50 protein-coding genes and 1 pseudogene are annotated in these 56,232 nt (G+C 69.2%); 26 read left to right on the forward strand and 25 right to left on the reverse strand.

Annotated features, from left to right (window positions below):
• The 9 genes and pseudogenes from DMX10_RS21575 to DMX10_RS21615 form a co-directional block, all read left to right on the forward strand.
• A pseudogene (locus DMX10_RS21575) lies at window positions 1-214 on the forward strand (hypothetical protein); the annotation flags it as partial.
• Entirely contained in the window at window positions 211-1,794 is a 1,584-nt protein-coding gene (tssA, locus tag DMX10_RS21580; protein WP_111262992.1) for a type VI secretion system protein TssA, read from the forward strand. The pseudogene DMX10_RS21575 and the gene tssA, both read left to right, overlap by 4 nt.
• A gap of 33 nt (window positions 1,795-1,827) precedes the next feature.
• Window positions 1,828-3,591: a type VI secretion system baseplate subunit TssF gene (gene tssF, locus DMX10_RS21585; RefSeq protein ID WP_371921717.1), complete on the forward strand. Its 1,764-nt coding sequence runs from the start codon at window positions 1,828-1,830 to the stop codon at window positions 3,589-3,591.
• Window positions 3,555-4,649: a type VI secretion system baseplate subunit TssG gene (gene tssG / locus DMX10_RS21590; RefSeq protein WP_111262994.1), complete on the forward strand. Its 1,095-nt coding sequence runs from the start codon at window positions 3,555-3,557 to the stop codon at window positions 4,647-4,649. Before tssF ends, tssG begins: the two co-directional genes overlap by 37 nt.
• Entirely contained in the window at window positions 4,630-5,166 is a 537-nt protein-coding gene (gene tssJ / locus DMX10_RS21595; protein WP_111262995.1) for a type VI secretion system lipoprotein TssJ, read from the forward strand. The genes tssG and tssJ overlap by 20 nt, the downstream gene beginning before the upstream one ends.
• Window positions 5,167-5,169: 3 nt before the next feature.
• Window positions 5,170-5,601 (forward strand): type VI secretion system baseplate subunit TssE, encoded by a 432-nt coding sequence (gene tssE, locus DMX10_RS21600; RefSeq protein WP_111262996.1) that lies wholly within the window; start codon window positions 5,170-5,172, stop codon window positions 5,599-5,601.
• Between the two features lie 27 nt (window positions 5,602-5,628).
• Window positions 5,629-6,762, forward strand: coding sequence for a type VI secretion system ImpA family N-terminal domain-containing protein (locus DMX10_RS21605; protein WP_111262997.1), 1,134 nt, complete (start codon window positions 5,629-5,631; stop codon window positions 6,760-6,762).
• A gap of 78 nt (window positions 6,763-6,840) precedes the next feature.
• The gene (locus DMX10_RS21610) at window positions 6,841-7,422 is read left to right on the forward strand and encodes an RNA polymerase sigma factor (protein WP_111262998.1); all 582 of its coding nucleotides are present in this window, start codon (window positions 6,841-6,843) and stop codon (window positions 7,420-7,422) included.
• Complete coding sequence (locus DMX10_RS21615) at window positions 7,419-8,417, forward strand: FecR family protein (RefSeq protein WP_111262999.1); 999 nt, start codon at window positions 7,419-7,421, stop codon at window positions 8,415-8,417. The genes DMX10_RS21610 and DMX10_RS21615 overlap by 4 nt, the downstream gene beginning before the upstream one ends.
• Window positions 8,418-8,684: 267 nt before the next feature.
• Here the strand turns inward: DMX10_RS21615 and DMX10_RS21620 are convergent, their stop codons facing one another.
• Window positions 8,685-9,875, reverse strand: a complete 1,191-nt coding sequence (locus DMX10_RS21620; RefSeq protein WP_111263000.1) for a PLP-dependent aspartate aminotransferase family protein — start codon at window positions 9,873-9,875, stop codon at window positions 8,685-8,687.
• A gap of 141 nt (window positions 9,876-10,016) precedes the next feature.
• Window positions 10,017-10,799, reverse strand: a complete 783-nt coding sequence (locus tag DMX10_RS21625) for a MetQ/NlpA family ABC transporter substrate-binding protein (protein WP_111263001.1) — start codon at window positions 10,797-10,799, stop codon at window positions 10,017-10,019.
• A gap of 273 nt (window positions 10,800-11,072) precedes the next feature.
• Between DMX10_RS21625 and DMX10_RS21630 the strand changes: the two genes are divergently transcribed.
• The 4 genes from DMX10_RS21630 to tcyN all read left to right on the forward strand — a co-directional run bounded on the left by DMX10_RS21630 (window position 11,073) and on the right by tcyN (window position 14,403).
• On the forward strand, window positions 11,073-12,080 hold the full coding sequence (locus DMX10_RS21630) for a D-cysteine desulfhydrase (protein WP_111263002.1): 1,008 nt from the start codon (window positions 11,073-11,075) through the stop codon (window positions 12,078-12,080).
• A 111-nt stretch (window positions 12,081-12,191) separates the two neighbouring features.
• Complete coding sequence (gene tcyJ / locus DMX10_RS21635; RefSeq protein WP_111263003.1) at window positions 12,192-12,992, forward strand: cystine ABC transporter substrate-binding protein; 801 nt, start codon at window positions 12,192-12,194, stop codon at window positions 12,990-12,992.
• Entirely contained in the window at window positions 12,989-13,657 is a 669-nt protein-coding gene (tcyL, locus tag DMX10_RS21640; protein ID WP_111263004.1) for a cystine ABC transporter permease, read from the forward strand. The genes tcyJ and tcyL overlap by 4 nt, the downstream gene beginning before the upstream one ends.
• A complete protein-coding gene (gene tcyN / locus DMX10_RS21645; protein ID WP_044413919.1) occupies window positions 13,657-14,403 on the forward strand; it encodes an L-cystine ABC transporter ATP-binding protein TcyN in 747 nt (248 codons plus the stop codon). The genes tcyL and tcyN overlap by 1 nt, the downstream gene beginning before the upstream one ends.
• 236 nt (window positions 14,404-14,639) lie before the next feature.
• Here tcyN and DMX10_RS21650 read toward each other — a convergent pair whose 3' ends face one another.
• The 4 genes from DMX10_RS21650 to DMX10_RS21665 form a co-directional block, all read right to left on the reverse strand.
• Complete coding sequence (locus DMX10_RS21650; RefSeq protein WP_111263005.1) at window positions 14,640-15,569, reverse strand: sulfonate ABC transporter substrate-binding protein; 930 nt, start codon at window positions 15,567-15,569, stop codon at window positions 14,640-14,642.
• Between the two features lie 2 nt (window positions 15,570-15,571).
• Window positions 15,572-16,615, reverse strand: coding sequence for an L-glyceraldehyde 3-phosphate reductase (mgrA, locus tag DMX10_RS21655; RefSeq protein ID WP_111263006.1), 1,044 nt, complete (start codon window positions 16,613-16,615; stop codon window positions 15,572-15,574).
• A 56-nt stretch (window positions 16,616-16,671) separates the two neighbouring features.
• Complete coding sequence (locus DMX10_RS21660) at window positions 16,672-18,003, reverse strand: LLM class flavin-dependent oxidoreductase (RefSeq protein WP_111263007.1); 1,332 nt, start codon at window positions 18,001-18,003, stop codon at window positions 16,672-16,674.
• Between the two features lie 79 nt (window positions 18,004-18,082).
• On the reverse strand, window positions 18,083-20,338 hold the full coding sequence (locus tag DMX10_RS21665) for a TonB-dependent receptor (protein WP_371921718.1): 2,256 nt from the start codon (window positions 20,336-20,338) through the stop codon (window positions 18,083-18,085).
• A 217-nt stretch (window positions 20,339-20,555) separates the two neighbouring features.
• Here DMX10_RS21665 and DMX10_RS21670 point away from each other — a divergent pair, with 217 nt between their 5' ends.
• From DMX10_RS21670 to DMX10_RS21680, 3 genes are all read left to right on the forward strand, one after another.
• Entirely contained in the window at window positions 20,556-21,590 is a 1,035-nt protein-coding gene (locus tag DMX10_RS21670) for a LacI family DNA-binding transcriptional regulator (RefSeq protein ID WP_111263009.1), read from the forward strand.
• Window positions 21,591-21,627: 37 nt separating this feature from the next.
• Window positions 21,628-22,818, forward strand: coding sequence for an MFS transporter (locus DMX10_RS21675; protein ID WP_111263010.1), 1,191 nt, complete (start codon window positions 21,628-21,630; stop codon window positions 22,816-22,818).
• A gap of 194 nt (window positions 22,819-23,012) precedes the next feature.
• Complete coding sequence (locus DMX10_RS21680) at window positions 23,013-23,378, forward strand: nuclear transport factor 2 family protein (RefSeq protein WP_021221763.1); 366 nt, start codon at window positions 23,013-23,015, stop codon at window positions 23,376-23,378.
• A gap of 56 nt (window positions 23,379-23,434) precedes the next feature.
• Here DMX10_RS21680 and DMX10_RS21685 read toward each other — a convergent pair whose 3' ends face one another.
• Window positions 23,435-24,349, reverse strand: coding sequence for a sigma 54-interacting transcriptional regulator (locus DMX10_RS21685; RefSeq protein ID WP_111263011.1), 915 nt, complete (start codon window positions 24,347-24,349; stop codon window positions 23,435-23,437).
• A gap of 74 nt (window positions 24,350-24,423) precedes the next feature.
• Window positions 24,424-25,005 carry an alpha/beta hydrolase gene (locus tag DMX10_RS21690; RefSeq protein ID WP_111263012.1) on the reverse strand — a complete coding sequence of 194 codons (582 nt, stop codon included), beginning with the start codon at window positions 25,003-25,005 and terminating at the stop codon, window positions 24,424-24,426.
• Window positions 25,006-25,184: 179 nt separating this feature from the next.
• Here DMX10_RS21690 and DMX10_RS21695 point away from each other — a divergent pair, with 179 nt between their 5' ends.
• Window positions 25,185-26,102, forward strand: coding sequence for a LysR substrate-binding domain-containing protein (locus tag DMX10_RS21695; protein ID WP_111263013.1), 918 nt, complete (start codon window positions 25,185-25,187; stop codon window positions 26,100-26,102).
• Between the two features lie 335 nt (window positions 26,103-26,437).
• Here DMX10_RS21695 and DMX10_RS21700 read toward each other — a convergent pair whose 3' ends face one another.
• The 13 genes from DMX10_RS21700 to DMX10_RS21760 form a co-directional block, all read right to left on the reverse strand.
• Window positions 26,438-27,841 (reverse strand): sodium:proton antiporter, encoded by a 1,404-nt coding sequence (locus DMX10_RS21700; protein WP_111263014.1) that lies wholly within the window; start codon window positions 27,839-27,841, stop codon window positions 26,438-26,440.
• 178 nt (window positions 27,842-28,019) lie between these two features.
• Entirely contained in the window at window positions 28,020-28,784 is a 765-nt protein-coding gene (madM, locus tag DMX10_RS21705) for a malonate transporter subunit MadM (protein ID WP_111263015.1), read from the reverse strand.
• Between the two features lie 5 nt (window positions 28,785-28,789).
• Entirely contained in the window at window positions 28,790-29,194 is a 405-nt protein-coding gene (madL, locus tag DMX10_RS21710) for a malonate transporter subunit MadL (protein WP_111263016.1), read from the reverse strand.
• Window positions 29,195-29,254: 60 nt separating this feature from the next.
• On the reverse strand, window positions 29,255-30,175 hold the full coding sequence (gene mdcH, locus DMX10_RS21715; RefSeq protein ID WP_111263017.1) for a malonate decarboxylase subunit epsilon: 921 nt from the start codon (window positions 30,173-30,175) through the stop codon (window positions 29,255-29,257).
• Window positions 30,172-30,786 carry a malonate decarboxylase holo-ACP synthase gene (locus DMX10_RS21720; RefSeq protein WP_111263018.1) on the reverse strand — a complete coding sequence of 205 codons (615 nt, stop codon included), beginning with the start codon at window positions 30,784-30,786 and terminating at the stop codon, window positions 30,172-30,174. Before DMX10_RS21720 ends, mdcH begins: the two co-directional genes overlap by 4 nt.
• Window positions 30,787-30,808: 22 nt before the next feature.
• On the reverse strand, window positions 30,809-31,594 hold the full coding sequence (gene mdcE / locus DMX10_RS21725; protein WP_111263019.1) for a biotin-independent malonate decarboxylase subunit gamma: 786 nt from the start codon (window positions 31,592-31,594) through the stop codon (window positions 30,809-30,811).
• Window positions 31,591-32,445: a biotin-independent malonate decarboxylase subunit beta gene (locus DMX10_RS21730; protein WP_111263020.1), complete on the reverse strand. Its 855-nt coding sequence runs from the start codon at window positions 32,443-32,445 to the stop codon at window positions 31,591-31,593. Before DMX10_RS21730 ends, mdcE begins: the two co-directional genes overlap by 4 nt.
• Entirely contained in the window at window positions 32,438-32,737 is a 300-nt protein-coding gene (locus tag DMX10_RS21735; protein ID WP_111263021.1) for a malonate decarboxylase subunit delta, read from the reverse strand. Before DMX10_RS21735 ends, DMX10_RS21730 begins: the two co-directional genes overlap by 8 nt.
• Window positions 32,738-32,739: 2 nt before the next feature.
• Window positions 32,740-33,588: a triphosphoribosyl-dephospho-CoA synthase gene (locus DMX10_RS21740; RefSeq protein ID WP_111263022.1), complete on the reverse strand. Its 849-nt coding sequence runs from the start codon at window positions 33,586-33,588 to the stop codon at window positions 32,740-32,742.
• Window positions 33,588-35,252, reverse strand: coding sequence for a malonate decarboxylase subunit alpha (gene mdcA / locus DMX10_RS21745; RefSeq protein WP_111263023.1), 1,665 nt, complete (start codon window positions 35,250-35,252; stop codon window positions 33,588-33,590). Before mdcA ends, DMX10_RS21740 begins: the two co-directional genes overlap by 1 nt.
• A 244-nt stretch (window positions 35,253-35,496) precedes the next feature.
• Window positions 35,497-37,212 (reverse strand): aryl-sulfate sulfotransferase, encoded by a 1,716-nt coding sequence (locus DMX10_RS21750; protein ID WP_111263024.1) that lies wholly within the window; start codon window positions 37,210-37,212, stop codon window positions 35,497-35,499.
• 69 nt (window positions 37,213-37,281) lie between these two features.
• Complete coding sequence (locus tag DMX10_RS21755) at window positions 37,282-38,616, reverse strand: arylsulfotransferase family protein (protein WP_111263025.1); 1,335 nt, start codon at window positions 38,614-38,616, stop codon at window positions 37,282-37,284.
• Window positions 38,617-38,659: 43 nt separating this feature from the next.
• Window positions 38,660-41,020: a TonB-dependent receptor gene (locus DMX10_RS21760; RefSeq protein WP_111263039.1), complete on the reverse strand. Its 2,361-nt coding sequence runs from the start codon at window positions 41,018-41,020 to the stop codon at window positions 38,660-38,662.
• A 203-nt stretch (window positions 41,021-41,223) separates the two neighbouring features.
• Between DMX10_RS21760 and DMX10_RS21765 the strand changes: the two genes are divergently transcribed.
• Complete coding sequence (locus tag DMX10_RS21765) at window positions 41,224-42,177, forward strand: LysR family transcriptional regulator (RefSeq protein ID WP_111263026.1); 954 nt, start codon at window positions 41,224-41,226, stop codon at window positions 42,175-42,177.
• 256 nt (window positions 42,178-42,433) lie between these two features.
• Here DMX10_RS21765 and DMX10_RS21770 read toward each other — a convergent pair whose 3' ends face one another.
• On the reverse strand, window positions 42,434-44,854 hold the full coding sequence (locus DMX10_RS21770; RefSeq protein WP_111263027.1) for a TonB-dependent receptor: 2,421 nt from the start codon (window positions 44,852-44,854) through the stop codon (window positions 42,434-42,436).
• Between the two features lie 229 nt (window positions 44,855-45,083).
• Between DMX10_RS21770 and DMX10_RS21775 the strand changes: the two genes are divergently transcribed.
• The 8 genes from DMX10_RS21775 to DMX10_RS21810 all read left to right on the forward strand — a co-directional run bounded on the left by DMX10_RS21775 (window position 45,084) and on the right by DMX10_RS21810 (window position 52,464).
• Entirely contained in the window at window positions 45,084-45,833 is a 750-nt protein-coding gene (locus tag DMX10_RS21775; protein WP_111263028.1) for a GntR family transcriptional regulator, read from the forward strand.
• Complete coding sequence (locus tag DMX10_RS21780; protein ID WP_111263029.1) at window positions 45,830-47,578, forward strand: fumarate reductase/succinate dehydrogenase flavoprotein subunit; 1,749 nt, start codon at window positions 45,830-45,832, stop codon at window positions 47,576-47,578. The genes DMX10_RS21775 and DMX10_RS21780 overlap by 4 nt, the downstream gene beginning before the upstream one ends.
• A gap of 100 nt (window positions 47,579-47,678) precedes the next feature.
• Window positions 47,679-47,924, forward strand: coding sequence for a ferredoxin family protein (locus tag DMX10_RS21785; RefSeq protein ID WP_111263030.1), 246 nt, complete (start codon window positions 47,679-47,681; stop codon window positions 47,922-47,924).
• 130 nt (window positions 47,925-48,054) lie between these two features.
• Window positions 48,055-49,464 carry an ABC transporter substrate-binding protein gene (locus DMX10_RS21790; RefSeq protein ID WP_111263031.1) on the forward strand — a complete coding sequence of 470 codons (1,410 nt, stop codon included), beginning with the start codon at window positions 48,055-48,057 and terminating at the stop codon, window positions 49,462-49,464.
• Window positions 49,465-49,566: 102 nt separating this feature from the next.
• Window positions 49,567-50,346: an ABC transporter permease gene (locus DMX10_RS21795; protein ID WP_111263032.1), complete on the forward strand. Its 780-nt coding sequence runs from the start codon at window positions 49,567-49,569 to the stop codon at window positions 50,344-50,346.
• Window positions 50,346-51,200 (forward strand): ABC transporter ATP-binding protein, encoded by an 855-nt coding sequence (locus DMX10_RS21800; protein ID WP_111263033.1) that lies wholly within the window; start codon window positions 50,346-50,348, stop codon window positions 51,198-51,200. The genes DMX10_RS21795 and DMX10_RS21800 overlap by 1 nt, the downstream gene beginning before the upstream one ends.
• Window positions 51,197-52,162, forward strand: a complete 966-nt coding sequence (locus DMX10_RS21805) for a HEAT repeat domain-containing protein (RefSeq protein WP_111263034.1) — start codon at window positions 51,197-51,199, stop codon at window positions 52,160-52,162. Before DMX10_RS21800 ends, DMX10_RS21805 begins: the two co-directional genes overlap by 4 nt.
• Window positions 52,162-52,464 (forward strand): gamma-butyrobetaine hydroxylase-like domain-containing protein, encoded by a 303-nt coding sequence (locus DMX10_RS21810; protein ID WP_111263035.1) that lies wholly within the window; start codon window positions 52,162-52,164, stop codon window positions 52,462-52,464. The genes DMX10_RS21805 and DMX10_RS21810 overlap by 1 nt, the downstream gene beginning before the upstream one ends.
• A 128-nt stretch (window positions 52,465-52,592) precedes the next feature.
• Here the strand turns inward: DMX10_RS21810 and DMX10_RS21815 are convergent, their stop codons facing one another.
• The 3 genes from DMX10_RS21815 to tauD form a co-directional block, all read right to left on the reverse strand.
• Entirely contained in the window at window positions 52,593-52,997 is a 405-nt protein-coding gene (locus DMX10_RS21815) for a hypothetical protein (protein ID WP_111263036.1), read from the reverse strand.
• A 114-nt stretch (window positions 52,998-53,111) separates the two neighbouring features.
• A complete protein-coding gene (locus DMX10_RS21820; RefSeq protein WP_111263037.1) occupies window positions 53,112-55,157 on the reverse strand; it encodes an OPT family oligopeptide transporter in 2,046 nt (681 codons plus the stop codon).
• A 261-nt stretch (window positions 55,158-55,418) separates the two neighbouring features.
• Window positions 55,419-56,232: taurine dioxygenase (tauD, locus tag DMX10_RS21825; RefSeq protein WP_111263038.1), on the reverse strand; the 814-nt coding region annotated here is incomplete at its 5' end.

Raw genomic sequence — 56,232 nt, forward strand, 5'->3', positions numbered from 1 at the left:
GGCCCGGGTCACTCCGCTGGATGACAGCGAAACCCGCTATCGCCTGGTGCTGGAGGCCCCCGATGGCCTGGGGCTGACCTGGCACCTGCGCACCGACCTGGGCGCGGGCCCCCTGGCGCTGCTGCAACTGCGCGGCTTCAGCCTGCCGGCGCGGATCTTCCTCGAGCCCGGCGGCGCCTCGCGCCAGCTGGCGCATTACGGAGAGCAGCCATGAGCCTGTCCGCCCTTATCGCCAGTTGCCTGGGCGCGCGTGACGCGCTGGAGCTGGCCCGTCGCGAGGCCCCCGGTTGGGAAGCCTGGCTGCAGCCGGTCGGCCCGTCGTCTGCGGTGGGGGACGACCCGGGCTACGACGACGACTTCCAGCACATGCGCGAGGAGGTCAACAAGCTATCCGGCGCGGATACCGAGCGGGTCGCGCAGTTGGCGGAAGCGCTGATCAAGCGGCGCTGCAAGGACCTGAGGGTGGCGACCTACTACCTCTGGGCGCGCATGCAGAGGGATGGCGAGGCGGGGCTGGCCGATGGGCTGAGCCTGCTGGCCGTGCTGCTCGAACGCTTCGGCGACGACATCCTGCCGAGCCGGCCGAACAGCCGGCGCATGGCGCTGGAGTGGCTGGCCAGCGGCAAGGTGCTGGATGGGCTGTCGCTCTACCCCGAGGTGGTGAAGGTCGAGGCGGAGCGGACGGTCGCCGCGCTGGCCTGGCTGAACCGGACCCTGGAAACCTGGCCGGTGGAACAGCGGCCGTCGCTGGGAGCGCTCTATACCGCGCTGACCAACCGCCTGGCGCAATCCGGCGGGGTGGACGCCCTGGTGCCGCAGAACAGCGCGGCACACGAAGCAGGCCGGCAGGGCGCCACGCCATCGCTCACCCCCATCCGCTCCGGCCGCGACCTGCTCGATGGCGGGCGCGTCCTGGCCGGCTACCTGCGCGAGCAGCCGCTGGGCTGGTTGGCGGCGCACCGGCTGATGAAGAGCCTGCGCTGGGACACGGTGCACCAGTTGCCGCCCGCAGAGGGCAGCGGCACGACCCGGCTGGCGCCGCCGCGCAGCGAGTACCGGGCCCAGCTGAAACGGCTGCACCTGCAGCAGAGCTGGAGCGAGCTGCTCGATCAGGTCGAGCGCATCTACGCCGAAGGCGTGAACCACTTCTGGCTCGACCTGCAGTGGTACCTCTGCCAGGCGCTGAGCCGGCAGGCGCCGCCCGAGGATGGCTGGGCCGATATCGTCAAGCGCGACCTGGGCATGCTCCTCGACCGCCTGCCGGGCCTGGAGTCCCTGCGCTGGAACGATGGCTCGCCATTCGCCGACGAGGTCACGCGCAACTGGATCGCCCAGCACGTGAGCGGCAACCAGTCGCCGCAATGGCTGCCGGCGCCGGCGACGCCCGATCCGGTGGATGTCGACATCCTCGCCCTGGAGGCCAGGGCGCTGGCCCAGGCCGACAGCGAAGGGGTGGAGGCGGCCATCGCCTGGCTCGGAACGCAGCCCGGCGCGCAGAGCGGGCGACAGCGCTGGCTGCTGCGCCTGCTGATGGCCCGGGTCGCCGAACAGTGCGGCAAGACCGACCTGGCCATCCACCTGCTGGCGGAGCTGAAGGTCACGGCCAGGCGCCAGGCCCTGGAGCAATGGGAGCCCGACCTCGCCTTCGAGGTGCAGGCGCGCCTGCTCAAGCTGCTGCGCCTGAAATCCCAACGCACCGATGTGGACAAGCCCGCGCTTGGGCGTCGCAAGGAGGCGCTGCTGGCCGATCTGGTCAGCATCGATCCGGTGCGCGCCGCGGTGTTGTGTCGCTGAGCATTGATCAAGACAGGAAGCATGCTTGTGGATATGGAAAACCGGACGCTGCGCTATTTCGACGCGGAAATGCGTTACCTGCGCGAGGCCGGCCAGGAGTTCGCCGAAGCCTTCCCCGACCGGGCGGCGCACCTGAGCCTCGACCGCCCGGGCGCGCGCGACCCCTACGTCGAACGCCTCTTCGAAGGCTTCGCCTTCCTCATGGGCCGCCTGCGCGAGAAGCTCGACGACGACCTCCCGGAGCTGACCGAAGGGCTGGTCAGCCTGCTCTGGCCGCACTACCTGCGGACGATTCCCTCGTTGTCGATCCTCGAACTGACGCCCGACCTGCAGCAGATGAAGCGCAGCGAGTGCGTCGAACGGGGATTGGAGGTGCTGTCCCAACCAGTGGGAGCCCAGCGGACCCGCTGCCGCTACACCACCACCCAGGACATCGCCCTGCAGCCGCTGGCGGTTGAGTCGTTGCGACTGGCCTACCAGCCGGATGGCCGTTCGCTGTTGCGCCTGCGTCTTGCCTGCGGCCCCCTGGCCGAGTGGTCGCAGGTGGACCTGAGCGCTCTGCCGCTGTACCTGAACGCCGAGGCTCCCCTGGCCAGCGCCCTGCACCTGGCGCTGACCCGGCAGGTGCATGCCCTCTACGTGCGCCTGCCCGGGGTTGCCGAGCGCATGCCCCTGCAGGGGCATTTCGCCGCCCGGGGGTTCGCCGAGGAGGATCGGCTCTGGCCCAAGGGCGACAGCGCGTTCAGTGGCTACCAGCTGCTGCTGGAGTATTTCGGCTTTCGCGAGAAATTCATGTTCGTCACCCTGCATGGCCTGGAACGGCTGAGCCTGCCCGAGGGGGTGCCCTGGCTGGAGCTGGAGGTGGTGCTCGCCGAGGGCTGGCCCCACGATTTCGAACCGCGCGCCGAGCACGTCCGCTTGCACGCCGTGCCGGTGATCAACCTGTTCACCCTGGAGGCCGACCCCCTGCGCCTGGACCCGCTGCAGAGCGATTACCTGCTGCGGCCCATGCGCCTGCAGGACGGGCATACGGAAATCTATTCAGTGGACCAGGTCACCGCCTCGAAGAACGCCGAACGCGAGGACTACGTCCCGTTCACCAGCTTCCGGCACAAGGGCGGAATGCTGCGTGACGACGCCCCGGAGCGCTATTTCCATACCCGCCTCAAGCGCGCGGCGAACGGCCTGCACGATACCTGGCTGATTCTCGGCGGCGAGGGGTTCGACGTCGATCGCCTGGTGGCCGGCGAAAGCCTGTCGCTGCGCCTCACCGGCACCAACGGCCAACTGCCGCGCAAGGCCTTGCAGAGCACCTTGCTCGACACGCTGGTGCAGTCCACCCAGACCGGCCTGCGGGTGCGCAACCTGTGTGCGCCGACGCTGCCCTGCTACCCGCCCAGCCGCGACCGCTTCCACTGGCGGGTGCTCAGCCACCTGGGCTCGAACTTCCTGCCCATGCTGGGCAGCGCCGAAGTGCTGCGCGGCACCCTGGCGCTCTACGACTGGACCGGCAACGAGCTGAACCGGCGTCGCCTGGAGGCCATCGTCGATGTGCGCCACCACCTGATCCAGCGCTTCGAGCGGGGCTTTTTGCTGCGTGGCGTGGACATCGAAGTCACGCTGGACGCCAACGGTTTCTGCGGTGAAGGGGACATCAGCCTGTTCGGCGAGATGCTCAGCCGCTTCTTCGCCCTGTACGCCGACATCCACCTGTTCAACCAGCTGACGCTGATCCTGCAACCCACCGGGAAGTGCCTGAGATGGAACGAGAACCACAGCCAGCGCATGCCCGGCTGAACGCCAGCGGCCTGTTGCGGGCCCTGGAAGGACGGGTTGCCGAAGCGGACCTCTACCGGTTCTGCCAACTGCTGGAGCGGGCGCTGCCGGGGCAGCCGCCCCTGGGCAGCACCGAGCGCCCCTCGGATGACCCGGTGCGCTTTCGTCCCGACCCCGGCATGGGCTTCCCGGCAGGCGAGCTGAAGGCCATCGAGTTCGCTGACGAGCCGGACCGGATGCCGGCCACCGTGCGCACGCGGTTGCTGGGGCTCTATGGCGTGGACTCGCCGTTGCCGACTACCTACCTGGACGACATCGCCCAGCGCCGCGAAGGGCACGAGGCGCTGGAAGCCTTCCTCGATATCTTCAATCACCGGATCTTCACCCAGCTCTATCGCATCTGGCGCAAATACTCGTACCCGGCGACCTTCGAGCCCGGTGGAGCCGACCCGACGTCCCAGTGCCTGCTGGGTCTCATCGGCCTGGGAATCCCCGGCACCGCCGAGCATGTCGCGACGCCGATCTCGCGCTTTCTCGCGCTGCTCAGCGTCATGCGCCTGCCCACCCGCAACGCCGAAGGCATCGCCGCGCTGGTGAAGCTGCTGGCCCCCGAAACCCGTGCCCGCGTCACGCCGCACTGTCCGCTACGGGTGGTGCTGGCACGGCCGGCGGGGCTGTCGGCGGCCGAGCCGGTGGGCCTGTCGCAGGGCACCCCGCTGGGGCGTGTCGGCCATGACGCCAACAGCCAGCTGCACCTGTCGCTGTTCACCGAAGACCCGCGGGAAGTGCAGGGCTGGCTACCGGGCGCCCACCTGCACAGCGACCTCCTGGTGCTGCTGCAGGTCTACCTCGGCTGGCGCTGCACGGCACGGCTCGAACTCTCCCTGCCGACACGCTGCCTGCCACGGCCGGTGCTGGGCGAGACGACCCTGCTGCTCGGCATGACCGGGCTGCTGGGCCAGGGCGGCGAACGGAGCGACCTTCTCCCCGGGACCGTGACCATCCCGCTTGGGCGCTATCGGGGCCTTCGCAACAATCCGCAGGAAAGAGAGACACAGCATGTCGCGTACCGTTTTTAGGCCTTTGCTGCCGGCCCTGCTGGCCGCGCTGATGGGGGGGTGTGGCCTGTACCAGAGCGTCGGCGACAGTTCGGCGGAGCTCGCCAGGTCGATCTTCTACAAGCAGGTGAAGACCCTGCACCTGGATTTCAGCGCGCGCCCCGCGATCAACACCGACCCGCGCGACATGTCCGGGCTGTCCGTGCCGACCCTGGTGCGCATCTACGCGCTGCGTGACGCCCAGGCGTTCAGGCGGGCGACCTACGACCACCTGCTGGACGACAGCCATGAGCGGCTCGGTGCCGACCTGCTCGACGAACGCACCCTGGTGATCAACCCCGGAGAAGGCGCGCAGCTCAGCGTGCCGCTGGATGAAGCCACCCAGGTCATCGCCGTGGTCGCGCTGTTCCGCCAGCCGGACACCCGCAGCGGCTCCTGGCGCCTGGAACTCACCCGCGACGACCTGGACCCGGACCAGCCACGGGTGATCGAGCTCGGCGACAACCGCCTGGCCCTGCGCCCACTGCCCGAGGCCTGACCCGTGACCGAGCACACGCCATCGCTCTACGAAACGCTGCTGCAGAACTTCACCGGTGAACTGGATCTGCATCGGGTACGCGAGGAGGACCGGCTCATCCTCTCGGTGCTGGACAACCTCCAGCGCATCCTCGACAGCCGCGCCGGTTCGCTCAGCCACCTGCCGGACTACGGGCTGCCGGACATGGGCCAGGTACTGCAGGGGCTGCCGGCTGCCGCCCACGGCCTGATCGGCGCCCTGACCCACACCCTGCTCGAGTACGAGCCGCGGCTGGCGGAGCTGAGCGTCCGCTTGCTGCCCCAGTCACGGCCCGGGCAGCTGGAGTACAGCCTCGAGGTGCGGCTCAAGAGCGGGGAGCAGGCGACGTTCGGCACCACGCTGGCGCCAGAGGGCAGGGTGCTGGTCCGCCACCTCCGGCAGCAGAACTATCTGTAGACAGGATTCGATCCGGGAGAGAACACCATGAATGGACTCGTTGGCAGGGCGCAGAACGAACTGCATCAACACGGCGACCTTGCGGCGCTCTACGAGGAACTGGCCAAGCTGCACCACCCCGCTTGCCCGGATGTCGACTGGCGCAAGGTCGAGCAGTGGTGCCGGGAGCTGCTCCGCGACAATGGCAGTGACCTGCAGATCGCCGCCTTCCTGGCCCTCGCGCTGGCCCAGCGCTACGGGCTGCCCGGCGTGGCCGAGGGCATGACCTTGCTGAACCAGCTGCTGGCGGGGGCGTGGGATCGCCTGTGGCCGCGCAACGCGACGGAGCGCATGGACATCCTCGCCTGGCTGTTCACGCAGTGGCAGCCGCTGCTGCGCGGGCTCGATATCGGCAAGAGGGATGCCTCCCTCATCCGCACCCTGGAAGCGGACCTCGCCTGCCTGCAGGAGGTGCTTGGCCGGCAGCGGCTGCCCGCGATGACGGCGCTGCGGGCCCTGAACCAGCAGGTATCGGCACTGGCTGCGCGGTTGCAGGACGATGCTTCGCCGCTCCCGGGCCATCCCCGCGAACGCGGGAGCGCAGCCCCGGAGCAGCCCATGAGGCTGTTCATCTCGATGCCGGAGCATGGCGGGGTCGCGCCGGTCGTGTACCTGGAGCATCGCCCCGGCAAGCGTGCGCTCCGGGTCGCGCTGGTGCTGCTGCTGGGCCTGGTCTCGCTGGTGCCGCTGGGGGTGCTGGGCTGGCAGCACTGGCAGCGCATGCAGGAGCAGGCGCGCATCGCCACCGAGCCCATTCGCCTGGACAGCCTGCAGCTGTTCGACTCCGGCAGTGCCCGGTTGAAGCCGGACTCGACCAAGGTGCTGATCAACGCCCTGGCCAACGTCAGGGCGCAACCCGGCTGGCTGATCGTCATCACCGGCCATTCCGATGCCACCGGAGACGAGGTGCGCAACCAGGCGCTGGCGCAGGCCCGGGCGGAAGCGGTGCGGGACTGGATGAAGGCCATGGGCGATGTGGCCGAGGACTGCTTCGCCGTGCGCGGCCAGGGCTCGGGGCAGCCCGTGGCAGATAACGTCACCGAGGCGGGGCGCGCGGCCAACCGCCGCGTCGACATCAGCCTGGTGCCGGAGGCGGGCGCTTGCCAGGCGCGATACCGATGACGGCCGTCGCCTCGCTGTTCAATATCATTTGATAAGCATTATCATCTGCGCTTCCCTCTCCGTAGCCTGCGCCGCTCCATGCCCGATACCCCTCCACCGGCCGACCTGCCGCCCGCCGCACCCGCGTCGGGCGGCGTGGTCGCGCGCGAGGACCTGCTGCGCGTGTTCCTCGCCCAGCGGGAGCGGATGGAGGCGCTGGTCAGCCGGCGCGTCGGCTGTCGCGCCACGGCGGCGGACCTGGTGCAGGACCTGTTCCTGCGCTTCTGGCGTCGCCCCGCGGCACCGGTTGAAGACCTCGCCACCTACCTGCTGCGCAGCGCCCACAACCTCGCCATCGACCACATGCGCAGCGAGGGTGCGCGGACCCGTAACGAGGCCGGCCTGGCGCTCGAGCAGGACGAGGCGCCGCCCCCGGAGGTGGCGCTGGAGGCCGGGCACGACCTGCGGCATGTCGACGCGGCGTTGCGCTCGTTGCCCGAGCGCACGCGCCACATCTTCCTGCTCAACCGCATCCACGGCAGCACCTATGGCGACATCGCCCGCGCGATGGGGCTGTCCCTGTCGGCGGTGGAAAAACATATGATGCGTGCCTTGGAAGCCTGCAAGGCCAGCCTGCTCGACAGGCCGGCCGTCATCTCGCCGGGGAGCGCGAAACCATGAGTCTCGATCAGCAGCGGCCCAGCGCCGCCAGCACCAGCCAGCAGGCGGCCGAACAGGCGGCATGGCTGTGGATCGGGCGCATGCAGGGGCGGCCCTCGGCGGCCCAGCGCGAGGCCTTCGAGCGCTGGCTCTACGCGGATGTCACCCACATCGAGGCCTACGCCCAGGCCCAGGAACTGTGGAAGCGCAGCTGGCCCGCGGCCTCCGCGCTGGCCGTCGAGGAGGATGCACGCCTGCGCCAGTACCTGGTGCGCATGGCCGAGCGCCCGGCGGCCGGACGGCGCTGGGGCGCCGTGCTGGCGATGGCGGCGAGCCTGGCCCTGGTGGTCTGGGGCGGCGGCTGGAAGCCCGTCGACCGGCTGCTGGACCTGGGCGCCGACTACGTCTCCGCGCCGGGCGAGATACGCACGCTGACGCTCGCCGATGGCTCGGTCATCACCCTGGACGCCGACAGCGCCGTGAGCGTCGACCTGGGCGCCGCCGAGCGTCATGTCGAACTGCGCCGGGGCGGGGCCTTCTTCGAAGTCAGCCATGGCGAGGTGCCTTTCGTGGTTGAGGCCGCCGGTGGCGAGGCGCGGGTGCTCGGCACGCGCTTCGGCGTGCGCCTGCGCCATGGCGGCGCGCGGGTCACGGTGGAGCAGGGCAGGGTGGGCGTCACCGCTGCGCCCGGGCAGCCGCAGGCCGTGCTCGGTGCCAACCAGCAGCTCGCCTACAGCGATGGCAAGGCCGCCGAGGCCTGGACCGTGGACGCCTCGGCCCAGCTGGCCTGGCGCGAGGGCCGCCTGACCTTCTACAAGACGCCCCTGGCCGATGTGCTGGCCGACCTCGCGCGCTACTACCCCGGCCGTATCGTCCTGCTGGACGACGAGCTGGCCGCGCGTCGCATCAGCGGCAGCTTCCCCAGCAACGACCCCCACGCCATCCTCGACTCCCTGCGAGCCGTGGTCGGCTTCCGCCAGCACGAGGTGCTGGGGCGGCTGATCGTCCTGCGCTGAGCCTGTGTGAACCAGGGACACGGATCGATGGGTTAGTGCCTCGTGGAACGCCGCCCGCTCCATCTACGGAACGTCGGCTCCCGTAGGGAGGGATGGCGCTGTCTGCCTGAGCGGTTGTGAACTTGATGCGAAGCCTCAAGCACGGTGCTTTCCGAGCATTCATGGCGCCCTGTCACGCCCACCGCGTGGGTTTCGCTTCGCTCTACGCCACCCTACGCAAGTCACGACGCCCCGAGAGCGCTGCCGGGCCGACGCCCGGGCTACCCGTCAGAGGCGATCCAGCGCCTGCACGAAGTCCGCGATGATGTCGGCGGCGTCCTCGATCCCCACCGAGACGCGGATGGTCCCCTCGTGGATGTCCAGCTCCGCCAGGGCCTCGGCCGACAGGGCGCGGTGGCTGGTCTTGCCCGGGTGGGTGATGCTGCTGGCCACGCCGGCCAGCGAGGGCGCGAACGCGGTGCGTTGCAGGCCGCGGATCAGGCCGTCCACCTCCGCCAGGCCGCCCTTGAGGGTGAAGCTCAGCATGCCCGAGGCGCCCTTGGGGAACAGCCGCTGGGCCAGCGCGAAGTCCGGGTGCGAGGGCAACCCCGGGTAGAACACCTTCGCCACCTGCGGATGGGCCTCCAGCGCTTCGGCCAGGGCCTGGGCGTTGGCCGAATGGGCCTTCATGCGCAGGGCCAGGGTCTTGGCGCCACGGAAGGTCAGCCAGGCTTCGAAGGGGCTGGAACTGCCGCCGGCATTGATCTGGAAGCGCCGCGCCTGGGCGATCCATTCGGCGTCGCCGACGAGGATGCCGCCAGTGGCGTCGCTGTGGCCGTTGAGGTACTTGGTGGTGCTGTGCAGCACCAGGTCGGCGCCAGCGGCCAGCGGGTTGTAGAGCGCCGGGGAGAGGAAGGTGTTGTCCACCAGCAGCTTGAGCCCGTGGGCCTTGGCCAGCGTGGCCAGGGCGGGGATGTCGCTGATGCGCACCAGCGGGTTGGAGGCGGTCTCGGTGTAGATCAGTCGCGTGGCCGGGGTGATGGCCGCTTCCACCGCCGCCAGGTCGTTGATCTCCACCAGGGTGGCGGTGATGCCGAAGCGCGCCAGTTCCTTCTCGATCAGGCTCTGGGTGGTGCCGTACAGCTCGCGGCTGGCGATCAGGTGGTCGCCGGCATTCAGCCGGCCCAGGAGCGCCGCGCTCACCGAGGCCATGCCGGAGGCGGAGAACAGCGCCGCGTCGCCCCCTTCCAGGTCCCGCACCAACTGCTCCAGCGCCGCCTGGTTGGGGTTGGCGATGCGGGTGTACATGTAGTTGTCCGGGTTGCCGGCGAGGAAGTCGTCCACCTGCTCCAGGTTGTCGTAGACGAACACCGAGGATTCGTAGATCGGCAGGCTCTTGGGCCGGGTGACCATCTTGCGGTCGACGTCGTTGCCGCTGTGCACCGCGCGGGTGGAAAGGCCGGGTCTGGATTCAGGCATGGAGTCCTCCGAGAAGTCGTGCGGAATGCAGGTGGGCAATGCCACCCCACAAAAAAGAACGCCGACGATAGTCGAGACTCGTCGGCGTGAGGAGAGGCGTGGGCACAGGCGGTGCCCACACCGTCGTGGCTCGGGGGTCGATCAGAAGGCCGGGACTACCGCGCCGGAGTACTTCTTCTCGATGAAGGCCTTCACTTCCGGGCTGGTCAGCGCGGCGGAGAGTTTCTGGATGGCGTCGCTGTCCTTGTTGTCCGGGCGGGCGACCAGGTAGTTCACGTAGGGCGAGGTGCGGTCTTCCAGCACCAGCGCGTCCTTGGACGGGTTGAGCTTGGCTTCCAGCGCGTAGTTGGTGTTGATCAGCGCCAGGTCGACCTGGTCCAGCACGCGCGGCAGCAGGGCCGCTTCCAGTTCCTTGAACTTGAAGTGGTGCGGGTTCTCGGCGATGTCCTTCGGGGTCGCCAGGGCATTGCTCGGGTCCTTGAGCTTCAGCAGGCCGGATTTCTGCAGCAGGAGCAGGGCACGGCCACTGTTGCTGCCTTCGTTGGGGATGGCGATGGTGGCGCCGTCCGGCAGCTCCTTCAGGGATTTGTACTTGCTGGAGTAGCCGCCGAAGGGCTCGACGTGCACGCCCTTGACGATCACCAGGTGGGTGCCCTTGCCGCTGTTGAAGTTGTCCAGGTAGGGCTTGGTCTGGAAGTAGTTGGCGTCCAGGTGCTTCTGGTCCACCTGCAGGTTGGGCTGCACGTAATCGGTGAAGACCTTCACTTCCAGGTCCACGCCTTCCTTCGCCAGCTGCGGCTTGATCAGCTCGAGGATCTCGGCATGGGGTACCGGGGTGGCGGCGACGGTGAGTTTCTCGGCGGCGCTGGCCAGGGAGGCGGAAAGGGCGGCGGCCAGGGCGGTGAGGAGCAGGGTCTTCTTCATGAGGGTCCTTGGTGTTCGGCAAGCTCCGGCTGGATCATCAGCCGCGAGTGGGGTGTCGGGGTTCCCGGTCTGGGTGTCGCCGGGTTGGATGCGACACTACGGCGATTTTTTATAACCAACAAATATCGTTTTATTATTTTTATATTCCATAAAGCATTGATCAGGCGGGGCGCGGAAGTGGCCCCAGCGTGCATCGATGTCGCTTCTGCGAATTGCTCCCAACGCCGTCGCTCACTAGAGTGATGCCCCATCTCCCGCAACACGAAGCCCGCCATGATCGCCGCCGCCCTCGCTCGCGTCCCTCGCCTCGAACTGGTCACCGCGTCCACCCCGTTGGAGAGGCTCGAACATCTTTCGAGCCGGGCCGGTCGCGACATCTGGGTCAAGCGTGACGACATCACCCCCTTTGCCCTGGGTGGCAACAAGGTGCGCAAGCTCGAGTACCTGGCCCAGGACGCCCTGGCCCAGGGCGCGGACGTCCTGGTCACCGCCGGTGCCATCCAGTCCAACCACGTGCGCCAGACCGCCGCCCTGGCCGCGCGCCTGGGCCTGGGCTGCGTGGCCCTGCTGGAAAACCCCATCGGCACCGCCGACCGCAACTACCTGGAGAACGGCAACCGCCTGCTGCTGGACCTGTTCGGCACCGAGGTGCAGTTGGTGCCCAACCTCGACACCGCCGACCAGCTGCTGGCCGAGACCGCCGAGCGCCTGCGCGCCGAAGGCCGCACCCCCTACGTGGTGCCCATCGGCGGCTCCAACGCCCTCGGCGCCCTGGGCTACGTGCGCGCCGGCCTGGAGCTGGCCGAGCAGATCAAGGCGAGCGGCCTGCAGGGCGCCGCCGTGGTGCTGGCCTCCGGCAGCGCCGGCACCCATGCCGGCCTTGCCCTGGCCCTGGAACACGCCCTGCCCGGCACCCGGGTGGTGGGCGTCACGGTGTCGCGCCCCGACGCCACCCAGCGGCCCAAGGTGGAGGGCCTGCTGCAACGCACCGCCGAGCTGCTGGGCGTGCCGGTGCCCGCGGCCCTGCGCGTGGAGCTGTGGGACCAGTACTTCGCCCCGCGCTACGGCGAGCCCAATGCGGGCACCCTCGGCGCCATCCGCCAGGTCGCCTCCAGCGAAGGGCTGCTGCTCGATCCCGTCTACACTGGCAAGGCCTTCGCCGGCCTGCTCGATGGCCTGGAAAACGGCGCCTTCGAGGGGAATGGCCCGGTGATCTTCCTGCACACCGGCGGCTCGCCCGCGCTGTTCGCCTACCACCCTGCGCAAGGGATGGGAGCCTGAGTGCTGCTTATTCCCACAATGCCTACAATCCAAACTTATTATTATTTTATTGAATAAAGCGACATCCCCAGAATTGCCACACTTTTGCCACCTGTCTCGTGAGGCTCATCCATGAAATTCGCAACCCTGCGTCGTCAATTCCTCATCGGCACCCTGGGCCTCGCCCTGGGCGCCAGTTTCGTCGGCAACAGCGCCGTGGCCGGCGAGCTGCTGCAACAGATCAAGGACAAGGGCTCGGTCAAGGTCGGCCTGGAGGGCACCTACCCGCCCTTCAACTTCCAGGATGAGAACGGCAAGCTCACCGGCTTCGAAGTGGAGTTCGCCGAAGCCCTGGCCAAGGAACTGGGCGTGAAGGCCGAGTTCCAGCCGAGCAAGTGGGACGGCATCCTCGCCGCGCTGGAGTCCAAGCGCCTGGACCTGGTGATCAACCAGGTGACCATCTCCGAGGAGCGCAAGAAGAAATACGACTTCTCCACCCCCTACACCGTCTCCGGCATCCAGGCGCTGGTGCGCAAGGGCAACGAGGACAGCATCAAGAGCGCCGCCGACCTGGCCGGCAAGAAGGTCGGCGTGGGCCTGGGCACCAACTACGAGCAGTGGCTGAAGGAAAACGCGCCGAAGGCCGATATCCGCACCTACGACGATGACCCCACCAAGTTCCAGGACCTCAACGTCGGCCGTATCGACGCCATCCTGGTGGACCGCCTGGCCGCCTTCGAAATGATCGAGAAGACCGGTGGCCGCCTGGCCGTGGCCGGCGAGCCCTTCTCCCGCCAGGAGTCCGGCATCGCCCTGCGCAAGGGTGACCCGGAACTGCTCGCCGCCATCGACAAGGCCATCGCCAAGCTGAAGGCCGACGGCACCCTCAAGGCGATCTCCGAGAAATGGTTCAAGGCTGACGTGACCCAATGATCGAAACCAGCCTGCAACTGGCGCTGGACTCCGCACCCTTCCTGCTCAAGGGTGCGCTCTACACGGTGGTACTGAGCCTCGGCGGCATGTTCTTCGGCCTGCTGCTGGGCTTCGCCCTGGCCCTGGGGCGCCTCTATGCCATCGCCCCGGTGCGCGGCCTGGCGCGGGTCTACGTGTCGTTCTTCCGTGGCACGCCGCTGCTGGTGCAGCTGTTCATCATCTACTACGGCCTGCCCCAGCTCGGCCTGGAGCTGAGCCCGCTGCTGGCGGCGCTGATCGGCTTCTCGCTGAACATGGCCGCCTACACCTCGGAAATCCTCCGCGCCGCCATCGCCTCCATCGACAAGGGGCAATGGGAAGCCGCCGCCAGCATCGGCATGAGCCGCAGCCAGGCGCTGGTCCGCGCCATCCTCCCGCAGGCCGCGCGCACCGCCCTGCCGCCGCTGGGCAACAGCTTCATCTCGCTGGTCAAGGACACCGCCCTGGCCGCCACCATCCAGGTGCCGGAGCTGTTCCGCCAGGCACAGCTGATCACCGCGCGCACCTTCGAGATCTTCACCATGTACCTGGCCGCCGCGCTGGTCTACTGGGTGCTCGCCACCGTGCTGGCGCACTTCCAGGCCCGGCTCGAAGCGCGGGTCAACCGCCATGAACAGGACAGCTGATGATCACCGTCCGTAACCTGACCAAGTCCTTCAAGGGCCAGGCGGTGCTCAAGGGCATCGACCTGACCATCGAGCCGGGCGAAGTGGTCGCCATCATCGGCCCCAGCGGCTCGGGCAAGACCACCCTGCTGCGCTGCCTCAACCTGCTGGAAGAGCCCGACGGCGGCACCCTCCAGCTGGGCCGGATCGAGATCGACGCCAACCAGCCCCTGAAGCAGCAGCAATGGCTGATCCGCCAGCTGCGCCAGCACGTCGGCTTCGTGTTCCAGAACTTCAACCTCTTCCCCCACCGCACCGCGCTGGAGAACGTCATCGAAGGCCCGGTGGTGGTGAAGAAGGAACCCCGCGAGCGCGCCATCGCACGGGCCCGCGCGCTGCTGGCCAAGGTCGGCCTGGCGGGCAAGGAAGACGCCTACCCCAAGCGCCTTTCCGGCGGCCAGCAACAGCGGGTGGCCATCGCCCGCGCCTTGGCGATGGAACCGGACGTGATCCTCTTCGACGAACCCACCTCCGCGCTCGACCCCGAGCTGGTGGGCGAGGTGCTGACCACCATCCGCGGCCTGGCCGAGGAGAAGCGCACCATGGTCATCGTCACCCACGAGATGAGCTTCGCCCGCGACGTAGCCAACCGCGCGATCTTCATCGACAAGGGCGTGATCGTCGAACAGGGCGACGCCAAGACCCTGTTCAGCGCCCCGAAGGAAGAACGCACCCGGCAGTTCCTCGCCAAGTTCCTGGTGGGATGAGCGGTCGCCCCGACGAAACCCCGTGGGAGCGACTTCAGTCGCGATGGCGGCGTAGGGTGGATGGCGCTCTTTCCATCCACCAGCGGCGTTGAGGGTGGCCCCGGTGGTGGACCGATAAAGCGTGGTCCACCCTACACACCGATCAGCCACCGGCAATCCGTAGGGCGGGTGACTCCATGAACACCCCCCGTAGGATGGTGTAGAGCGCAGCGAAACCCATCACAGGCCTCGCCCCCCTACGGCCTCCAAACCGCGCTGCCGACATCCACCCGCCTGGGCAGCAGCCGGTTCTCCAGGAACAGATCTGCCGTGCGCTGCTGGGCGGCGGCGATGTCGTCGGTGACCGGGCCGATGGGCGAGGCCGGGCGGTGCTGGAAGCTGCGCTCGATCACCGCCGGGGGCAGGCCCATGAATTTCGCCAGCAGGGCGATGCTGCCGTCGCGGTCGCTGCGGGTCAGGGCCTCGGCCTCGGAGATCCCCCCCAGCACCTGCTGCACGAACGCCGGATCGGCCTCGGCGTAGCCCCGCGCGGCCAGGTAGAAGGGCCCGCTCAGCCCCAGTCCTTCGCCGTTGGCCAGCAGCCGTGCATGGCCCTCCAGTTCCATGGCCGAGTAGTAGGGGTCCCAGATCGCCCAGGCGTCCACGCTGCCCTGCTCGAAGGCGGCGCGGGCATCCGCCGGGGTGAGGAATAGCGGCTGGATGTCGGCCATGGACAGCCCCGCCGCCTTGAGCGCGCGCAGCAGCAGGTTGTGGGCGCTGGAGCCTTTCTGGAAGGCCACCTTGCGCCCCTTGAGCTCGGCCACCGACTGGATCGGGCTGCCTTCGGGCACCAGGATCACCTCGGCCTGGGGCTTGGGCGGTTCGGCGCCGACGTAGAGCAGGTCGGCCCCGGCGGCCTGGGCGAAGATCGGCGGGATGTCGCCGGTGGAGCCCAGATCCAGGCTGCCGACGTTGAGCGCCTCGAGCATCTGCGGGCCGGCGGGGAATTCGATCCACTGCACCCGGGTGGCGGGGAAGCGCTGCTCCAGCAGGCCGTGCTCCTTGGCCAGCACCAGGCTGGCGGAGCCCTTCTGGTAGCCGATGCGCAGGGTGGCGGGGTCAGCCAGGGCGCCCTGTGCCAGGGTCAGCAGCGCCAGCAACGCGGCGCCCAGTCGAAGTCGTTGCATGCTCAGGCCTGCCAGTCGGTGGAGGGTTTTTCCCAGAGGTTGATGCCGCCTTCCACCGCGTGGCGGTCGATCTCCGCCAGCTCCTCGGCACTGAAGGCGAGGTTGTCCAGGGCGGCGACGTTCTCGACGATCTGCTCCGGGCGGCTGGCGCCGATCAGCGCCGAGGTCACCCGCGCATCGCGCAGGGTCCAGGCCAGCGCCAGCTGGGCCAGGCTCTGGCCCCGGCGCCGGGCGATCTCGGCAAGGGCGCGGGCGCGGGCGATGTTGGCCTCGGCCAGGTGCTCCGGGCGCAGCGAGGCGCCGCCGGGGCGGTTGACCCGCGCATCCGCCGGCACGCCGCCGAGGTACTTGTCGGTGAGCAGCCCCTGGGCCAGCGGGGTGAAGGCGATGACGCCGGTGCCCAGTTCCTCGGTGGTGGCCAGCAGGTCCTTCTCCACCCAGCGGTTGAACAGGTTGTAGGCAGGCTGGTGGATCAGCAGCGGCACCTTCCATTCGCGCAGCAGCGCGGCGAGCTCGCGGGTCTTGCCCGCCGAATAGGACGAGATGCCCACATACAGCGCCTTGCCCTGCTGCACCGCGCTGGCCAGGGCGCCGGCGGTTTCCTCCAGGGGCGTGTCGGGGTCGAAGCGGTGGGAATAGAAGATGTCCACATAGTCCAGCCCCAGGCGCGCCAGGCTCTGGTCGAGGCTGGAGAGCAGGTACTTGCGCGAGCTGCCGCCCTGGCCGTAGGGGCCGGGCCACATGTCCCAGCCGGCCTTGGTGGAGATCACCAGCTCGTCGCGGTAGGCGCGGAAGTCTTCCTTGAGCAGGCGGCCGAAGTTGATCTCGGCGCTGCCATAGGGCGGCCCGTAGTTGTTGGCGAGGTCGAAGTGGTTGATGCCCAGGTCGAAGGCGGTGCGCAACAGGGCGCGCTGGGTGTCGATGGGCGTGGCGTCGCCGAAGTTGTGCCATAGGCCCAGGGACAGGGCCGGCAGCACCAGTCCGCTGCGGCCGACGCGGCGATAGGGGATACGTTCGTAGCGGTCGGGGGCGGCGATATAGGTCATGGATGGGTCTCGCTTCAGGTTGTCGGGGCCGCGCTGGCGCGGGGCCCCGGTGAATGTCAGGCAGGGCGTGCGAAGCGGTTCGCCGGCCGCGCCAGGCCGAGGTGCTCGCGCAGGGTGCGGCCCTGGTACTCGGTGCGGAACAGGCCGCGCCGCTGCAGCTCCGGCACCACTTGGGTGGCGAAGTCCTCCAGACCGGCGGGCAGGTGCGGCACCAGCACGTTGAAGCCATCGGCGGCGCGGCCTTCGAACCAGGCCTGCAGCTCGTCGGCGATCTGCGCCGGGGTGCCGATCAGGCTGTGGTGGCCACGCCCGCCGGCGATGCGCCGGCCCAGTTGGGCCAGGGTGAGGTTCTCCTGCCCCGCGAGTTCGGTGAGCAGCTTCTGCCGGCTCTGCTGGCCGTCCTGGGTCAGCGGCAGCTCGGGCAGCGGGCCGTCCAGCGGGTATTCGGAGAGGTCGAAGTTGCCGAGCATGCGCCCCAGCAGGGCGACGCCGACACGGGGCTCCACCAGCGCCTGGAACTGCTCGAACTTCTCCTTCGCCTCGGCTTCGCTGGCGCCGACGACAACGAAGGCGCCGGGCATGATCTTCAGCTCGTCCTCGTGGCGGCCGAACCTGGCCAGGCGCCCCTTGAGGTCGGCGTAGAAGGCCTGGGCCTTGGCCAGTGAAGTCTGCGCGGTGAACACCACGTCGGCGGTCTCGGCGGCCAGCTCGCGGCCGGTCTCGGAGGAGCCGGCCTGCACCACCACCGGCCGGCCCTGGGGCGAGCGGGCGACGTTGAGCGGACCCTGCACGCGGAAGTGCTCGCCCTGGTGGGCCAGCACGTGGAGCTTGGCCGGGTCGTAGTACTGGCCGCTGGCCTTGTCGCGGAGGAAGGCGTCGTCCTCCCAGCTGTCCCACAGGCCGGTGACCACCTGGTGGAATTCCCGGGCGCGGGCGTAGCGCTCGGCGTGGCCCAGGTGGGCCTCGCGGTTGAAGTTCAGCGCCTCGGCGGCAGCGTCGGAAGTCACCAGGTTCCAGCCCGAACGCCCCCCGGAGATGTGGTCCAGCGAGGCGAACTTGCGCGCCACGTGGTACGGCTCGTTGTAGCTGGTGGTAACGGTGCTCACCAGGCCGATGCGCTCGGTGACGGCGGCCAGGGCGCTGAGCAGGGTCAGCGGTTCGAAGTAGGTGGAGCGGGCCATGTGACTGGCGATGTCGCTGGTGGGCGCGGCGACGCTGTCGGCGACGAACAGGGCGTCGAACTTCGCCGCTTCGGCGATGCGTGCCAGGTGTCTGTACTGGGCGAAGTCGAGGGTGTCGGCGGGAACGTCCGGGTGGCGCCAGGCGGCCACGTGGTGACCGGTGGCCATCAGGAAGGCGCCGAGGGAGAGCTGTCGGGATCGGGTCATGGTGTCGTTACCGGGGTCGGTGGGGGTGCCGCCCGGCCGCTCTGCGGCGGCTCGGGCGGTTCCTGCACGCAGGCGCGGGTCAGAAGTCGAAATCCTTGCGCAGCTGGACGCCGAAGTAGCGCTCGTCGTCCCGTGGCACGGCGCGGTAGATGTAGCTGCCGCCGCTGGCCAGGGACTGGGCGTAGGAGGTGTCGGCGAGGTTCTTGCCCAGCAGCGCCACGCGCCAGCCGGCGTTGTAGTCGGCCAGGGCGATGCTGGCGTTCCAGATGCCGTAGGCGCCCTGCACGGTGTCCGGGTTCTGGTCGAGGCTGAACTGCACCTCGTCCTGCCAGCTGTAGTCGGTGGACAGTTCCACATCCAGGCCGTTGTCCAGCGGGATGCTGTAGTCGGCGCGCACGTAGGCCTTCCAGTCCGGGGTGAAGGGCAAGCGGCCGCCGTCGATGTTGCAGGTGGCGGCGGCGCCGGGCGGGCAGTTGAAGTGGTCCACCCGCGCCTTGGTGTAGGCCAGGGCGGCGGACAGCTTGAGCTGGCGGGTGGCCTGGAAGCTGGTGTCCAGCTCCACGCCCTGGGTCTTCACGCTGCCGGCGTTGATCAGGCGGGTCACCACCTGGTTGGCCACGGTGTCGAAGAAGTTCGCCTGGTAGTCGTCGTAGTCGGTGTGGAACACCGCCAGGTTGGCGCTCAGGCGCTTGTCCAGGGCGGTGGCCTTGAGGCCCAGCTCGTAGGAGTCGGAAGTCTCCGGCTTGAGCGCCCCGGTGTCGCGCGGCTGCATGTTGAAGAACACGTTGTAGGCCGGGCCCTTGTAGCCGCGCGAGTAGGTGGCGTAGCCCATCAGGTCGTCGCTGAAGTCGTACTGCAGGCCGGTGCGGCCGGACCAGCCGTCCTCGTCCACCGAGCCCGAGCTGGCGGTGGAGGGCTGGATGCCGGTGACGGCGGTGGCGGAGGTGGACGTGCGGCGGTGGTCGTACTCCAGGTCGTCGTGGGTCCAGCGCAGGCCGAACAGCGCGCGGAAGTCGTCGGTGAGGTTGAAGGTGTTCTCGCCGAACAGCGCGACGCTGTCGTTGGTCACGCTGTAGTCGGCGCGGCCGCTGTTGGGGGTGCCGCCGTTGACCGACAGGCGCCGGTAGGTCTCCTCGGAGCGGCCATGGAAGTAGTAGGCACCGACCACGTATTCGTTGAAGCCGCCCTTGGGCGAGGCCAGGCGGAACTCCTGGGAGTACTGGTCGTAGTCCACCTCGCCCTTGTCGTGGGAGGCGGTCAGCGGCAGCTGCGCCGAGCGGTCGCCGTCCTGGTACTGGGTGTTGTCCCAGCCGCGCCAGGCGGTGATGGAGGTGAGGGTGAAGTCCCCCAGCTTCCAGTCCACCTGCCCGGACAGGCCGCTGTTGGTGTCCTCGACGTAGGTCTTGTAGTCGCTGCGGATGTCGCGGTTGTGGTCGCTCGGCACCACCGGGCGCAGGGCGCTGGCGAAGGCCGCGCTGCTGGTGGAGGTGATCACGCCGCTGGGCAGGGTGTCCTCGCCCTCCATGCGGTCGGCGATCAGGGTCACCTTGAGCGCGTCGTCCGGCTCGAACACCAGCTTGCCGCGCACGCCCTTGCGGTCGTAGCCGTTGACGTCGTGGCCGTTGGCGACGTTCTCGACGTTGCCGTCGTAGCGCCCCAGCAGGGTGCTCAGGGAGCCTTTCAGGGTGTCGCTCAGGCGGCCGCCGATGCCGAAGCGCAGGCGGTTCTCGTTGCCGCCGCCGAAGTGCGAGTAGTCCACGTAGCCGTGGCCCTGCTCGGGCGGGTCCTGGCTGACGATGTTGAGTACGCCGGCCGAGGCGTTCTTGCCGAACAGGGTGCCCTGGGGGCCGCGCAGCACTTCGATGCGCTCCAGGTCCAGCAGGTCCAGGGTGGATTGCCCGGGGCGGCCGAACACCACGCCGTCCACCACCGTGGCCACCGTGGGCTCGACCCCCGGCGAGGTGGAGATGGTGCCGACGCCGCGGATGAACAGCGAGGTGTCCTTGTTGGAGGCACCGGTGCGGTAGTTGAGGGTCGGCACCTGCTGGACGATGGCGCCGACGTTGTTGCGGTTGTCGCGCTCCAGCTGCTCGCCCTGCACCACGGAGACGGCCACCGGCACGTCCTGCAGGCTGGCTTCGCGGCGGGTGGCGGTGACGGTCACCGTCTTCAGCGTGGGCGCGGCCTTCTGGCCGTCGGCGGTACTGTCGGGGGTGCGCTCGGCGGCCCCGGCGGCGCTCCCCAGCGCCGCCAGAAGGATACCGATGGCCAGCGGGCTGCGGCGCCCGCCGTGGGAGGTGCGAAGGCCGCGCGGTGCGGCCGGATTGCTGTGGATGCTCATGCTCGTTTCACTGCCCTGCGGAGACCAGACGTGCCTGCTGCGTGGCAGGCTCCTTGTGGGCTGTCGCGGTCTGGTCTCGCTCGTGCGAGTGGCAGCAAAAAGGCAGACAGCCGTTCGTTGTTAGCGCTAACATCGCCAGTATCCGAGCGACGCCAATAGATCGTCAAATAATTAAAAATTACTTTTATATGCCTTTCAGGATGATCATTTCATGAGCAGCCCCCGCAAGCGCCGAGGCGCGGGACGCGTCACCCTCAGCGCCGTGGCCGAGCGCGTCGGCGTGTCCGCCATCACCGTGTCGCGCTACTTCAACCAGCCGGAGCAGGTCTCCGAGGAACTGCGCGGGCGCATCGAAACGGCGGTGGCCGAGCTGGGCTACGTGCCCAACCTTGTGGCCGGCGGCCTGGCCTCGGCGCGCGGACGCATCGTCGGCATGGTCATCCCCAACATCTCCGGGCCGATCTTCGCCAACACCATCCAGGGCTTCAGCGACACCCTGGCGCGCCACGGCTACCAGCTGCTGCTGGCCTCCAGCTACTTCTCCGAGGAGCAGGAAGAGAGCGCCGTGCGCGCCTTCCTCGGCTGGTCGCCGGCAGCCCTGGTGGTCACCAGCCATTTCCACAGCCCCGGCACCGAGAAGATGCTCGCCGAGGCGGACATCCCGGTCGTCGAGGTCTGGGACTACCAGCCCGAGCGCGCGCCGATGCAGGTGGGTTTCCTCCACCGCGACGTGGGCGTCGCCGCCGCCCGCTACCTGCTGGACAAGGGGCACACGCGCATCGCCTTCGTGCAGAACAGCGCCGCCGGCGACTTCAGCGCCCTGGACCGCCGCGACGGCTACGCCGACACCCTGCGCGAGGCCGGCCTCGAGCCCTGGGTCTTCGTGCCCAGCAGCGGCCTGGCGCCCTTCGAGGCCGGCAAGCAGGCCATGGAGGCGCTGATGAAGCGCTCGCCCCGGCCGGACGCGATCATCTTCGCCAACGACAACCTCGCCGCCGGCGGCCTGCTCGCCGGCCAGCGGGCGGGCCTGGACCTGCCGGGGGACTGCGCGGTGATGGGTTTTGGCGACTACCCGTTCGCCGAGATGCTGCTGCCCAGCCTCACCACCATCCGCCCGCCGGCGCTGGAGATCGGCGAGCGCGCCGCCACCCGGGTGCTGGAGGCGCTGGGCGTGCTGCCGGTGGAGGGCGAGGTGGAGCGCCTGAATCTGCTCGACTGCCAGGTCATCGCCCGGGAAAGCGCGTAGAATCCGCGCCCCCTCGCAACAAGCCCTGCCTCTTGCCATGAATCCCTCGACCCTTCTCTCCCTCCCCCTGCTCGCCCTGGCCCTTGGCGGCTTCGTCGTCGGCAGCAGCGAATTCATCATCATGGGCCTGCTGCCCGAGGTGGCCCAGGACCTTTCCGTGAGCCTCTCCGACGCCGGCCTGCTGGTCAGCGCCTACGCCATGGGCGTGGTCATCGGCGCGCCGCTGCTGGGCCCGCTGCTGGGGCGCCTGCCCCGGCGCCAGGCGCTGCTCTGGCTGATGGGCGCCTACGCCCTGGGCAACCTCGCCTGCGCCCTGGCCCCCAGCTACGAATGGCTGCTGGCGGCGCGCATGTTCACCGCCTTCAGCCATGCCGGCTTCTTCGGCTGCGCCACCCTGCTGGCCGCCGAGCTGGCACCGCCCCATCGCCGCGCCTCGGCCATGGCGCTGGTGCTCAGCGGGCTGACCATCGCCAACGTGCTCGGGGTGCCGGCCGGCGCCTGGCTGGGCCAGGCCACCAGTTGGCGGGTGACCTTCATGGTGGTGGCGGGCCTGGGCCTGCTGACGCTGCTGGCGCAGTTCCTCTGGCTGCCGGCCACGGCCAGGCCGCAGCCCAACGCCGCCGGTGCCTGGGACGGCATCTTCCGGCGGCCGGTGCTGCATGCGCTGGGGGTGTGCAGCCTGTCGTCGGTGGCGCTGTTCGGCGTGTTCACCTACATCAGCCCGCTGCTGCGCGATGTCTCCGGCTTCAGCCCGGAGCACGCCAACTTCGCCCTGCTGCTGTTCGGCATCGGCCTGACAATCGGCAACCTGCTGGGCGGGCGCCTGGCGGACAAGGGCTTGCGCTTCGCCCTGCCCGGGGCCTTCGCGGTGAGCGCCCTGTGCCTGGTGGGGCTGTTCGTCTTCGCCCAGGTGCCGGTGCTGGCGCTGGCCTGCCTGTTCCTCTGGGGCGTGGCGAGCTTCGCCATCTCCTCGCCGCTGCAGTTGCTGCTGGTGGAACAGGCCGGCGAATCCGCCAGCCTCGCCGCCACCCTCAGCCACGCGGCCTTCAACCTGGGCAACGCCAGCGGCGCCTTCGTCGGCGGCCTGTGGCTGAGCACCGGGATGGGCCTGGCCAACCTGCCGCTGATGGGCGTGGCCGTGCTGGTCGCCACCCTGCTGGTGTGCCTGCCCCTGCCGCGCCTGCGCGCCACCCGCGAGCGCCTCCAGGCGGCCGGGCAGATCCATTGATCCACCGTCCAGCTCCGAGCCGCGCGCCGAGCATCGGAGTGATGGGCTTCGCGTAGCTCAGCCCATCCTACGGGCGGTATGAGCCGCACCCGCATGATGCGACCGGGAGGGTTCGCGGTACGGAACATCGGGAGCTGCGGTATCGGTCCGGGCGGGCTAGGCTCTGGCCTTTCCCACGCGACAGGAGCACGGACATGGAAGCGGAACGCCAGGCCATCGAGGCGGTGGTACGGGATTACGTGGAAGGCATGGTGCGGGCGGACGCGACGCTGTTGCGCAGCGCCTTCCACCCCGACAGCCGCATCGTCGGGCACTTCGGCCCGGACCTGCAGTGGCTCTCGCCGGAGGCCTTCATCGCCGGCCTGCAGGCCAGGGGCCCGGTGGTGGCCGAGGGCGAAGCACCGGTGTGGCGGCTGGAGTCCCTGGACCTCACCGGCGACACCGCCCTGGCCAAGGTCACCGACGTCTACGCCGGCCTGGACTTCACCGATTACCTCTCGCTGCTGAAGATCGACGGCCGCTGGCGCATCGTGCACAAGCTGTTCCACCTGCACGGCTAGGGCCTGCCTCCGGGTGGGTCGCATCTCGTCGACCCACCCCTTGCCCCCTCGACGTCCTACCCCGCCAGCACCTCGGCGAACAGCTGCCGCAGGTTGTCCACATCGTTGGCCGCCAACTGGCGCAGCTGCTGGGCGAGCTGTGCATAACTCGGTGCGGGCGGCAGGTTGAGGTGGTGCGGCTGAATCTCCTCGCCGTCGCTCACCAGCAGGGCGAAGTGGATGCTGTTCTCCAACTCGCGGGTGTTGCCCGGCCAGGGGTAGCCCTCCAGCGCCGCCTGGGCCTGGGCGCCGATCAGCGGCAGCGGCAGGTCGAGGCGCTGGGCGTAGATGCCGAGGAAGTACTCGGCCAGCGGCAGGATGTCGTCGGGGCGCTCGCGCAGCGGCGGCAGTTCCACGCGCCCTTCGTTGAGGTACTGGTAGAGCCGCTCGTCGAACTTGCCGGCGCGCACCGCCTGGGCCAGGTCGATGCTGGTGGCGGCCACCAGGCGCACGTCCACCGGGGTCGGCTGCTGGGCGCCGACGCGGGTCACCTCGCGGCTTTCCAGGGCCGCCAGCAGGCGCGCCTGGAGCGGCAGCGGCAGGTCGCCGATCTCGTCCAGGTAGAGCGTCCCGCCGTTGGCCGAGCCGAACCAGCCGGCGCGGCTGCTGGCCGAACCGGCATGGGCGCCGGGGGCGTGGCCGAACAGCTCGGCCTCGGCATAGGCCTTGCTGATGGCGCCGCAGTTGACCGCGACGAACAGCCCCGGCCGCTCGCTGGCGCGGTGGATCTGCCGCGCCAGCAGCTCCTTGCCGGTGCCGGTCTCGCCCTGGATCAGCACCGGCACGGCGGCCGGTGCCAGGTGTTCGATTTCCTCCCGCAGGCGCCGCGAACGGGCGTCGACGAACACCAGCGCGCGGGCTCGGATGCTCAGCGGGCTGCGGTCAGCGTCGGCGAAGGTCAGCAGGGGTTGGCCATTGGCTGGCTGGCTCATGGACGAAATCTCCCGCCGGGGCCTGCGCGCTGGCAGGTCCCGGACGTCACGCGATGAATGGAGGCGCGCCCGGCTCAGGCGCGCTTGCGGGTCAGCTGCTCGATGCGCCCCTGCAGGCGGTAGAGGTAGGCGAAGCCCTGCTCCCAGCGCTGGTGGCCGGACTTCACGTTGATGTGCCCGGCACCCGCGAGGATGGCCGGCTCGGCGCCCCAGTGGCGGGCCAGTTCCAGCGCGCGCGGGGTGCTGGCGGCGTGGTCGTTGTCCGAACCCACCAGCAGCGTGGGGAAGGGCAGCGAGGCCTGGGGAATGGGGGCGAAACCGCGCAGCGGCTCGGGGCAGCCGGGGCGCTCGACATCGGCCGGTGCCACCAGCAGCGCGCCACGCACCCGGCGCAGTACGTCCGGGTCGGCCTGCCGGGCCCAGTGGGCGACGGTGACGCAGCCCAGGCTGTGGGCGATGAGGATCACCGGCGTGCGCTCGGCGTCGATGGCGCGCTCCAGCGCCGTCACCCAGACCTCTCGCTCGGGCAGGTCCCAGTCGGCCTGCTCGACGCGGCTGGCGTTGGGCAGGGTGCGTTGCCAATGGCTCTGCCAATGCTCGTCTGGCGAGCCCTGCCATCCCGGCAGGATCAGGTAGCGAATGGCCTGGCTGCGCATGGCGAGCCCTCCGTGCAATGTTTCGACGAAGGGGAGTCTAGGGGCTGCTCATATATCTGTTAAGGAATAAGAATTTATTTGCTTATGCATTATTAGCTTATTCACTAAAGGTCCCATCGGGTTCGCGGGCCCGAGCTTGTAGGATGGCCTCTTCGCTCCAGCCACCCGGACGCGGTGCCATGCAGATCGACGACGAACTCACCCTGAAGAAGCTGCAGACTTTCCTCGCCTTCATGCGCAGCGGCAACCTCTCCCGCGCGGCGGCGGAGCTGAACACCAGCAACGTCAGCGTGCACCGCGCCATCCACTCCCTGGAGAGCGCCCTGCGCTGCCCGCTGTTCAAGCACGAGGGGCGCAACCTGACGCCGCTGGAGAGCGCCTTCGTGCTGGAGGAGCGCGCGCAGAAGCTGGTGCAGGACGTGCTCGAGACGGTGCGCCTGACCCGTGAGGCGGCAGGCTTCTCGGCCGAGCGCTTCAAGCTCGGCTCGCTCTATTCGCTGACGGTGAAGACGGTGCCGCAGCTGATCATGGGGCTGAAGCTGCGGCGCAGCGAGCTGAACATCGACCTGATCCTCGGCTCCAACGTCGATCTTTTCTACAAGCTGAAGAACATGGAGCTGGACGCCATCCTGGTGTCCCTCGACGAGGGCGTGAGCGATGCCGATTGCGAGCAGCTGCCGCTGTTCTCCGACGACATCTTCCTCGCCGTGCCCACCGACTCGCCCTTCGCCGGCCAGCCCGAGGTGGACCTGGCGGACCTGGCCGACTCCACCTTCATCACCCTGACCCAGGGCTTCGCCACCCACCGCGACGGCGGCCGGGTGTTCGAGCAGGCGGGCTTCGAGCCGAAGGTGGCGATGCAGGTGAACGACATCTTCACCCTGCTCAGCATGGTCAGCTCCGGGGTCGGCTACGCCCTGCTGCCCGGGCGCATCGCCGCGGTGTACGAGAACCGGGTGAAGCTCATCCCGCTGCAGGCGCGCTACCGCCTGCAGCAGCACATCGGCGTGGTCTTCCTCAAGGCCAAGGAGCGCGACCCGAACCTGCTGGCGCTGCTGGCCGAGTGCCGGATGTACAGCCTGGCGCGCGGGGGGTGAAGGCGGCGCCGTCGGGCGACTGAAAGTGGCTCTGTCTGCGTTAGCTGTTGTGGTTTTAAAGCAAGGTACTTTCCGAGCATTCATGACTCCCTGTCACGCCCACCGCGTGGGTTTCGCTTCGCTTTACGCCACCCTACGCAAGTCACCGTGCCCCGAGCGTGATGCGCACATCGAGGAAGGTTCTGGCGAAGCCAGACCCGTACGGGACTCGCCCGGGTGGGCGAAACCAAGAGCCGCACCGGGACTCGGCAATCAGCCGGGCTCAAATCTTCCAGCGACACTTGACGCAGACAGGACCACTGAAGTCGCCCCTGCAGGGAACGCCGAGCGCCCCCTTAGAGCATCACCCACTGCAGCACCGCCAGCAGCGGCAGCAGCACGGCGCAGGACCAGAGCAGGTAGCCGAAGAAGCTCGGCATCTTCACCCCGCGCTGCTCGGCGATGGCCTTGACCATGAAGTTCGGGGCGTTGCCGACGTAGGTCATGGCGCCCATGAACACCGAGCTCATGGAGATCGCCAGCAGGGTCTGCGGCAACCGCTCCATCATCACCTGCGCATCGCCGGAGGCGAGGTTGAAGAACACCAGGTAGGTGGGCGCGTTGTCGAGGAAGCTGGAGAGCACCCCGGTCATCCAGAAATACATGGTGTCCAGCGGTTGGCCATCGGCACCGGTGACGGCGGCGACCACCGCTGCCAGGTGCCCGTCGCGGCCGGCGCGGAGGATGGCGATCAGCGGGGTGAGGGTGAGGAAGATGCCGGCGAACAGCTTGGCCACCTCGACGATCGGCCCCCAGTTGAATTCGTTGCCCCTGCGCGTCCAGCCGGGGGTCAGCCACAGCGACAACCCCGCCAGGGCCAGCAGCAGGCCGTCGCGCACCAGGTTCTGCAGCTCCACGCGGATGCCGGGCAGCTCGAAGCCGATGCCCGGCTTCCACACCCCCGAGAGCAGCACCGCACCGACCACGCCGGCCAGCAGCAGGAAGTTGAACTGCCCGTGAACGTGCAGCGGCGTATCGGGGGTGGGATCGACGAGAGCCAGTTCGTCCTCGCGGCTGAAGAGGTAGCGATCGAACACGTAGAAGATCGCCAGCAATGGCAGGGCCATGGCCAGCACCGGCAGGGCCATGTGCTTCAGGGTCCAGAAGAAGTCTACGCCCTTGAGGAAGCCGAGGAACAGCGGCGGGTCGCCCAGCGGCGTCAGCCCGCCGCCGACATTGGCCACCAGGAAGATGAAGAACACCACCACGTGGGCGTTGTGCCGGCGGTTGTCGTTGGCGCGCAGCAGCGGGCGGATCAGCAGCATGGCCGCGCCCGTGGTGCCCATCACCGAGGCCAGCAGCGTGCCCAGGGCGAGCAGCCGGGTGTTGAGCCAGGCCGAACCGTGCAGGTTGCCCTGCACCAGGATGCCGCCGGAGATGGTGAATAGCGCCAGCAGCAGCACGATGAAGGGCAGGTATTCGGCGAACAGCACGTGCATGCCCATGGCCAGGGTCGCGTGGGGGCCGAAGCGGGCGATGAAGGGCACCAGGAACAGCAGCGTCCAGCCGGCGGTGATCTTGCCGTAATGCTGGTGCCAGAAGTCACCGGCGATGATCGGCAGCAGCGCGATGCTCAGCAGGATGCCGGCGAACGGCAGCGCCCAGAGCAGGCCCAGGCTGGCGCCGTCGACCTCGGCGGCCTGGGCCAGGCCGGGCAGGAGCAGGAACGGGATGAGCAGGCGGGCTCGCAGTACGGGCATCGGGACGACCAGGCTGGGTGGGACGAAGACGGCGCGACGCCCCAGCGGGTCGTCGCGCCCCGACGAGAGCGGGGATGCTAAACCAAAGCGCAGCCCCGACCTAGCAGGCTGATGAAAAGCCAGATGCGCTGCCGCTGCGGCGTTGACAGCGCCCTCGATCAGCGGCCTGCCGGCACCGTCAGCCCATCAGAGCGCGCATGACGAAGAACAGCAGCGACGGGCCCAGCAGGCAGCCCAGGGCGGTGTAGAAGGCGGCGGTCAGGCAGCCGTAGGGCACCAGCTTGGGATCGGTGGCCGCCAGGCCCCCGGCCACGCCGCTGGAGGTGCCCATCAGGCCACCGAAGATCACCGCCGTGCGCGGGTTGTTGAGGCCGATGAAGGGCGCCACGAAGGGCGTCGCCACCATCACCAGGATGGCCTTCACCAGGCCGGCGGCGATGGACAGCGCCATCACCTCGGAGCTGGCGCCGATGGCCGCGCCGGTCACCGGGCCGACGATGTAGGTCACCGCCCCCGCGCCGATGGTGGTCAGGCTCACCGCGTCGGTGTAGCCGAAGGCCAGCGCCACGCCGACCCCGGCGACGAAGGAGGTGCCGATGCCCAGGAACAGCGCCACCACCCCGGACACGCCGGCGCGCTTGAGCTCCTCGATATTGACCCCGAAGGCCGTGGCGACGATGGCGAAGTCGCGCAGCATGGCGCCGCCGAGCAGGCCGATGCCGGACAGCAGCGGGATGTCCACCAGGCCTTTCTGCCCGCCGGTCATCACGCCGCCCACGTAGGACAGCGCCAGGCCGAGGAAGATGGCGATGGCCGAGCCGTGCAGGCGGCCCCGGGTGAGCCTGTCGGAGAGCCAGTAGGACAGCCACATGGTCACGCCGATGACGGCGAAGCCGCTGATCAGCCCGTAGCCGCCGATCACTTTCATCATGGATTCGTACATGGCGGTCACCGTTGCAGAGGCTTCAGGGCGTCAGCGGCGGGCGCCGCGTCGGGCTTCTTTTGGCCGAGGCGGTCCAGCACCGGAACCATGGCGAAGCCGAGGGCCACCGCCGCGACACCGGCGAGGATGGCCATGGGGCCGCCGGACAGCGCGCCGAGCACGTTCTGCTGGGCAGCCATGGCGACCACGATGGGGATGTAGATGGCGCTCCAGAATTCCACGCCCTGCTCGCTCTTGGCGCCCATCAGGCCGCGCTTGTGCAGGGTGCTGCCGATGAAGATGAGCAGCAGCATGGCGATGCCCACGCCACCGACGTTGGCGGGTACGCCCAGGAGCTTGCCCAGGAGTTCGCCGATGAACAGGCCGACAAGGGTGCACAGGGCCAGGAAGGCTACACCGTAGATGATCATTGTTGTTGTCCTCGCATTGGGTCGAAGTTGCTTGTTGTTGTCCTTCGAAGCGCACGGCGGTTATCGGGTCCGGCTCACCTCCCGACGCAACAGGGCGTCCAGCGTATCGCGGCGGGTGCCCTGGAAGGCGATCACCGTGCCTGGGTCGAAGATGCGCCGCGCCAGGCCGCTGAGCACGGCACCGGGGGGCAGTTCGATGTGCAGGCGCACGCCGCGCTCATAGGCGTTGCGCAGGGTGCCGTGCCAGTCGACCACGCGGCACATGTTGAAGGCGAGGTCGTCGCGCAGGCGCTCGGGGTCGTGGATCGGCCGCGCGCTGGTGCCGCTGAGGTAGCCGATCACCGGGCGGTGCATCCGTACGTCGGCGAAGGCGCTGGCCAGCTCGCGGGCCGGCGCCTCCAGCAACGGGCAATGGGACGGCACGCTGACCGCCAGGCGCTTCGCCAGGCCGGCCCCCAGGGCGCGGGCACGCGCGGCGACGGCGGCCATCGCCGCGTCGCTGCCGGCGATCACCTGCTGGTTGTCCGCGTTGATGTTGGCCAGGAACACCGGGCCTTCGGCCTCCGCGAGCAGCGCTTCCAGGGTGCCGAGGTCGAGCCCGCCGATGGCGGTCATGCCGTAGCCCTGTGGATAAGCCTGTTGCATCAGCTCGCCGCGCAGGGCCACCAGGCGCAGCGCATCGGTGAATGCCAGGGCACCGGCAACCACCGCCGCCCCGTAGGCGCCGATGGACAGGCCGGCCACATGCTCCGGCGCCGGGCTCTCCTGCAACAGAAGGCGCGCGCAGGCGACCCCGGTGATCAGCAGGCACAGCTGCACCGCGCGGGTGCCTTGCAGCGCCTTGGCCGAGTCCAGCGCCAGCACGTCTTCGCCCAGCGCCGCGCTGGCCTCGTCGAGGCAGGCACGTGCTTCGGGTGGCAGCTGGTGGAGCATGCCCACCTGCTGCGCGCCCTGGCCGGGGAAGGCGAAGAGGCTGCTCACGCCGCGTGCTCCAGGGCCTGCCAGGGGTTATCCACAAGGCGCGCGCCCTCTGCGCACTTGAGCAGCACGCGGCGGGAATCGCCGGCCCATTCGCGCAGGGCGATGGCGCCGAACGGGGTTTCCAGTTGCAGGTCGATGCGGCAGCAGGCGCGGTCGAGCAGCGCCAGCAGCTCACGGGCGCGCGGGCGCTCGAAGGGCTCGGGGGTGCGCAGCAGCAGGTCGAGATCGCTTTCGGCATGCAGCACCGGCACGCCGGTGGCCAGCTCGAAACCGACGCTGCCGGTGGGGCCCCAGGCGAGGCCGGTGGCCTCCAGCAGTGGCGCCACCTCGACCAGCGCGCGCAGCGCCGGCCAGTGCCCGGCGGTGCGCGGACGCAGCTGCTGCGGGCTGATGCTGCGCTGGATGGCGGCAAGGGGCATCAGCGTGGCGAAGCGCTGTTCGCGGCTGGCGCCACGCACCCCCACGGCGACCCAACCCGGCTCGCACAGGGCGCGGCGCACCACCACCGGCTGGCCGGCGGCGAGCACCTGCCGCGCCCAGGCCGGGGCCTCGGCGGGCAGTTGCTCCGGGGCGAGGCCCCAGAGGAGATCGTGAGGATGATTGGCCTTCATGGTCCGCTCCTGTGCGAGGGCCTTACCACTGCGCCCGCAGCATCGCCCGCACCTTCGTCGAGGCCGCGCGGTTCTCGGCGCCGAGGCGCCCGCGCAGGTCGGTGCTGGTGCCGATATCCGCCACCGCGCGCACCAGGCAATCGCGCACCCGGGCGACATCGACGGCAGCGGGCTGCTCGACGTTATCCACAGCCAGGCGCTCCCAGAGCAGGCCGAGGGAGGCGTAGTTGCCCAGGTCGTAAGCCATGGGCGGGATGGTCGCGGCGAGGGCTTCCAGCTCGTCGACGCTGCGCAGGGTGATGCGCGCGGCAGCGGCCTTGCCCATGGCGTGGACCATCACCCCGGCGTCGTCCAGGGCGATCAGCCGCTGGGCCTGGTAGCCGTGGGCGAGGAAGGCGCCGGACATGGCCTTGCCCACCAGCAGCCCGATCACCGGGTGCCCGGCGAGGCGGGCGCGGGCATAGGCGTCCACCGCGCCGGCCAGGGCCTGGTGTATCCCCAAGGCTTCTTCGCGGCGGCCGTAGGCCTGGCTGGGCACGTCCACCACGGCCACCAGCACGCGCTTGGTGCCGCGCCCGGCGTCGGCCTCGATGGCGTCATCCACCGCCTTGGCCAGGCCCCAGCCTTCCAGCAGGCCCACCTCGCCGTTGCGGGCGCGGGGGAAGGGGTTGGCGGCATCCGCGACCACGGCGATGAAGCGCGCGGCGCGGCTGCCCACCTCGCCGTCGATCACCTTCACCGAGGCCGGATAGCCGGCCTGCTCATCGGCCCCGGCGAGGGCGTGCAACCAGTTCATTCCACGGCTCATGGCTGTTCTCCGGCGTAGAGGGCGCGCACGGCGGCGGCGTCCAGGTGTGCGCAGTCATCGCCCAGGCGCGCCAGGCGTTCGAGGAACCAGGCGTGGCGGCGGCTGCGCGGCAGCGTCTGCTCCGGGCTGGCGAGCAACGCGCGCACGGCTTCGCGGATGGCGTCTATATCGTCGGCGACATAGCCATCCACCAGGTGGCTGGCCATGCGCTGCTCGCCACCGGTGAGGCTCCAGATGAAGGGCCGGTCGCGGGAGTCGTATTCCTCGATGCCGGCTTCCTGCTCGATCACCTGCGGGCCGTTGAGGCCCAGGCGCGCCTCGCGGGTGACCAGCAGGTGGCTGCACAGCCCGGCGGCGATGGACATGCCACCGAAGCAGCCCACCGGCCCGGCCACCAGGCCGACCACCGGCTGGTACTGGCGCAGCTCGACGATGGCGGCCTGGATCTCGGCGATGGCGGCGAGCCCCAGGTTGGCCTCCTGCAGGCGCACACCACCGGTTTCCAGCAGCAGCACGGCGCAGGTGGGAATGCCCTGGCGGTTGTCCTCGGCGGCCAGCTCCAGCAGGCCGGCGATCTTGGCGCCGCCCACCTCGCCCAGGCTGCCGCCCTGGAAGGCGCCCTCGATGGCGGCGATCACTGCCGGCTGGCCATTGATGCTGCCCTTGGCCACCACCACGCCGTCGTCGGCCTGGGGCACGATGCCCTGGCGCGGCAGCCAGGGGGAGACCAGCCGCTCGAAGGGCCCCACCAGCTCGCGGAACGAGCCCGGGTCGAGCAATTTGCGGGCGCGCTGGCGGGCGCCCAGTTCGACGAAGCTGCGGGTGGCCAAAAGGCGTGCGTGGTCAGTCATGGGTCACCTCCTCCAGGGCCTGCTCCAGGCGCAGGCGCACCACGCCGGGGGTGGCGCCGAAATCGTGGATGTCGATGCACAGGGCCGGCAGCGACTGGCCGGCGAACATGCGCTCGAACAGGTGCCGCCAGCGGGCTTCGCTGCCGTTCACCGAGGTCACCACCTGGATCGACAACTTGCCGGCGAGGCCGGGCTCCAGCAGCACTTCCAGGTCGCCGGAGCCGACGCAGCCCACCAGCGCGCGGCCAAAGGCGGGTTGCCCGGCGGGGAATTCGAAAGACAGGGTTTCCATGGTCAGCTCCCGACTCGGTCGATGAACAAACAGGCGGCGAGCAGATCGGCCGCGCCGCCCGGCGAGGCATTGAGCCCCAGCAAACGGGTTTCCAGTTCGCGCAGCCGGCGGCGCCCGTCGAGGCTGGCGCAGCCCCCGGCGTCGAGCACCGCGCGGGCGCCCCGCTGCATGGCGGCGAGCCCCTCGGGGCCGGCGCGCCAGAGCACGCAGGTGTCGGCCAGCTCGGCCATGATCGCCAGCAGCGCATCGAGCCGGGCGTTCTGCTCGCCGCTGCCCTGGGCGCGGCTGCGCTGCAGCTGCGGCAGGCCGTGCAAGCGCACGGCGGGGAAGCCCAGCTGGGCCTCCTCCCGCGCGCCCCGGGCGCCGTAGCGCTGGGCGACACGACTGCCGTGGCTGTCCTGCCGGGGCGCGGCGCGGTCATCGATCAGGGCGATGCGCGCGGCACGGGTGGTGATGCCTGCGGCTTCGGCCTTGGCCGGCTCCAGGGCGACGGCGGCCACCAGCAGGCCGAGGGCCCAGATGGCGCCGCGATGGGTGTTGACCCCGCCGGTGACGGCGAGCATGGCGGCCTCGCCTTCACGGCCGATGCGGCCCAGTGCCTCGCGCAGCGGCTGGCCGACCGTGCCGAGTTCGATGGCGGCTTCGGCCATGGCCTTGAAGGCCGGCCACAGCGCCAGCGCCGAGGCGTGCATCATGCCCAGGTGCAGGTCGGTGTGGGCGCCGCTGCCGCGCCGGTCCACCAGGGCCGGCTTGGGCGAGAGGTCGGCCTCGTCGATCAGGGCGTCGACGGCCTGGTCCGCCAGCCACTCGGCCAGGGGCAGCCCGGCGCTGGGTGCGATCAGTGCATTCATCACCAGCTCCTGAACTTGGCCGGGGGGTTGTAGAGGCCGCCGGACCAGTCCACCAGCTCGGCGATGCTCTTGGCCGCGAGCAGCTCGCGGGTCGCGTCGGTGCGGCGGATGCCGAGGTCCTCGGGCAGGGCGATCAGCCCTTCGCGGCGCATGCGCTCGGTGTCCCTGGGGTCGTGGCGCAGACCGATGGCGGTGACCCCGGCGACGGCGGCGATCATGGCGCGGCGTTCCTCATCGGAGCGCGCCTTGTACAGGTAGGCGATACCTTCCTCGGTGAGCAGGTGGGTGACGTCGTCGCCGTAGATCATGATCGGCGCCAGGGGCATGCCGGTCTTCCGGGCCACGTCGACGGCGTCGAGGGTCTCGACGAAGGTGGGTTTGCCGCCTTCCTGGAAGGTTTCCACCATCTGCACCACCAGCTTCTTGCCGCGCGCCAGCAGGGCCTCGGGCTCGGCGCGCATGTCCAGCCAGGCGGGGGTGGAGTGACGGCGGCCACGCGGGTCGTGGCCCATGTTCGGCGCGCCGCCGAAACCCGCCAGGCGGCCCCGGGTGACGGTGGAGGAATGGCCATCGCCGTCCACCTGCAGGGTGGCGCCGATGAACAGGTCCACCGCGTACTGCCCGGCCAGCTGGCACAGCATGCGGTTGGAGCGCAGGGAGCCGTCGCGGCCGGTGAAGAACACGTCCGGGCGCTGGGCGATGTAGCCCTCCATGCCCAGCTCGGTGCCGAAGCAGTGCACGCTTTCCACCCAGCCGGTCTCGATGGCGGGGATCAGCGTCGGGTGCGGGTTGAGCGTCCAGTTGCGGCAGATCTTGCCCTTCAGCCCCAGGGACTCGCCGTAGGTGGGCAGGATCAGCTCGATGGCGGCGGTGTTGAAGCCGATGCCGTGGTTGAGGGATTGGACGTTGTGTTTCTCGTAGATGCCGCGGATCGCCATCATCGCCATCAGCACGTGCACCGGCTTGATGTGGCGCGGGTCGCGGGTGAACAGCGGCTCGATGTAGAAGGGCTTGTCGGCCACCACCACGAAGTCCACCCAGGAGGCGGGGATGTCCACGCGCGGCAGGTCGCGCACGTCGTCCACCAACTGGTTGACCTGGGCGATGACGATGCCGTCGGAGAAGGCCGTGGGCTCCACCAGGGCCGGGGTGTCCTCGGTGCTGGGGCCGGTGTAGAGGTTGCCCTCGCGGTCGGCCATGAAGCCGGCCACCAGGGTGACGTTGGGGATCAGGTCCACCACCAGCCGCGAGTACAGCTCGATGTAGGTGTGGATGGCGCCGACTTCCAGCAGGCCGTCTTCCATCAGCTGGCCGATGCGCAGGCTCTGCGGGCCGGCGAAGGAGAAGTCCAGCTTGCGGGCGATGCCGCGTTCGAACAGGTCCAGGTGCTCGGCGCGGCTGACGCTGGGCATGATCATGTGCAGGTCATGCAGGCGGCCGGGGTCGGCCTTGGCCAGGGACCGGGAGAGGAAGTCCGCCTGCTTCTGGTTGTTGCCTTCGAGCACCACCCGGTCGCCGGGGGCGATCAGGGCTTCGAGGGCCTCGACGATACGCTCGCCGGGCAGCACCGCGCCATCGGCGAGGTGGCGCACGCGGTCGAGGCGGCGCTGCTTTTCCGCGCGCCGACGCGACCACTGCGGCGGTGGGGAGATTGTCGTTGTCATTGGAGGCTCCACGGGGTCCGCTGTCGTGGAGCGCACCTTAGGAGCGCGACCGGTGGGTCATCAATCAAGCCGGGCGTCGGATCGTTACGGCGAGGTTAACGATCCGCTGCGGTGGGGTGCCGGATGTAGGGTGGACCGCGCTTCACCGGTCCACCATGCGGAGTTGGGCATCATTCCGCTGGTGGACGTGAAAAGCGACGTCCACCCTACGCAGGCCTTCGAGATCGCCGTGTTGGGCCGGCAGTCAGAATGCCCTTTCCAGGTCGATCACCAGGGCGCGGTAGCCGACGCTGCCGGGCTGGCGGCTGTGGACCTTGAGCTCCACCTGCACCTCCTGGGTGCCGTACTTCACTTCGTTGAGCACGCTGGTGGTGAGCTTCTCCGGGGTCAGGTAGCCCACCGAGGCGGAGTAGATGAACTGGGTGTCGCGGTCGGCGCGGTATTCCACCACCGAGGTGATGGGGCTGTACCACGCATCCCCGCGCTCCTTGCCGTATTCCCACACCTGCTCGACGGTGCCCCGGGCTTCGTCGATGCGGTACTCCACCGCGCGGCTGTAGTTGCCGGCGAGCTTGGTGGGGGCGAAGTTTCGGCCCCAGCCGTTGTCGAACACGGTCAGCGTGCCGCGCCCGCTGAGCCAGGCGGTGTGCTGGGTCCAGGACCAGTCGAAGCCCTCGGCGTAGACGCCGTCCTGCTCCGCCAGCGCCTGGCCCTGGGCGTCCACCGGGGTCAGCACCTTGGCGCGCAGGCGCTCGGGCCAGCCCTTGGGCGAGGCGAGGATCCACTTCACCTGCTTGTCGCGGCCGATCTTCACCACGCCCTGGTGGCGGGCCGAGATGATGAGGCTGTCGTCGCTGGGGTCGTAGTCGATGGCGTTGACGTGGGCCCAGTTGCGCCCGGTGCCGACGCCGGGGGTGTCGCCGAAGGGCAGGTCGCCTTCGAGCAGTTCGTTGGCGGCGGTGTCGTCCTGTTTCTCCACGCCGGCGGGCAACTGGAGGGCGGCCTTGCCGAGGGTCTCCAGCAACTCGCCGCGATAGGGGTCGAGGATCTGGTTGAGGTCCCAGAACTCCAGCACGTCGCCGGCCTCGCTGACTTCGATGATGTGGTCGCGGATGGAGCGCACGCGCTTGCCGTCGGGGCGGCGGTAGTCGCTGGTGCCGACCCGCAGCAGGTAGGTGCCGTGGGGCGTCTCGCGGATCTCGTGGGAGAAGTCGGCGAACTTGTCCGGCAGGTTGCGTTGCCAGATGCGCCGGCCCAGCAGGTCGTACTTGGAGTAGGTCTGGCCCTGGCCCCAGATCAGCTTGCCGTCGCGGGTCTGCTGGAAGCCCATGGTGCCGCCCAGGCCGTCGCGGCGGTTGGAGTCGTGGATGCGTTCGATGTCCAGGTACCAGCGCACGTCGCCATTGCTGTCGGCGATCCAGTTGTTGCCCACCTGGTCCCATTCGGCGGCGCCGCCCAGGGCGTTCCACTTGAAGGCACGGCCGCCGGGGATCTCGCCCAGCAGGTGGTTGAACAGGTACAGGCGCTGCTCGAAGCCGGGCGCGACCTTCACCGGCTCCACCTCCGGCAGCGCGGCGGTCTGGCTGGCCACCACCGGCAGGCGCACCGCCGGGGCATACACCTGGTAACGCTCGACGATGCGCTCGCCATCGAGCTTGTAGGTCACCTCCACCTGGTTGACGTGGTCGGGGTAGAGGCCGAACACCGGGATGCCGCCGTGGGTCCAGAGCGCGCTGTCGGAGACCTCGTAGGCCAGGGTCACGCCGCGTTCGCCACGGCCCAGCACGCGGACATGGGCGGCGCTGATGGCGCGCCCGCCATCGCGGATCACGGCGGTCAGCGGCGCCAGCTGGTAGGGGTTGACCACCACGTCGCCCAGCAGGCGGGTGTCGGGGGTGGGTACGCGGGCGGTGATGCAGGCGCCTTCGGGCAGTTCGGGGGTTTCGGTCTTGGCGTTCATGGCCTGTGTCCTTCTAGAAGCCCCGGGGAGCGGGTCGCGAGCGGATTCGCTCCCACAGGGCGGGGGTGATCAGGGATTGGTGGAGACGCGGAACTGCTCCAGGGCCGGCGGGGTGACCGCCTGCTCGGAGCGCGGGGTGCCTTCCGGGACCCAGTCGTAGGGCACCGGCAGCGCGCGGTAGAGCCAGTTGCTGCGGGCGTTGCCCAGGGGCGCCTTGCCGAAGTAGGGGCTGACGTATTCCCAGACGATCTCGCCCTGGGCGGTGACCTGGAACACCCGGCCGAACTTGCCTTCGTCGATCAGGGTGTTGCCGTTGGGCAGGCGCCGCGCGCTGCTGATGAAGGCGCTGAAGAAGGCCCAGCCCGGCTGGCCGCTGTCGGCGGCGCTGTACTGCCAGACGATCTCGCCCTTCACCGGGTCGATCTCCAGCACCCGCGAGCCGCCCAGCAGGCTCAGCGGCACGCGCGGGTAGCCGGCCTCGCCCTGGTTGTCGAACACCAGCAGGTTGCCGGCGCCGGGCAGGCCGGCGGGGATGATGTGGGCATCGTGCTGGCCGGAGAACTGGTCCACCGGGCGCGGCACCTGGGCCGGCGCGTAGGGGTTGAGCCTGGGCAGGTTGGGCCCCAGGCGCCAGGCCACCTTGCCGGTCTGGCGGTCGATGATGGCGATGAAGTTGGCCTCGCGGGAGTCGAGCAGCAGGTTGTCCGGGTGGAAGCGCTTGTCGCCGCCGTCGAACCATTTGTTCGGGCCCACCGGGCCGAGGTTGTTGATGTGCAGCACGTCGGGGTTCTTGCTGGCGCGCACCAGCTTGAGCTGCTCGGCGGTGAAGCCGAACTCCTCCAGGTGCTCGGAGGCGGTCCAGCTCCAGGCCACCTTGCCGGCGGGAGTGACCTCGTAGATCACGTCGTCGATCACCTGGGGCACCTCGAAGCCCTTCACCGGGTGCAGCCGGTTGGCCAACACCAGGGTGTTGCCGTTGGCCAGCCGGCGCTGGTCATGGTGCTGCTGGGCGGCGCCGCCCGGGGCCTTGTCGCCCCATTGCCAGACCACCTGGCCGTCCCAGTCCAGCTCGCCCACCACCTTGTTGCGCAGGCCGTTGCCGGCGGAGGCCAGCGTGCTCGGCTCCTTGACCTCTTCGAGCTGCACGAACAGATGGCCGCGCTTGCCGCCGTTGAGCGCCGGGTCGATCAGCGCGGCGGGGAAGCCGGCGTTTTCCCAGCGCCGCACCTCGTTGCCGTTCATGTCGATGAGGCGGGTCTGCTTGTCCGGCGCGCTGAAGATCACGTAGCCGTTCCAGGCCCGCGCCGGGTCGTAGATCGTCACCCCGGTGGGGTAGACGCTGGGGGCCGCGGCGGCCTGGCCGGCGACCAGGGCGGCGGCGAGGCCGAGTGCGTTGAATTTCATGGTTCTTTCCTTGTGGGTAAGGGGCTCGCGTAGCCCCGCTGACTCAGAAGTCGTAGCGGGCGGTGGCGCCGAGGGTCCGTGGCGTGCCGAGGACACCGGCATAGCCGCCATTGGCGGAGTTCCACAGGCTGGTGAAGTAGGTCTTGTCACCGGCGTTCTTCAGCCACAGGGAGAGGTCGAGCACGCTGTCGCCCTGGTCCAGGCGCACGCCGCCGGAGAGGTTGACCACCGCGTAGCTGGGGATCTGGCCGTACTCGGAGTCGTCGATGGTGCCGACGGCTTTCGAGCGGAAGGCGTAGCTGGCGGTGACGTAGGGCTCGATGCGGTCCTGCAGCTGCCAGCGGTACTCGCCGTTGAGGTTGGCGATGTACTTGGAAGCGCCCACCACCTGGTGCCCGGAGAGGTCGCAGGAGGCCGGTGCGCCCGGTGCGAAGCCCACTTCCGGCGCGCAGGGCGCGTCCTTGTAGGCGAGGTAGCGCACGTCGTTCCACGAGCCGTTGGCGTTGAGCGTCAGGCCGCGCACCGGTTGCCAGGTGGTCTCCACTTCCAGGCCGCGCGAGCGCACCGAGCCGGCGTTGGTCAGGTAGGAGGTGCGCGTGCCTTCGTCGTAGGCGTTGGCCTGGTAGCCGTGGACCTCGGTCCAGAACAGGTTGGCGTTGAGCAGCAGGGTGCGGTCCAGCAGCGTGCTCTTGAAGCCGATCTCGGCGTTGTTGGCGCGCTCGGTGCCCACCAGCAGGGAGTCGGCGCCGGCAGTGGGGGCGCTGGCCACGGTGAGGTTGATGCCGCCGGATTTCTCGCCGTGGGACAGCGAGGCGTAGCCGAGCATGTCGGGGTTGATCTGGTAGCTCAGGGCGAGCAGGCCGGAGGGGCTGAAGCTGTGCTGGCTGAGGTCGCCCGAGTCGTAGGCCCCGACCCGGCCCCGGCGCGCGGTGGCCGCCGCGCCGCTGACCGCCGCGCCGCCGGTGGGGGCGAAGCGCTCGACCCAGGCGTCCTTCTCCTCGTAGGTGCCACGGATGCCGGCGGTGAAGTCCAGGCGCTCGGTGAGGTGCCAGGTGGCCTGGGCGAACAGCGCGTAGCTGTCGGTGTCGATGTGGCCGTCGCCCTGGGTGGTGACATTGGCCAGGGCGCCGGCGGGCGTGCCGTTCCAGATGTCGGCCTGGGGCCCGTAGTAGGTGAAGGCGTGGTTATCCAGGTCCTGCTTGAAGTAGTAGGCGCCCAGCACGTAGTCGAAGGCGTCGCCCTTGGGCGAGGCCAGGCGGATTTCCTGGGAGTACTGCTTGTCGCGCACCGAGACGCCGGCGTTGATCGCCGCCGAGACGTTGAGGCCGTCGTCGTTGCGCGGGGTGAAGTCCCACCAGCGGTAGGCGCTGATGGAGGTGAGGGTGAAGTCGTTGGGCAGGGTCCAGTTGGCCTCCACCGAGGTGCCGCCCTGGAACACCGTCACCTGCTGGTCGGAGTCGAAGTTGACCTTGCGGTCCTTGCCCGAGACGAGGGTGGCGCCGGCTGCGGCGGCGCGCTGCTCGTAGCGGTTGACCCCGTTGATGGTGGGGCCGGTGCTGTACAGGCTGAGGATGCCGTTGTTGGAATCCTCCTCGTTGTATTCGCCGATCCAGCGCAGGTTGAAGGTTTCGCTCGGCTCGAACAGCAACTGGCCACGGAAGCCCTGGCGCTTGCCGCCGTTGAGGTCGTCGCCGTTGTAGAGGTTCTTCACGTAGCCGTCGTCTTCGGTGCGGTAGGCCGACAGGCGCCCGGCGAGGGTCTCGGTGAGGCCGCCGGAGACGCTGCCCTGGGTCTGCCAGTAGCCGTCCTCGCCCACCGAGCTCTGGAGGCTGCGCTCGGTGGTGAAGGTGGGTTTGCGCGAGGTGATGTTGAGCACGCCGGCGGTGGTGTTCTTGCCGAACAGGGTGCCCTGGGGCCCGCGCAGGACCTCCAGCTGCTCCACGTCCAGCAGGTCGAACACCGCCATCCCCGGGCGGCCCAGGTAGACGTTGTCGAGGTAGACGCCGACGCTGCCTTCCAGGCCGTCGCTGGCGGGGTTGTTGCCCAGGCCACGGATGGAGATGCTCGACTGGCGGGCGTGGACGTAGGCGACGTTGGTGCTGGGCACCAGTTGCTGCAGGTCCTGCACGCGGTAGATGCGCTGGGTCTCCAGGGTCTCGGCGCCGAGCACGCTGATGGGCGTGGGCACGCTCTGGGCGCTTTCCTCGCGGCGGCGGGCATTGACGGTGACGGTGCCGAGGCGCTTTTCCTCGCTGGCGGCGGGCGTCTGCGCGCCGGTCGCCGCGGGGGCGTCGTTTTCGGCGGTTTCGGCCTGGGCCAGGCCGGCGGCGGCCAGCAGCACGGCGAGCGCCAGCGGTTTGAAGGACGGTGAAGGGCCGCTCGCGATGGCGAGGCGGCGCGGGATGACGCGATTCATGCACATGCTCCTGTGGGGGTCAGCCGAGCGAGCACTTCCGTATGGCGGAACCGAATCGCGGTGGCGAATCACTTATTCATCAATTGCATATTAATAGTTTTATTTCGTTTTTTGAGGAATAAGAGATTGCCTTTATAAGGAGCGGGGCCGCCTGCGGCAATTGCAATCCACCGAATCTTTTCATGTAGAAAATGCATATCGACCTGCGCCAGCTCCGCCACTTCGTGGCCCTCGCCGAACACCGCAGCTTCGTCGCCGCAGCGGCGGCGGTGAACCTTTCCCAGTCGGCCTTCAGCCGCAGCATCCAGGCCCTGGAGCACAGCGCCGGCTGCCGCCTGGTGGACCGCGCGAGCAAGGAGCTGCACCCCACCCGGCAGGGCCTGCTGGTGCTGGAGCATGCGCGGCGCCTGGTGCACGGCGCGCACAACCTGGCCAACGAGATCGCCCAGTTCAACGGCCTGCAGTCGGGGACGGTGCGCTTCGGCAGCGGCCCGGCGCCGGCGGCGCAGCTGATCCCCCGCGCGGTGGGAAGCTTCATCGGCGAATTCCCGCAGGTGCGGGTGCAATTCCAGGTGGACGCCTGGCAGGACCTGAACCGGCGGCTGGTCAGCGAGGAGATCGAGTTCTTCGTCGCCGACACCCGCCGCTTCGAGGCGGACCCGGACTACCGGGTGCACAAGCTCAAGCCGCAGAAGTGGCATTTCTGCTGCCGCGCCGGCCACCCGCTGGCGCAGCGGGAGGCGGTGCGCACGGCGGACATCTTCACCTACCCGCTGGCCACCACCTTCCGCCCCCCGAACATCCGCAAGGTGCTGGTGGACTACAGCGGCCGCCAGGACTTCACCCCCAACGTCGAATGCGAACACGGCTACGCGCTGCTCAACGTGGTGCTCAACTCCGACGCCATCGGCATCGCCGGCCAGGGCAACCTCGCGCCCTTCCTCGGCGAGGGCGCCCTGGTGGCGTTGCAGCCGGTGGACCTGCCGGCCGACCTGGAGGAGTGCTACACCCGCTACGGCGTGGTCAGCCGCGTCGGCTACAGCCTCTCGCCCCTGGCCCAGGCCATGGTCCGCCACATCACCGAGGCGGACGAGGCCACGCCGACCGGGCTCGCGGGCCTGGAGACCGATCGTTTCGGCGTCTGATCGCTATTGCCCCCGAAGCCGCCTGGTGGACGTGAAAGGCGACGTCCACCCTCGGCACCGGCTTTTCCGTGGGAGCGCATTGATTCGCGAAGGGATCGACGCCGATGCACAGAGCATGGAGCAATACCGGACGTAGGGTGGACCCCGCTTCACCGGTCCACCATGCGGAGTGGATCGGTACTCAGGCGCCGACCGGGGCTCCGCTGGTGGACGTGAAGAGCGACGTCCACCCTACGCCTGGCTCTACCTGCGGGGCTCAGAACTCCAGGGTGCTGGAGAGCTGCACCAGGCGCGGGTCGCCGATGGAGACGTTCCACTGGTTCACCGAGGAGCTGTAGTAGGTCTTGTCGAAGAGGTTCTTCAGGTTGAGCTGCAGCTTGAGACGCTTGTCGTTGCCCAAGGGCGTTTCGTAGGCGGCGAAGGCGTCGGCTACCGCGTAGTGAGGCAGGTTGAAGCTGTTGGCGACATCGCCCTCACGGGAGCCGATGTAGCGACCACCAAAGCCTGCACGCAAACGATCACCCTCGAACACCTGGCCGAAGTCATAGACCGCCGAGAGCGAGCCACTGCGCTTGGCAACGTTCTGCAGTTCGTTGCCCTTGTAGAGCGGGTCCTTGGTCAGCTCCGCATCCAGCCACGCAAAGGTGCCGATCAGGCTGAGGTTGTCGGTGACCTGGCCGGTGACATCCAGCTCAATGCCACGTGAGCGGACTTCACCCACTGCTCGGTTGGAGCCATCGAGTTCGGTCACGGCGACGTTCTCCTTGACGATATCGAACAGCGCCAGGGTGCCGGTGATGCGGCCCGGCATATCCAGCTTGGCGCCGATCTCCCAGCTCTTGCCCTCCTCCGGAGCCATCGCGTTCACCGATCCGGTCCCGCTCAGCGGCGCAATGGTGGAGTTCGGTTTAAAGGACTCGGTGTAGCCGCCGTAGAGGGACAGCTCGTCGGTCATCTTGTAGACCAGGCCGACCCGGGGCACCCAGAGCTGACCGTCGATATCGGTGTTCTTGGTGAACGGACGGCCGCGACCGGCGAGCTGGTCGTAGAGCTGGTAGCGCGCCCCGGCGATGAAGATCCACTGCTCGTTGAGGTGCACCGAGTCCTGGAAGAAGGCGGACTGGCTGACCACGCGGTCGGTCTGGTCGCTGTCGCTGGCGGCCACCGTGGTGGGCACCGGTACCTGGCCATAGACCGGGTTCCAGGGGTTGAAGCCGAGGCTGGTGTTCTGGCGGATCAGGTCCTCGCGGAAGAACTTGCGGTACTCGTGGTCCACGCCCATCAGCAGGTCGTGCTGCATGCCGCCCAGCTGCACCTGGCCGTCCAGGTCGAAGGTGGCGAAGTGCTCGGTGCTGACCGCGCCCCGGGTGCCGTCCAGGCGGCGCCGCAGCGTGCCGTTGGCGTTCTGGCTCTGCACCCGCGCCTGGTAGTCGTCGTAGGTGTCGCGGTTGTAGCTGTAGGCGAAGTGGGCTTTCCAGGCCTCGTTCAGCTGGTGTTCGAGGTCGAGGATCATCAGGTCCGAGCGGCCCTCGGTGACGTTGTAGGGCTCGTCCAGGCGGCGGGTGGCCGGCACCGACAGGGGCTTGCCGTTGAGGAAGATGGTGCCGCGGTCGAAGGGCACCGAGTATTCGCGGTGCTCGAAGCTGAGGTTCACCGTGGTGTCTTCGCCGTACCAGGCGAAGGAGGGAGCGAAGGTCTTGTCGCGGCTGTGGCCGAAGTTGCGCCAGTAGTCGGCGTCGTCGTAGTCGGCGATCACCCGGTAGGCCAGGCCGGAATCCCCCAGGGGGCCGGTGACGTCGAGGGTGCCGCCGCTGCCGTCCTTGCCGTCGCCGTAGGTGGAGGCGCGGCCGGTGATGGCGCGGTAGGCCTGCAGCTGCGGCTTCTTGCTGATGACGTTGATCACGCCGCCCGGGTCGAGGATGCCGTAGAGCATCGAGGACGGGCCCTTGAGCACTTCCACCCGCTCGGCGCTGGCGGTGAGGTTGCGGCCCTGGATGGTGCGCATGCCGTCACGCAGGATCGAGCCGTCGCGGTTGTCGCCGAAGCCGCGCTTCATCACCGCATCCAGGGTGCTGCCGAGGGTGTTGGCCTGGGTGATACCGCTGACGTTGGCCAGGGCGTCGTCGAGGTTCTGTGGCTGCTGGTCCACCAGCGCCTGGGCCGGGACCACGGCCACCGCCTGGGGGATGTCCAGCAGCGGAGTTTCCGAGCGCATCAGGCGCGTGCTGGGCGGTGGCTGGTAGCTGCCGGCGGCCAGCTGGCGGGAGTTGATGTTCACCGCGTCGAGGTTCAGCGCGCCGTCCTCGCTGCGGGGCACCAGGGTCAGGGTGCCGGCGTTGACCTGTGCATAACTCAGCCCGCTGCCCGCCAGCAGACGTGCCAGGGCCTGCTCGGCACTCATGCGACCGTTCACCGCCGGGGCCTGGACCTGGTAGGCGGCGTCCTCGGTGTAGACCAGCGCCAGGGCGGTGACCCGGGTGAAGGCGGCCAGGGCCTGGGGCAGCGGCTGCGCGGCGATGGCGAACTCGTGCACGCTGGCCAGCGCAGTGGCGGGGGCTTCGGCACCGGCGGCCATGGCCTGCGGCAGCACGCCGGCAGGGCCGAGGGCGAGCAGCGCCGAAACCAGACCGAGGCGCCTGAATGCGCCACCCTGCAACCGCGATGTCCTGTACTTCATGGGTGTGACCTGCCCCTGGCTGATGGATTTCTTTGCGAATAAATCGCATTCCACCTCCTACACGGACGTGGTGGGCAGATACCTCACCTGGAAATGAAAAATATTTTCAAAACGGTGCGGTCCGGCTTCTAACCTTATTCGATATCGGTATTTCCACCGCTCTCGTTATGCTCGCTATCCTCGCGCCATAACTTGTTATAACAAGTAAGGATCACGAGCGAGCGACGACATGGCCGAACTGCTTCCCCTTTCCCCGGTGCCCCTCTACAGCCAGCTCAAGGAGCTGCTGCGCGGGCGCATCCTCGATGGCACCTATCCCCCCCACAGCCGCATGCCTTCGGAGGCGGAGCTGGGCAAGGCCTTCGATGTCAGCCGCATCACCGTGCGCCAGGCGCTGGGCGACCTGCAGAAGGAAGGGCTGATCTTCAAGATCCACGGCAAGGGCACCTTCGTCGCCAAGCCCAAGGCGTTCCAGAACGTCTCCACCCTGCAGGGCCTGGCCGAGTCCATGACGCAGATGGGCTACGAGGTGCTCAACCGCCTGCGCAGCTTCAAGCAGGTGCCGGCCAGCGCGCTGGTGGCCGAGCGGCTGCAGGTGGAGGAGGGCAGCCCGGTGATCGAGATCAAGCGCGTGCGCCTGATCAACCGCGAGCCGGTGTCCCTGGAACTCACCTGGCTGCCCCTGGCGGTGGGCGAGAAGCTGGAGAAGGCCGACCTGGTCACCCGCGACATCTTCCTCATCCTCGAGAACGACTGCGGCATCCCCCTGGGCCACGCCGACCTCGCCATCGACGCCGTGCTCGCCGACAGCGACCTGACCCAGGCCCTGGAGGTGGAGGAGGGCTCGCCGATCATGCGCATCGAGCGCCTGACCCACACCGCCGACGGCGCGCCGCTGGACTTCGAGCACCTCTACTACCGCGGCGATGCCTTCCAGTACCGCCTGCGCATCGACCGCCAGAAGGGAGCACAGGCATGAACACCCTGGAGCAGGAGTACGACATCGTCGTCATCGGCGGCGGCACCGCCGGCCCCATGGCCGCGATCAAGGCCAAGGAGAAGAACCGCGAGCTGCGCGTGCTGCTGGTGGACAAGGCCAACGTCAAGCGCAGCGGCGCCATCAGCATGGGCATGGACGGGCTGAACAACGCCATCATCCCCGGCCACGCGACGCCCGAGCAGTACACCAAGGAAATCACCGTGGCCAACGACGGCATCGTCAACCAGGCCGCCGTCTACGCCTATGCCACCCACAGCTTCGCGACCATCGAGCAACTGGACCGCTGGGGAGTGAAGTTCGAGAAGGACGAGACCGGCGACTACGCGGTGAAGAAGGTCCACCACATGGGTGCCTACGTGCTGCCGATGCCCGAGGGCCACGACATCAAGAAGGTGCTCTACCGCCAGCTCAAGCGTGCGCGGGTGAACATCACCAACCGCCTGGTCACCACCCGCGTGCTGCTCGACGAGGACGGCGCCGCCTGCGGCGTGCTCGGCTTCGACTGCCGCAGCGGCGATTTCCAGGTGATCCGCGCCAAGGCGGTGATCCTCGCCTGCGGTGCCGCCGGGCGCCTGGGTTTGCCGTCCTCGGGCTACCTGATGGGCACCTACGAGAACCCCACCAACGCCGGCGACGGCTACGCCATGGCCTACCACGCCGGGGCGGAGCTGGCGAACCTGGAGTGCTTCCAGATCAACCCGCTGATCAAGGACTACAACGGCCCCGCCTGTGCCTATGTCACCGGCCCCCTGGGCGGCTACACCGCCAACAACAAGGGCGAGCGCTTCATCGAGTGCGACTACTGGAGCGGGCAGATGATGTGGGAGTTCCACCAGGAGCTCGAAGGCGGCAACGGCCCGGTGTTCCTCAAGCTGGACCACCTGGCCGAGGAAACCATCCAGACCATCGAGGAGATCCTCCACAGCAACGAGCGCCCCAGCCGTGGCCAGTTCCACGCCGGCCGGGGCACCGACTACCGCCAGCAGATGGTGGAGATGCACATCTCCGAGATCGGCTTCTGCTCCGGCCACTCCGCCTCGGGCGTGTGGGTCAACGAGAAGGCCGAGACCTCGGTGAAGGGCCTCTACGCGGCTGGCGACATGGCCGCCGTGCCGCACAACTACATGCTCGGCGCCTTCACCTACGGCTGGTTCGCCGGCGTCAACGCCGCCGACTACGTGGCCGGGCGTGACTTCGCCGCCGTCGACCCGGCCCAGGTGGAGCGCGAGCGCGAGCGGGTCTACGCGCCGCTGCACCGCGAGCATGGCCTGCCGCCGGCCCAGGTCGAGTACAAGCTGCGGCGCATGGTCAACGACTACCTGCAGCCGCCCAAGGTGACCAGGAAGATGGAGATCGGCCTGACCCGCTTCGCCGAGATCGAGCGCGACCTCGGGCAGATGAAGGCCAACAACCCCCACGAGCTGATGCGTGCCATGGAAGTCAGCGTGATCCGCGATTGCGCCGAGATGGCCGCCCGCGCCTCGCTGTTCCGCGAGGAAAGCCGCTGGGGCCTCTACCACCACCGCGTCGACCACCCCGAGCGCAACGACGCCGAGTGGTTCTGCCATTGCCACCTGAAGAAGGGCGATGACGGCGCCATGACCAGCTTCAAGAAGCCGGTGGAGCCCTACCTGATCGCCCTGGATGCGGAAGAACAGAGTGCCTACGACCGCCTGCGGGTGAAGACCGAAGCCGCCCAATCCGCGCTTTTCATTCAACCGTAGGGTGGGCTTCAGCCCACCAAATGGCGCTACGCAGGGCTTCCACGGTGGGCTGAAGCCCACCCTACAGAACAGAGAGCCCAAGGCTCCAAGGACCCGTGACATGGCCTTTCAACCCCAGGACATCTTCTTCCGCAGCAGCGCGCCGGTGACGGTCGACGAAGACAAGTGCATCGCCCACAAGGGCTGCACCGTGTGCGTCGAGGTCTGCCCGATGGACCTGCTGGCCATCAACCCGGCGACCCAGAAGGCCTATATGGCCTTCGACGAGTGCTGGTACTGCATGCCCTGCGAGAAGGATTGCCCGACCGGCGCGGTGAAGGTGGAGATCCCCTACCTGCTGCGCTGATCCGCTTTACCCACAAGAACGACACCCGCCATCCGGCCCGCCGCCGGACGCCTTGCCTGCAAGCCCCCTCGTTTCCCACCACCGACGATGTGGCGGAGACGACAACCCGACCAATGATTCGAGGGGAACCATGAGCCTACGTGCAACCATCGCCGGCCTCGCGCTGGCCGTTACCACCGCGTCCGCCTCCGCCGAGACCATCCGCATCGCCATCGGCACCCAGGACACCACCATCAACTGCGCCACCGGCGGCCTGCTGATCCGCGAGCTGGGCCTCTTGGAGAAGTACCTGCCCCATGACGGCAAGTACCAGGACGCCCACTACGAGGTGGAGTGGAAGAACTTCACCAGCGGCGCGCCGCTGACCAACGAGATGGTCGCCGGCAAGCTGGATTTCGGCGCCATGGCCGACTTCCCCGGCTCCTTCAACGGCGTCGCCCACCTCGACGCCGGCAAGCGCAGCCTGTTCATCAGCGTGCTCTCGGGCAGCACCCGGGGCAGCGGCAACGGCATCGTGGTGCCGGCCTCATCCAGCGTGCAGTCCATCGCCGAGCTCAAGGGCAAGACCATCTCCGTGCCCTTCGCCTCCACCGCCCACGGCATGCTGCTGCGCGCCATCGCCGCCCAGGGCTGGGACCCGGAGAAGGACGTGCGCATCATCGCCCAGCCGCCGGAGATCGCCGGCTCCTCCCTGCGCAGCAACCGCATCGAGGCCCACGCCGACTTCGTGCCCTTCGCCGAGCTGTTCCCCAACCGCGGCTTCGCGCGGAAGATCTACGACGGCTCCCAGGCCGGGGCGCCGACCTTCCACGGCGCGCTGGTGGACGCCGCCTACGCCGAGAAGTACCCGGAAGTGGTCACCGCCTACCTGCGCGCCAGCCTGGAGGCCGACCGCCTGCTGGCCGCCGAGCCGGAGAAGTACAGCGAGCTGATCGAGAAGGTCGCCGGCATCGAGGCCGAGGTGAACTACCTGTTCCACGGCCCCCTCGGCCTGCAGACCCGCGACCTCACCTGGAAGCCGGAATACCGCCAGGCGGTGGCCACCTCCATCGACACCCTCAAGCTGCTGAAGAAGACCGACCGCGGCCTGGACACCGGCACCTTCATCGATGACCGCTTCATCCGTGCGGCCTTCAAGGACGCCGGGCAGGACTACGACAAGGCGCTGAAGAACTACGCCCCGCTGCCGCTGGTGGCCAATGACGCCGCCACCGGCAAGCCGATCACCGACTTCAGGCGCCTGGCGCAGATTTGGGTGCGCGGCGAAGACAAGGTGCGCCACTACGCCTCCCCGGAAGCGGCCCTGGCCGCCCTGGCGCAGCTGGAGCAGGAGGGCAAGGACATCCGCGCCATCTACGCCCAGGCCACCGACAGCGGCATCAAGCTGCTGGCCAACCAGGCCTGGTTCGTGCGCAACGACAAGGGCGAGCTGTCCGCCTTCCTGCTCAAGGACCAGGCCGAGCGCTACGCCCAGGCCAATGGCGGCACCGCGCTGGACTTCACCAGCGCCAACCAGAAGCAGGCCCTGGCCAGCCGCTGAATACGCAGGCCGGTGCTGAGCGCAGCGAAGCCCAACGCACCCATGCCGAGCGGGGCCCTGTTGGGCCGCGCTCCGCTTGGCGCCAACCTGCAGGAGAAGCCCATGACATCCCTCTTTCGCTGGCCCCTGCGCCTCGCCTCCCTGGCCGCCTGCCTGCTGTGCTGGCAGCTGGCGGCCACGGCGCGGCTCGACCTGGGGCTGATCACCTTCAGCTACGTGCCCACGCCGGGCGCGGTGCTGGAGGCCGCCTGGCAGCTGGTGCATTCCAGCAAGCTGCTGGCGCACCTTTCCAGCAGCCTGGCGCGGGTGTTCGCCGGCTACCTGGCCGCCGCCATCGTCGGCGTGCTGCTGGGCCTGGCCATCGGCCGTTCGCGCTGGGCCGAGTACAGCCTGCTGCCGCCCCTGGAAGTGCTGCGGCCGATCCCGGCGGTGGCCTGGATTCCCCTGGCCATCCTGATGTTCCCGTCCTCGGAGCTGTCGATGGTGTTCATCACCTTCACCGGCGCGCTGTTCCCCATCCTGCTCAACACCGTGCACGGCGTCGAAGGCGTCGACCCGCGCCTGGTGGCCTCGGCGCGCAGCCTGGGTGCCGGGCGGCTGGCCATCCTGCGTGAGGTGATCCTGCCCGGCGCCGCGCCGAGCATCGTCACCGGCCTGGCCATCGGCATGGGCACCTCGTGGTTCTGCCTGGTCACCGCCGAGATGATTTCCGGGCAGTTCGGCATCGGCTACTACACCTGGGAGTCCTACACCCTGCAGAACTACCCGGACATCGTCGTCGGCATGCTGCTGATCGGCCTGCTGGGCATGGGCAGCAGCGGCCTGGTGAAGCGCCTCGGCGGCCTCGCCACGCCCTGGTACCGCACGCGGAGGAACGCCTGATGAGCGCATTCGAGCAGGCCGTCGAACCCGGCCGCATCGAGGGCCGGCAGCTGTCCATCCGCCTCGGCGAGGGCGCCCAGGCCTTCGACGCCGTGCAGGCGGTGGACTTCTCCATCGCCCCCGGCGAGTTCGTCTGCATCCTCGGCCCCTCGGGTTGCGGCAAGTCCACCCTGCTCGGCGCCCTGGCCGGCCACCTGCGGCCGCGCACCGGCGCCCTGAAAGTGGACGGGCGCGCCGTCGACGGGCCCTCGCCGGAGCGCGGCATGGTGTTCCAGCACCACACCTTGCTGCCCTGGCGCAGCGTGCTCGACAACGTCGCCTTCGGCCTGAAGATGAAGGGCATCGGCAAGCACGAGCGCCGTCGCCAGGCCGCCGAGTTCCTGCGCCTGGTGGGCCTTGCCGATTTCGCCGGGCGCTGGCCCGCGCAGCTCTCCGGCGGCATGCAGCAGCGCGCCGAGATCGCCCGGGTGCTGATCAACCGTCCGCGCCTGCTGCTGATGGACGAGCCCTTCGGCGCCCTCGACGCGCAGACCCGCTCGCGCATGCAGGAGCTGCTGCTGGATATCTGGACGCGCATCCGCACCACCGTGGTGTTCGTCACCCACGACATCGACGAAGCGCTGTTCCTCGCCGACCGCATCCTGGTGATGAGCCCGCGCCCCGGCCGCTTCATCGAGGACCTGCGCCTCGATTTCCCACGGCCGCGCCGCGCCAGCCTGCTGACCAGCCCCGGCTTCACCCACCTCAAGCGCCACTGCCTGGAACTGCTGCGCCACGAGGAAGGCCGCGAACTGCCGCGCCTCACCCCGCTCGGCCTGCCCACCGACCACCCGCCCTTGCGAGTCGCCCTATGACCCACCGCGAAACCGACAACCCCGAGATTCTCGACCTGCTGCCGCGCCTCGCCGATGAGGACGCCGGCGTGCGCCGCATCGCCCTGATCGAACTGGCCGACCTGGAGGACCCCGAAGGCCTGCCCTGGCTCACCGACGCCCTGGTGGCCGACGCGGCCGCCGAGGTGCGCGCCGAGGCTGCGCGCCTGCTGGAGGCCTGGGAAGAGCCCGATGTGGTACAGGCCCTCTGCGCCGCCCTGGCGGACCCCGCCGAGCCGGTGCGCCTGGCCGCCGCGCAGAGCCTGAGCGAGCTGAAGAGCCTGGATGCGGGCGAGCTGATCCTGCCCTGGGTGCGCCATGCCGACGCCTTCGTCCGCACCAGTGCCTTGCGCGCCCTGCGCGAGCTGCGCCTGGACGCCGCCGTCACGCCGGCCCTGCAGGCCCTGGAGGACGGTGATGCCGGCGTGCGCCGCGAGGCGGTGGGCATCCTCGGCTGGCTCAAGCGCAGCGATGCGCTGCCGGCCCTGGCGCGCCTGGCCAGCGATGATCCGGACACCGACGTGCGCCGCGCCGCCACCGGCGCCCTGGGCCTGGCCAGCGACGCCAGCGTGCTGCCGGCCCTGCGCGCGGCCCTGGCCGACGAGGCCTGGCAGGTGCGCGAAGAGGCCGCCACCACCCTCGGCAAGGTGGGCCTGGACGAGGCCGGCCCGGCCCTGCTCGCTGCCCTGGACGACAGTTACTGGCAGGTGCGCCTGCGCGCCGCCCGTGCCCTCGGCCGCCTGCGTCATCGCCCGGCCGCACCGGGGCTCGCCGGGCTGCTGGTGCACGGCATCGCCAACCTGCGCAAGGAAGCCGCGCTGGCCCTGGGCGAGCTGGGTGATGCGTGGGCCGTGCCGGCCCTGCGCGCGGCAGAAGCCGATGGTGATCCGGAAGTGCGCAAGGCGGTGCGCATCGCCCTGGTGCAACTGCAAGGGGCGGCCTGATGGACGCCCCCGCCGGCCTGCGCAATGCCCGCAGCGAAGGGCGCCTGACCCTGGAATGGCGCGATGGCGAGCGCCAGGCCATCAGCCACGCCCGCCTGCGCGGCGCCTGCCCCTGCTCGCAGTGCAAGGCGGCGCGCATCCGTGGCGCCATACCGCTGGTGGACGAGGCGGTGCGTCTCACCGCCATCCACCCGCAGGGCTACGGCGTGCAGCTGGTATTCAGCGATGGGCACGAGCGCGGGATCTATCCCTGGGACTACCTGCGGGGGTTGGCCGAGGCGCCGACGGTCCCGGGCTCCTAGCTCGTAGGATGGGTAGAGCGAAGCGAAACCCATGCTGTTGCCGGAGACTCCGCATTGATGGGTTTCGTACCTCGCGGAACGCCGCCCGACCCATCCTACGAAAGCGGTTCATGCGGGCGAGGCGGAGCTTAGAAATCCACTTCGAAGTGCCAGCGGATTTCCTGCTCGGCGAGGGCGTTGAGCACCCACTCGTATTCCTGGAGGTCTTCGAGGAAGTCGGTGGAGTTGGACAGCGCGCGCGGCTCGGTGACCAGGTGGCCCTGCAGGGCGCGTACGGTCTTGAGGCCGTCCTCGGCGTTGAACCACTGCTCGTCGGGCAGGCTGTCGCCGAGGTCCGGCATGTCGCCTTCTTCGAGCAGATCGGCGAAGTCGCCCGGGTCCTGGCTGACGAAGGCCCAGAGGGACTTCACCTTGAGCCGTTTGCACAGCTCGTCGAGTTCGACCTCGTCCACGCTGGCCACGGCCTTGCCGTTGACGAAGTCATCGATGCCCGCGAGGGGCTTTTCAGGAACTATGTAGATGGCTGCACTCATGGCTGACGGGCCCTGTCTATGTTGGCTCTCACTCCAGTTAGGCAGCCAGCATAGCGACAGTTCCCCCCGAAAAAGGGGGGAACGAACAGGTTTGCCAAGGGGTTCACACGCGTTTCAGGAACTGCGTTGCGACCCCAGTACATGACGGCAGAAGCCTACGCACACCAGGGCGAAGACCAGCAGGCCGAGCCACTGTGCGGTGCCCGAGAAGCCTGCCTCGACCAGGGCCAGCGGGGCGTCCTGGCCGGTCCCGCCGATCAGCCCGGCGAGCAGGATGCCCATCAGGCTCTCGCCGACGATCAGGCCCGAGGCGAGCAGTACGCCACGGCGGCGCGGCACTTCGGCGTAGCGCTCCGGGTCTTCCCCGGCGGCCTGGGCGCGGGCCTGCAGGCGGCCCTCGATCACCCGGCTGAGCACGGCGCCGACCACCAGGGTCATGCCGATGGTGGGCGGCAAGTAGATGCCCAGGCCCACCGCGAGCACCGGCAGGCTGGCCTTGCTGGTACGCCGCAGGATGATGTCGATGAGGATCAGCGCGACGCCGAGCACCACGCCGATGAGGATCATGTTCCAGTTCAACGCGTTCTTGAAAATGCCGCTGGCGATGGCCGTGAGCAGGGTGGCCTGGGGCGCGGCCAGGGCCTGTTGCGGGTCCATGCCCTCACGGGGCAGGGCGCCGGCGAAGCCATAGGCGTTGTAGAGCAGGTCGAGCACCGGCGGGATCACCAGGGCGCCCGCCAGGCAGCCGACGATCAGCGCGACCTGCTGGCGCCAGGGCGTGGCGCCGACCAGGTAGCCGGTCTTGAGGTCCTGCAGGTTGTCGTTGGAGATGGCCGCAATCGCCAGCACCACGGCGGTGGTGAACAGCGCCAGGGCGATGGCCACCTTGCCGCCGGCCAGTTGCAGCAGGCCGGTCTCCAGGCTGCCCATGCCGAGGATCAGCAGCGAGACGAGGATCACCGCGATGATGCCGATGCCGGAGATCGGGCTGCTGGAGGAGCCCACCAGGCCGGCCATGTAGCCGCAGGCGGCGGCGATCAGGAAGCCGAAGAAGAAGGCGAACAGCACGCAGCCGGCGACCATGCCCCAGAAGCCCGGGCCGGTGAGCTCCGGTGCCGCCTCGTGGAGGAAGAAGCCGAACACGGCGAACAGCGCCAGCAGCAGGATGCCGGCCAGCGACAGGATGGCCCGCGCCGAGAGGTCGCGCTCGGTGCGCGCGGTGCTGGCCTCGGCCTTGCCGCGCACGGCCTGCAGCGAGGTCCACACGCCCTGGGCCATGGGCTTGAACAGGGTGGCCAGGGTCCAGAGCGCGGCGATGCCGATGGTGCCGGCGCCGAGGAAGCGCACCTGGGAGCTCCACAGCTGGGTGGCCAGGTCGCTGATGGCCTGGCCGGCGGCGGGCGTGGCGTTGATGGTGAGCAGCGGCACCGCGACCCCCCAGCAGATGAGCACGCCGATGAGGATGGCGATGCCGGCGGTGATGCCCATCAGGTAGCCGGCGCCGACCAGGGCGAAGGAGAACCCGGTGGTGAAGCGGAAGGCGGTCTGCCCGGCCGTGGCCCAGACGCTGATGCCTTCGCCGAGCACCTTGAAGCCGCTGCTGCACAGGCTGAAGGCCGCGGCCACCAGGCCGCCGCCGAGGATGTCGCGCAGGCCGGGCTCGTTCCTGTCGCGGGCGGCGGGCTTGCCGTCGGCGCCCTCGTCATCGCCGCTGCCGACACGCAGGATCTCCGCCGCCGCCACGCCTTCGGGGTAGGGCAACTCGCTCTGCACCACCATCACCCGGCGCAGGGGGATGGTGTAGAGCACGCCGAGGATGCCGCCGATGGCGCAGATGGCCGCCGTCTGCCAGAAGGGGAAGCCGGCCCAGTAGCCGATCATCAGCAGGCCGGGAAGGATGAAGATGATCGAGCTCAGGGTGCCGGCCGCCGAGGCCTGGGTCTGCACCATGTTGTTCTCGAGGATGTTCGAGCCCTTGAAGTAGCGCAGCACCGCCATGGAGATCACGGCGGCGGGGATCGACGAGGCGAAGGTCAGCCCGACCTTGAGGCCGAGGTAGACGTTGGAGGCGGTGAACACCAGGGTGATCAGCGCGCCGAGGACCAGCCCGCGCAGGGTCAGTTCGGGCAGGTCGAGGTGGTCGGGGATGCGGTCCGTCATGGGGCTCTCCAGGGCTATGCCGGCGCGCATTCTGCCGGCAGGGGGAAGCCTAGACCAGCGGGTGCGGCCTTTGGTTGCAGGGAACGGACGTGAACGTGCAGGGATCGGCCATGGTGTTCGCGCTGACGCCTTGTAGGGGCGACTCGTGGGAGCGAATTCATTCGCGAAAGGAGCGCGAAGCGCTCCCCGGTGTTGCCAAGGGCAGCCTTGTAGGCTGCTTCGCGAATGAATTCGCTCCCACAGACGGTGGGCGGGAGCCCCTTAGAACGGCTTGTCGCCGAGGATGGTGGCGCGGTGCATCACGCGGCGGGCGGGGCGGTAGTCGTCGACGGCGAAGTGCTGGGTGATGCGGTTGTCCCAGAAGGCCACGTCGTTCTCCTGCCAGCGCCAGCGCAGGGTGAACTCCGGGCGGGTGGCGTGGGCGAAGAGGAAGCGCAGCAGGGCGTCGCTTTCCGCCGCCGACAGCTCGTTGATGCGGGTGGTGAAGCCTTCGCTGACGAACAGCCCCTTGCGCCCGGTGACCGGGTGGGTGCGCACCACCGGGTGGCTGACCGGCGGGTGCTTGCGCTTGGCCGCTTCCAGTTTCTCGCGTTCCTCCGCCGTCAGGCTGAAGCGCTCCTCGGGAAAGGAACGGGCCAGGTCGTGGGTGGCGGTGAGGCCTTCGAGCATCCGCTGCAGCGGCGCCGAGAGCGCCTCGAAGGCGGCGCTGCTGCTGGCCCAGAGGGTGTCGCCCCCCACCGGTGGCAGCAGCTTGGCGCTGAGCACGGCGCCCAGGGCCGGGGTTTCCATGAAGGTCACGTCGGTGTGCCAGAGGGCGTTGTCGCGCACGTCGGTGACGGCGGTGTCGAGCACCAGCACTTCCGGCTGCTCGGGGATGTTGGGGTAGATCGGGTGGATGTGCAGGTCGCCGAACTGGGCGGCGAAGCGTGCCTGCTGGGTGGGCTCCAGGGGCTGGGCGCGGAAGAACAGCACCTGGTGCTTGAGCAGGGCGGCCTCGATGCCATCGCGGTGTTCGGCACTCAGCGGCTCGCGCAGGTCGACGCCGACGACGAGGGCGCCAAGGGCGGGGCTGAGG

It is taken from the genome of Pseudomonas sp. 57B-090624, assembly GCF_003234055.1.
GTDB classification, from domain to species: domain Bacteria; phylum Pseudomonadota; class Gammaproteobacteria; order Pseudomonadales; family Pseudomonadaceae; genus Metapseudomonas; species Metapseudomonas tohonis.

Bases quoted from the DNA above. Each gene is read 5' to 3' on its own strand.
- tssA (WP_111262992.1), top strand. From the start codon at position 211: ATGAGCCTGTCCGCCCTTATCGCCAGTTGCCTGGGCGCGCGTGACGCG.
- tssF (WP_371921717.1), top strand. From the start codon at position 1,828: ATGGAAAACCGGACGCTGCGCTATTTCGACGCGGAAATGCGTTACCTG.
- tssG (WP_111262994.1), top strand. From the start codon at position 3,555: ATGGAACGAGAACCACAGCCAGCGCATGCCCGGCTGAACGCCAGCGGC.
- tssJ (WP_111262995.1), top strand. From the start codon at position 4,630: ATGTCGCGTACCGTTTTTAGGCCTTTGCTGCCGGCCCTGCTGGCCGCG.
- DMX10_RS21605 (WP_111262997.1), top strand. From the start codon at position 5,629: ATGAATGGACTCGTTGGCAGGGCGCAGAACGAACTGCATCAACACGGC.
- DMX10_RS21610 (WP_111262998.1), top strand. From the start codon at position 6,841: ATGCCCGATACCCCTCCACCGGCCGACCTGCCGCCCGCCGCACCCGCG.
- DMX10_RS21615 (WP_111262999.1), top strand. From the start codon at position 7,419: ATGAGTCTCGATCAGCAGCGGCCCAGCGCCGCCAGCACCAGCCAGCAG.
- DMX10_RS21620 (WP_111263000.1), bottom strand. From the start codon at position 9,875: ATGCCTGAATCCAGACCCGGCCTTTCCACCCGCGCGGTGCACAGCGGC.
- DMX10_RS21625 (WP_111263001.1), bottom strand. From the start codon at position 10,799: ATGAAGAAGACCCTGCTCCTCACCGCCCTGGCCGCCGCCCTTTCCGCC.
- DMX10_RS21630 (WP_111263002.1), top strand. From the start codon at position 11,073: ATGATCGCCGCCGCCCTCGCTCGCGTCCCTCGCCTCGAACTGGTCACC.
- tcyJ (WP_111263003.1), top strand. From the start codon at position 12,192: ATGAAATTCGCAACCCTGCGTCGTCAATTCCTCATCGGCACCCTGGGC.
- tcyL (WP_111263004.1), top strand. From the start codon at position 12,989: ATGATCGAAACCAGCCTGCAACTGGCGCTGGACTCCGCACCCTTCCTG.
- tcyN (WP_044413919.1), top strand. From the start codon at position 13,657: ATGATCACCGTCCGTAACCTGACCAAGTCCTTCAAGGGCCAGGCGGTG.
- DMX10_RS21650 (WP_111263005.1), bottom strand. From the start codon at position 15,569: ATGCAACGACTTCGACTGGGCGCCGCGTTGCTGGCGCTGCTGACCCTG.
- mgrA (WP_111263006.1), bottom strand. From the start codon at position 16,615: ATGACCTATATCGCCGCCCCCGACCGCTACGAACGTATCCCCTATCGC.
- DMX10_RS21660 (WP_111263007.1), bottom strand. From the start codon at position 18,003: ATGACCCGATCCCGACAGCTCTCCCTCGGCGCCTTCCTGATGGCCACC.
- DMX10_RS21670 (WP_111263009.1), top strand. From the start codon at position 20,556: ATGAGCAGCCCCCGCAAGCGCCGAGGCGCGGGACGCGTCACCCTCAGC.
- DMX10_RS21675 (WP_111263010.1), top strand. From the start codon at position 21,628: ATGAATCCCTCGACCCTTCTCTCCCTCCCCCTGCTCGCCCTGGCCCTT.
- DMX10_RS21680 (WP_021221763.1), top strand. From the start codon at position 23,013: ATGGAAGCGGAACGCCAGGCCATCGAGGCGGTGGTACGGGATTACGTG.
- DMX10_RS21685 (WP_111263011.1), bottom strand. From the start codon at position 24,349: ATGAGCCAGCCAGCCAATGGCCAACCCCTGCTGACCTTCGCCGACGCT.
- DMX10_RS21690 (WP_111263012.1), bottom strand. From the start codon at position 25,005: ATGCGCAGCCAGGCCATTCGCTACCTGATCCTGCCGGGATGGCAGGGC.
- DMX10_RS21695 (WP_111263013.1), top strand. From the start codon at position 25,185: ATGCAGATCGACGACGAACTCACCCTGAAGAAGCTGCAGACTTTCCTC.
- DMX10_RS21700 (WP_111263014.1), bottom strand. From the start codon at position 27,841: ATGCCCGTACTGCGAGCCCGCCTGCTCATCCCGTTCCTGCTCCTGCCC.
- madM (WP_111263015.1), bottom strand. From the start codon at position 28,784: ATGTACGAATCCATGATGAAAGTGATCGGCGGCTACGGGCTGATCAGC.
- madL (WP_111263016.1), bottom strand. From the start codon at position 29,194: ATGATCATCTACGGTGTAGCCTTCCTGGCCCTGTGCACCCTTGTCGGC.
- DMX10_RS21720 (WP_111263018.1), bottom strand. From the start codon at position 30,786: ATGAAGGCCAATCATCCTCACGATCTCCTCTGGGGCCTCGCCCCGGAG.
- mdcE (WP_111263019.1), bottom strand. From the start codon at position 31,594: ATGAGCCGTGGAATGAACTGGTTGCACGCCCTCGCCGGGGCCGATGAG.
- DMX10_RS21730 (WP_111263020.1), bottom strand. From the start codon at position 32,445: ATGACTGACCACGCACGCCTTTTGGCCACCCGCAGCTTCGTCGAACTG.
- DMX10_RS21735 (WP_111263021.1), bottom strand. From the start codon at position 32,737: ATGGAAACCCTGTCTTTCGAATTCCCCGCCGGGCAACCCGCCTTTGGC.
- DMX10_RS21740 (WP_111263022.1), bottom strand. From the start codon at position 33,588: ATGAATGCACTGATCGCACCCAGCGCCGGGCTGCCCCTGGCCGAGTGG.
- mdcA (WP_111263023.1), bottom strand. From the start codon at position 35,252: ATGACAACGACAATCTCCCCACCGCCGCAGTGGTCGCGTCGGCGCGCG.
- DMX10_RS21750 (WP_111263024.1), bottom strand. From the start codon at position 37,212: ATGAACGCCAAGACCGAAACCCCCGAACTGCCCGAAGGCGCCTGCATC.
- DMX10_RS21755 (WP_111263025.1), bottom strand. From the start codon at position 38,616: ATGAAATTCAACGCACTCGGCCTCGCCGCCGCCCTGGTCGCCGGCCAG.
- DMX10_RS21765 (WP_111263026.1), top strand. From the start codon at position 41,224: ATGCATATCGACCTGCGCCAGCTCCGCCACTTCGTGGCCCTCGCCGAA.
- DMX10_RS21770 (WP_111263027.1), bottom strand. From the start codon at position 44,854: ATGAAGTACAGGACATCGCGGTTGCAGGGTGGCGCATTCAGGCGCCTC.
- DMX10_RS21775 (WP_111263028.1), top strand. From the start codon at position 45,084: ATGGCCGAACTGCTTCCCCTTTCCCCGGTGCCCCTCTACAGCCAGCTC.
- DMX10_RS21780 (WP_111263029.1), top strand. From the start codon at position 45,830: ATGAACACCCTGGAGCAGGAGTACGACATCGTCGTCATCGGCGGCGGC.
- DMX10_RS21785 (WP_111263030.1), top strand. From the start codon at position 47,679: ATGGCCTTTCAACCCCAGGACATCTTCTTCCGCAGCAGCGCGCCGGTG.
- DMX10_RS21790 (WP_111263031.1), top strand. From the start codon at position 48,055: ATGAGCCTACGTGCAACCATCGCCGGCCTCGCGCTGGCCGTTACCACC.
- DMX10_RS21795 (WP_111263032.1), top strand. From the start codon at position 49,567: ATGACATCCCTCTTTCGCTGGCCCCTGCGCCTCGCCTCCCTGGCCGCC.
- DMX10_RS21800 (WP_111263033.1), top strand. From the start codon at position 50,346: ATGAGCGCATTCGAGCAGGCCGTCGAACCCGGCCGCATCGAGGGCCGG.
- DMX10_RS21805 (WP_111263034.1), top strand. From the start codon at position 51,197: ATGACCCACCGCGAAACCGACAACCCCGAGATTCTCGACCTGCTGCCG.
- DMX10_RS21810 (WP_111263035.1), top strand. From the start codon at position 52,162: ATGGACGCCCCCGCCGGCCTGCGCAATGCCCGCAGCGAAGGGCGCCTG.
- DMX10_RS21815 (WP_111263036.1), bottom strand. From the start codon at position 52,997: ATGAGTGCAGCCATCTACATAGTTCCTGAAAAGCCCCTCGCGGGCATC.
- DMX10_RS21820 (WP_111263037.1), bottom strand. From the start codon at position 55,157: ATGACGGACCGCATCCCCGACCACCTCGACCTGCCCGAACTGACCCTG.